At 71.4% G+C, this 56,953-nt stretch carries 49 protein-coding genes, 1 other RNA gene and 1 pseudogene (2 of these 51 cut by a window edge); 12 read left to right on the top strand and 39 right to left on the bottom strand.

The genetic code is table 11. The annotated features are described in order from the left end of the window. From GNZ18_RS08835 to GNZ18_RS08815, 5 genes are all read right to left on the bottom strand, one after another. Positions 1–795, bottom strand: the 5' portion of a protein-coding gene (locus GNZ18_RS08835) for a winged helix DNA-binding domain-containing protein (RefSeq protein ID WP_156215780.1). 300 nt of this gene lie to the left of the window's left edge; the window shows 795 of its 1,095 coding nt (coding positions 1–795); it begins with the start codon at positions 793–795; its stop codon lies off the left edge, out of view. 60 nt (positions 796–855) lie between these two features. Then, complete coding sequence (locus GNZ18_RS08830; protein ID WP_312874390.1) at positions 856–4,062, bottom strand: hypothetical protein; 3,207 nt, start codon at positions 4,060–4,062, stop codon at positions 856–858. Positions 4,063–4,155: 93 nt separating this feature from the next. Beyond that, the gene (locus GNZ18_RS08825) at positions 4,156–4,359 is read right to left on the bottom strand and encodes a PspC domain-containing protein (RefSeq protein ID WP_156215779.1); all 204 of its coding nucleotides are present in this window, start codon (positions 4,357–4,359) and stop codon (positions 4,156–4,158) included. A 154-nt stretch (positions 4,360–4,513) separates the two neighbouring features. Continuing rightward, positions 4,514–5,167 carry an HAD family hydrolase gene (locus GNZ18_RS08820; protein WP_156215778.1) on the bottom strand — a complete coding sequence of 218 codons (654 nt, stop codon included), beginning with the start codon at positions 5,165–5,167 and terminating at the stop codon, positions 4,514–4,516. After that, positions 5,164–5,814, bottom strand: coding sequence for an MBL fold metallo-hydrolase (locus GNZ18_RS08815; protein WP_156215777.1), 651 nt, complete (start codon positions 5,812–5,814; stop codon positions 5,164–5,166). Before GNZ18_RS08815 ends, GNZ18_RS08820 begins: the two co-directional genes overlap by 4 nt. A 33-nt stretch (positions 5,815–5,847) precedes the next feature. Here GNZ18_RS08815 and GNZ18_RS08810 point away from each other — a divergent pair, with 33 nt between their 5' ends. Beyond that, complete coding sequence (locus tag GNZ18_RS08810; RefSeq protein ID WP_156215776.1) at positions 5,848–5,988, top strand: hypothetical protein; 141 nt, start codon at positions 5,848–5,850, stop codon at positions 5,986–5,988. 80 nt (positions 5,989–6,068) lie between these two features. On the opposite strand, the gene GNZ18_RS08805 is transcribed toward GNZ18_RS08810, so the two are convergent. The 4 genes from GNZ18_RS08805 to GNZ18_RS08790 all read right to left on the bottom strand — a co-directional run bounded on the left by GNZ18_RS08805 (position 6,069) and on the right by GNZ18_RS08790 (position 9,237). Next, positions 6,069–6,380, bottom strand: coding sequence for a Fe-S cluster assembly protein HesB (locus GNZ18_RS08805; protein ID WP_156215775.1), 312 nt, complete (start codon positions 6,378–6,380; stop codon positions 6,069–6,071). Between the two features lie 293 nt (positions 6,381–6,673). Next, positions 6,674–7,309 (bottom strand): hypothetical protein, encoded by a 636-nt coding sequence (locus tag GNZ18_RS08800; protein ID WP_156215774.1) that lies wholly within the window; start codon positions 7,307–7,309, stop codon positions 6,674–6,676. A gap of 264 nt (positions 7,310–7,573) precedes the next feature. Then, positions 7,574–8,341, bottom strand: coding sequence for an SDR family oxidoreductase (locus tag GNZ18_RS08795; protein WP_156215773.1), 768 nt, complete (start codon positions 8,339–8,341; stop codon positions 7,574–7,576). 5 nt (positions 8,342–8,346) lie between these two features. Beyond that, a complete protein-coding gene (locus GNZ18_RS08790) occupies positions 8,347–9,237 on the bottom strand; it encodes a LysR family transcriptional regulator (protein WP_156215772.1) in 891 nt (296 codons plus the stop codon). Between the two features lie 80 nt (positions 9,238–9,317). On the opposite strand from GNZ18_RS08790, the gene GNZ18_RS08785 reads away from it, so the two are divergent. Then, positions 9,318–10,535, top strand: coding sequence for an MFS transporter (locus tag GNZ18_RS08785; RefSeq protein WP_156215771.1), 1,218 nt, complete (start codon positions 9,318–9,320; stop codon positions 10,533–10,535). Here the strand turns inward: GNZ18_RS08785 and GNZ18_RS08780 are convergent. From GNZ18_RS08780 to GNZ18_RS08770, 3 genes are all read right to left on the bottom strand, one after another. Next, entirely contained in the window at positions 10,502–12,112 is a 1,611-nt protein-coding gene (locus tag GNZ18_RS08780) for a serine/threonine-protein kinase (RefSeq protein WP_216651209.1), read from the bottom strand. The two genes, GNZ18_RS08785 and GNZ18_RS08780, sit on opposite strands and share 34 nt — an antisense overlap. Before the next feature lie 111 nt (positions 12,113–12,223). Next, entirely contained in the window at positions 12,224–12,595 is a 372-nt protein-coding gene (locus tag GNZ18_RS08775) for a DoxX family protein (RefSeq protein WP_156215770.1), read from the bottom strand. Between the two features lie 269 nt (positions 12,596–12,864). Further along, positions 12,865–13,335 carry a MarR family winged helix-turn-helix transcriptional regulator gene (locus GNZ18_RS08770; RefSeq protein WP_216651208.1) on the bottom strand — a complete coding sequence of 157 codons (471 nt, stop codon included), beginning with the start codon at positions 13,333–13,335 and terminating at the stop codon, positions 12,865–12,867. A gap of 181 nt (positions 13,336–13,516) precedes the next feature. Between GNZ18_RS08770 and GNZ18_RS08765 the strand changes: the two genes are divergently transcribed. Both GNZ18_RS08765 and GNZ18_RS08760 read left to right on the top strand, forming a co-directional pair. Continuing rightward, entirely contained in the window at positions 13,517–14,668 is a 1,152-nt protein-coding gene (locus GNZ18_RS08765; protein ID WP_173390694.1) for a helix-turn-helix domain-containing protein, read from the top strand. Positions 14,669–14,932: 264 nt separating this feature from the next. Then, positions 14,933–15,190 carry a hypothetical protein gene (locus tag GNZ18_RS08760; protein ID WP_156215768.1) on the top strand — a complete coding sequence of 86 codons (258 nt, stop codon included), beginning with the start codon at positions 14,933–14,935 and terminating at the stop codon, positions 15,188–15,190. A gap of 4 nt (positions 15,191–15,194) precedes the next feature. Here the strand turns inward: GNZ18_RS08760 and pgfA are convergent, their stop codons facing one another. Then, entirely contained in the window at positions 15,195–16,184 is a 990-nt protein-coding gene (gene pgfA, locus GNZ18_RS08755) for a cell envelope lipid trafficking protein PgfA (RefSeq protein WP_156215767.1), read from the bottom strand. 157 nt (positions 16,185–16,341) lie between these two features. Between pgfA and GNZ18_RS08750 the strand changes: the two genes are divergently transcribed. Both GNZ18_RS08750 and GNZ18_RS41950 read left to right on the top strand, forming a co-directional pair. Beyond that, the gene (locus GNZ18_RS08750) at positions 16,342–17,103 is read left to right on the top strand and encodes a class I SAM-dependent methyltransferase (protein ID WP_156215766.1); all 762 of its coding nucleotides are present in this window, start codon (positions 16,342–16,344) and stop codon (positions 17,101–17,103) included. Beyond that, complete coding sequence (locus GNZ18_RS41950) at positions 17,100–18,323, top strand: acyltransferase family protein (RefSeq protein WP_246249551.1); 1,224 nt, start codon at positions 17,100–17,102, stop codon at positions 18,321–18,323. Before GNZ18_RS08750 ends, GNZ18_RS41950 begins: the two co-directional genes overlap by 4 nt. 1,030 nt (positions 18,324–19,353) lie before the next feature. Here the strand turns inward: GNZ18_RS41950 and GNZ18_RS41945 are convergent. From GNZ18_RS41945 to GNZ18_RS08695, 11 genes and pseudogenes are all read right to left on the bottom strand, one after another. Then, positions 19,354–22,449: pseudogene (locus GNZ18_RS41945) on the bottom strand (alpha-(1->3)-arabinofuranosyltransferase domain-containing protein); the annotation flags it as partial. 10 nt (positions 22,450–22,459) lie between these two features. Further along, on the bottom strand, positions 22,460–23,821 hold the full coding sequence (locus tag GNZ18_RS08735) for a glycosyltransferase family 4 protein (protein WP_156215763.1): 1,362 nt from the start codon (positions 23,819–23,821) through the stop codon (positions 22,460–22,462). Then, a complete protein-coding gene (locus tag GNZ18_RS08730) occupies positions 23,818–24,666 on the bottom strand; it encodes a glycosyltransferase (protein WP_156215762.1) in 849 nt (282 codons plus the stop codon). The genes GNZ18_RS08735 and GNZ18_RS08730 overlap by 4 nt, the downstream gene beginning before the upstream one ends. A gap of 13 nt (positions 24,667–24,679) precedes the next feature. After that, entirely contained in the window at positions 24,680–24,811 is a 132-nt protein-coding gene (locus GNZ18_RS43050; protein WP_281377906.1) for a hypothetical protein, read from the bottom strand. Then, positions 24,811–26,559, bottom strand: a complete 1,749-nt coding sequence (locus GNZ18_RS08725; protein WP_156215761.1) for an MmpA family trehalose lipid delivery protein — start codon at positions 26,557–26,559, stop codon at positions 24,811–24,813. Before GNZ18_RS08725 ends, GNZ18_RS43050 begins: the two co-directional genes overlap by 1 nt. 71 nt (positions 26,560–26,630) lie before the next feature. After that, positions 26,631–28,184 (bottom strand): flagellar basal body-associated FliL family protein, encoded by a 1,554-nt coding sequence (locus GNZ18_RS08720; RefSeq protein WP_156215760.1) that lies wholly within the window; start codon positions 28,182–28,184, stop codon positions 26,631–26,633. A gap of 66 nt (positions 28,185–28,250) precedes the next feature. Beyond that, the gene (locus GNZ18_RS08715; protein WP_312874389.1) at positions 28,251–29,060 is read right to left on the bottom strand and encodes an EI24 domain-containing protein; all 810 of its coding nucleotides are present in this window, start codon (positions 29,058–29,060) and stop codon (positions 28,251–28,253) included. 23 nt (positions 29,061–29,083) lie between these two features. Beyond that, positions 29,084–29,953 carry an SDR family NAD(P)-dependent oxidoreductase gene (locus GNZ18_RS08710; RefSeq protein ID WP_156215759.1) on the bottom strand — a complete coding sequence of 290 codons (870 nt, stop codon included), beginning with the start codon at positions 29,951–29,953 and terminating at the stop codon, positions 29,084–29,086. 47 nt (positions 29,954–30,000) lie between these two features. Further along, positions 30,001–32,187: a hypothetical protein gene (locus tag GNZ18_RS08705; RefSeq protein WP_156215758.1), complete on the bottom strand. Its 2,187-nt coding sequence runs from the start codon at positions 32,185–32,187 to the stop codon at positions 30,001–30,003. Continuing rightward, positions 32,184–32,927 (bottom strand): hypothetical protein, encoded by a 744-nt coding sequence (locus tag GNZ18_RS08700; RefSeq protein ID WP_156215757.1) that lies wholly within the window; start codon positions 32,925–32,927, stop codon positions 32,184–32,186. The genes GNZ18_RS08705 and GNZ18_RS08700 overlap by 4 nt, the downstream gene beginning before the upstream one ends. A gap of 71 nt (positions 32,928–32,998) precedes the next feature. Then, on the bottom strand, positions 32,999–33,631 hold the full coding sequence (locus GNZ18_RS08695; RefSeq protein ID WP_156215756.1) for a Crp/Fnr family transcriptional regulator: 633 nt from the start codon (positions 33,629–33,631) through the stop codon (positions 32,999–33,001). A gap of 116 nt (positions 33,632–33,747) precedes the next feature. On the opposite strand from GNZ18_RS08695, the gene GNZ18_RS08690 reads away from it, so the two are divergent. Then, on the top strand, positions 33,748–34,152 hold the full coding sequence (locus tag GNZ18_RS08690; RefSeq protein ID WP_312874388.1) for a nitroreductase family deazaflavin-dependent oxidoreductase: 405 nt from the start codon (positions 33,748–33,750) through the stop codon (positions 34,150–34,152). 73 nt (positions 34,153–34,225) lie between these two features. Here the strand turns inward: GNZ18_RS08690 and GNZ18_RS08685 are convergent, their stop codons facing one another. From GNZ18_RS08685 to GNZ18_RS08675, 3 genes are all read right to left on the bottom strand, one after another. Beyond that, positions 34,226–34,537 carry a hypothetical protein gene (locus GNZ18_RS08685; protein ID WP_156215754.1) on the bottom strand — a complete coding sequence of 104 codons (312 nt, stop codon included), beginning with the start codon at positions 34,535–34,537 and terminating at the stop codon, positions 34,226–34,228. A 312-nt stretch (positions 34,538–34,849) separates the two neighbouring features. Next, positions 34,850–36,436, bottom strand: a complete 1,587-nt coding sequence (locus GNZ18_RS08680) for a multicopper oxidase family protein (RefSeq protein ID WP_156215753.1) — start codon at positions 36,434–36,436, stop codon at positions 34,850–34,852. Further along, positions 36,429–36,839 carry a hypothetical protein gene (locus GNZ18_RS08675; RefSeq protein ID WP_156215752.1) on the bottom strand — a complete coding sequence of 137 codons (411 nt, stop codon included), beginning with the start codon at positions 36,837–36,839 and terminating at the stop codon, positions 36,429–36,431. The genes GNZ18_RS08680 and GNZ18_RS08675 overlap by 8 nt, the downstream gene beginning before the upstream one ends. Positions 36,840–36,945: 106 nt before the next feature. Between GNZ18_RS08675 and GNZ18_RS08670 the strand changes: the two genes are divergently transcribed. Together GNZ18_RS08670 and GNZ18_RS08665 are read left to right on the top strand one after the other, a co-directional pair. Next, on the top strand, positions 36,946–37,851 hold the full coding sequence (locus GNZ18_RS08670) for a LysR family transcriptional regulator (protein WP_312874387.1): 906 nt from the start codon (positions 36,946–36,948) through the stop codon (positions 37,849–37,851). A 118-nt stretch (positions 37,852–37,969) separates the two neighbouring features. Continuing rightward, a complete protein-coding gene (locus GNZ18_RS08665; RefSeq protein ID WP_173390693.1) occupies positions 37,970–38,566 on the top strand; it encodes a DUF4360 domain-containing protein in 597 nt (198 codons plus the stop codon). On the opposite strand, the gene GNZ18_RS08660 is transcribed toward GNZ18_RS08665, so the two are convergent. The 4 genes from GNZ18_RS08660 to GNZ18_RS08645 all read right to left on the bottom strand — a co-directional run bounded on the left by GNZ18_RS08660 (position 38,548) and on the right by GNZ18_RS08645 (position 42,728). Further along, complete coding sequence (locus GNZ18_RS08660; RefSeq protein WP_156215749.1) at positions 38,548–39,051, bottom strand: tellurite resistance TerB family protein; 504 nt, start codon at positions 39,049–39,051, stop codon at positions 38,548–38,550. The genes GNZ18_RS08665 and GNZ18_RS08660 overlap by 19 nt on opposite strands. Positions 39,052–39,296: 245 nt before the next feature. Beyond that, positions 39,297–40,742, bottom strand: a complete 1,446-nt coding sequence (locus GNZ18_RS08655) for a serine/threonine-protein kinase (RefSeq protein WP_156215748.1) — start codon at positions 40,740–40,742, stop codon at positions 39,297–39,299. Between the two features lie 283 nt (positions 40,743–41,025). Then, complete coding sequence (locus tag GNZ18_RS08650) at positions 41,026–41,445, bottom strand: hypothetical protein (RefSeq protein WP_156215747.1); 420 nt, start codon at positions 41,443–41,445, stop codon at positions 41,026–41,028. A gap of 245 nt (positions 41,446–41,690) precedes the next feature. Beyond that, a complete protein-coding gene (locus GNZ18_RS08645) occupies positions 41,691–42,728 on the bottom strand; it encodes an NAD(P)-dependent alcohol dehydrogenase (protein ID WP_156215746.1) in 1,038 nt (345 codons plus the stop codon). 80 nt (positions 42,729–42,808) lie between these two features. Here GNZ18_RS08645 and GNZ18_RS08640 point away from each other — a divergent pair, with 80 nt between their 5' ends. After that, the gene (locus GNZ18_RS08640; protein ID WP_156215745.1) at positions 42,809–43,396 is read left to right on the top strand and encodes a TetR/AcrR family transcriptional regulator; all 588 of its coding nucleotides are present in this window, start codon (positions 42,809–42,811) and stop codon (positions 43,394–43,396) included. A gap of 318 nt (positions 43,397–43,714) precedes the next feature. Here the strand turns inward: GNZ18_RS08640 and ssrA are convergent. The 5 genes from ssrA to ftsE form a co-directional block, all read right to left on the bottom strand. After that, positions 43,715–44,088, bottom strand: a transfer-messenger RNA (tmRNA) gene (gene ssrA, locus GNZ18_RS08635). A 308-nt stretch (positions 44,089–44,396) separates the two neighbouring features. Further along, positions 44,397–46,289 (bottom strand): penicillin-binding transpeptidase domain-containing protein, encoded by a 1,893-nt coding sequence (locus tag GNZ18_RS08630; protein ID WP_308166115.1) that lies wholly within the window; start codon positions 46,287–46,289, stop codon positions 44,397–44,399. A 117-nt stretch (positions 46,290–46,406) separates the two neighbouring features. Next, entirely contained in the window at positions 46,407–46,880 is a 474-nt protein-coding gene (gene smpB / locus GNZ18_RS08625; protein WP_214618437.1) for an SsrA-binding protein SmpB, read from the bottom strand. Between the two features lie 203 nt (positions 46,881–47,083). Continuing rightward, positions 47,084–47,989 carry a permease-like cell division protein FtsX gene (gene ftsX, locus GNZ18_RS08620; RefSeq protein ID WP_156215744.1) on the bottom strand — a complete coding sequence of 302 codons (906 nt, stop codon included), beginning with the start codon at positions 47,987–47,989 and terminating at the stop codon, positions 47,084–47,086. A gap of 164 nt (positions 47,990–48,153) precedes the next feature. Further along, positions 48,154–48,843, bottom strand: a complete 690-nt coding sequence (ftsE, locus tag GNZ18_RS08615) for a cell division ATP-binding protein FtsE (protein ID WP_067453578.1) — start codon at positions 48,841–48,843, stop codon at positions 48,154–48,156. 454 nt (positions 48,844–49,297) lie between these two features. On the opposite strand from ftsE, the gene GNZ18_RS08610 reads away from it, so the two are divergent. Continuing rightward, positions 49,298–49,480, top strand: coding sequence for a hypothetical protein (locus GNZ18_RS08610; protein ID WP_156215742.1), 183 nt, complete (start codon positions 49,298–49,300; stop codon positions 49,478–49,480). An 83-nt stretch (positions 49,481–49,563) separates the two neighbouring features. On the opposite strand, the gene GNZ18_RS08605 is transcribed toward GNZ18_RS08610, so the two are convergent. Then, on the bottom strand, positions 49,564–50,616 hold the full coding sequence (locus tag GNZ18_RS08605; protein WP_156215741.1) for a DUF8094 domain-containing protein: 1,053 nt from the start codon (positions 50,614–50,616) through the stop codon (positions 49,564–49,566). Positions 50,617–50,741: 125 nt separating this feature from the next. Between GNZ18_RS08605 and prfB the strand changes: the two genes are divergently transcribed. Further along, positions 50,742–51,851 carry a peptide chain release factor 2 gene (gene prfB, locus GNZ18_RS08600; RefSeq protein ID WP_214618435.1) on the top strand — a complete coding sequence of 370 codons (1,110 nt, stop codon included), beginning with the start codon at positions 50,742–50,744 and terminating at the stop codon, positions 51,849–51,851. Between the two features lie 291 nt (positions 51,852–52,142). Here the strand turns inward: prfB and GNZ18_RS08595 are convergent, their stop codons facing one another. Together GNZ18_RS08595 and GNZ18_RS08590 are read right to left on the bottom strand one after the other, a co-directional pair. Beyond that, positions 52,143–53,120 carry a DUF8094 domain-containing protein gene (locus tag GNZ18_RS08595; protein WP_156215740.1) on the bottom strand — a complete coding sequence of 326 codons (978 nt, stop codon included), beginning with the start codon at positions 53,118–53,120 and terminating at the stop codon, positions 52,143–52,145. Positions 53,121–53,603: 483 nt separating this feature from the next. Further along, positions 53,604–56,953, bottom strand: partial view of an NAD-glutamate dehydrogenase gene (locus GNZ18_RS08590; protein WP_156215739.1) — the 3' portion only. 1,534 nt of this gene lie beyond the right edge of the window; the window shows 3,350 of its 4,884 coding nt (coding positions 1,535–4,884); the start codon falls outside the window, past its right edge; the stop codon is at positions 53,604–53,606.

Genomic DNA, 56,953 nt, shown 5'->3' with positions numbered 1-56,953 from the left:
ACGGATGGGGGCGGGGGCGTCCTCCACCAATGCGGCGTCGGGGAGGTCGAACAATTCCACGCCGTTCTCGTCATGGTAAACGCGAAGGTCAGGGCGGAGGCGGTCGAAGTCGGCGTCCATCCGCCGCATGCCCGACCACATCTGGAAGTCCTTGACCGACGCGGGCCCGAATGCGGCGAGATACCGGTGAATGAGCCGGTCGGGGGTGGGATCGGTCTGCGGGGGCTCTCCGATCCAGTCCTCCGGGAGCGCGAACGGGGTGGCGCCCCAGGTGTTCCAGGTCCCGCTGGGCGGCGGATGGACGACCGGCACCAGCGCCTGCGCCGACCAGCCGAGCGCCTGGAGGTCGCGGCCGGGCCAGATCTCGGCGAGGGCCCGGGCCAGTTGGGGGCGGGTGAGCGTCCGCCCGGCGAGCAGTTCGCGGGTCCGCGCGGCGAGTTCGTCCAGGTCCCAGTCCTTGGTGACGCGGCCGAACGCCGCCTGCCGCGCGCCGAGCATGCTCCGCTGGACGAGCGGCCGGATGTAGCGGAAGTCGTCGGCGGCGGCGACGTGCTGGGTTCCGCGCAGGATCGACGAGCGCACCACCGAGCGGTCGTGGAGCAGGTCGGTGAGCTGCTTCTGGCGGAAGCCGGTGAGGCGCGACCACAGGCCGTAGTAGGGGAGGTTCGGGTCCTGCGCCTGGAGCGCGACGAGGCGCTCGACCGCGCTCAGCGGCGGCATCGCGGAGCGGGCGAGGAGCAACTGGCGGTCCAGCGTCGTGCGGTTGAGCGTGCGCTGGTCGATCGTGCGCGGCATCGGGCCTCCTGGGAACAAATCGTTCCGTTCCATATTATCGGAACGGAACGAGTTATTCCACTACTGGCCCTCCCGGAACACCTCCACGGCGTAGCGGAGCCGCGCGCCGACCAGGAGCGCCTCGTCGGGAGGGCAGGCGAGCAGGCGGGTGGCCAGCTCGATGAGCTGCTCGTCGGTCAGGCTCGGCTCGCGCGCGGCGATCCGCCCGACCAGCTCGACCAGCTCGGGGCGCTTGTAGCTCACGATCGAGCGCCCGCGCCGGACGGGCTCCGGCCGCTGCTCGGGGACGGACGTCTCCGCTTCCGGTTCTTGTTCCGGCACCGGCTCCGGGGAGGCCGCCTGGAGGGATTCGGGCCGGTCGGGCTCCGAGGTCAGGGCCTCGAAGAGCGGGGTCGTGGGCGTGATCCTGCCGTCCAGGACGTCCGGAAGCGGTGTCGCCGGGACGGGTCCCTCCGGGACGGGGAGCTCCGGCCCCGGGGGGCCGACGAGGATCACCCGGGGGGCGAGCCAGAGCAGGAACAGGGCCTCGGCTCCCGCGCCGTGCTCCCCGTCCACGATCACGACGTCGAACGACCCGGGACGCGGCGCGAGGGCGTCCGGCACGCGCCACAGCGGCAGGATCCACCCCGGGACGATCTCGGCCGGGTCGCTCGACCGGGTCGGCCGGAGCGCCGCCCACGCGCGGGCGGAGGCCAGCTCGTCCCGCGCGGTGCGGAGGCGCTCCTCGGCCTCGGCGAGCGTCGCGCGCAGCCGCTCCTCCGCCGGGGACGGGACGGTCTCGGCGAGCCGCGCCGACGCCCTGGCCCAGGCCCACGCCTCGTCCCAGCGCCCGGTGCGGGCCTGCCAGCTCGCGTCGCCGTCGGTCGCGACCAGCAGGTTCGCGAGGTCGGGATGGATGGCGCGCACCCGCTTCAGCAACTCCTCGCAGCGGATCTGGAGCGCCCGCGCGTGCCGTCCCTCGGCGAGCGCGCCGAGCGCCTGGCCGTAGGCGGCCGCGTCGCGGGCGTCGATGGCGGCGAGCGCGCGGGCCAGCTCGGGCGGGTCGTCGCCGTCCACGGGTCCGATGGAGTCGCGGAGCGCGTCGAGGTCGGCGCGGGCGCGGTTGACGGCCAGGCCCTCCATCGCGCTCCGCAGCGCGGACACGTACGCGTGCCACTGCATCGGATGGCTCAGCGGAATCGTCACGGACGCATGCGCGAGCAGGTCCGCGGTCTCGTTGACCGCCGGAATCGCGTCCCGGACCCGGGCCAGGCGCGCGTGCGCGCGGACGAAGCGCGCGACGCGGTCGGCGAGCGGCGGGTCGGCGGGGAAGGAGATCCCGGCCGCCTCCCACACGTACTGGAGCTCCTGGCAGGTCATCCGCACCATCACCTCGGTGAAGACGAGGTCGAGCAGCTCCGGGGTGGTCGGCGCGGCGCCGTCCACGCTCGCGCCCGTCAGCAGCGGCTCGGCCTGCCGCTGCACCGCCGGGCGCAGCGGACCACGCCGCAGGCTGCCGCCGTCGGCGAGGTAGCCGCGCAGGTCCTGGGCCATCGTCGCCAGCTTGCGCAGGTGCGCCTCCGGCGGCAGCTCGATCCGGTGCCCGGCCATGCCCGCGACCGCGCGTCCGGCCCACTGGGCGCGGTTCGCCATCTCCGCGACCCGCGTCCACACGAGCGGGCGGTGCTGGGCGAGCGCGTCGCCGAACGCGCGGACGGCGAGGTCGGCGGGGTTCCAGCCGCCCGGATGCCCGCCCAGCCCGAGATCGCCGAGCGCGGCGGCGACGACGGAGGCTGCGCCGTCGAGGCGGGCGAGCAGCGCGACGTCCAGGCCGCGCAGCCGCCGGGACAGGTCGGTCTCCGAGCGCGCCGCGCGCTCGGCCGCCGCCGCCTCGGCCTCGAACAGCGTCCGGACGTAGGCGGGGCTCGGCAGCGCGCCGGGATCGACGTCGCGCTGCGCGGTGCGGGCCTTGCGCGCGGGCGTCTCCTCCGCGAGCAGCACGATCAGCTCGGCCGCCTCGGCGCGGGAGATCGGCGGCACCGGCGGCAGCTCCGCCCGGACGGGCATCCACGACAGCTCGGGCGCCTCGGCGCGCAGCCGCCGCGCCAGCTCGCCGCGTCCGCCCCGGTAGCCGGAGCCGAGATCGGTCGCGCCGGTCGCCTCCGCCTCCCGGAGCCGCTCGCGCAGCCCGGCGACCTCCCGTTCGGTGACCGCCTCCCGCTCGGCGAGCGCGGCCTGGTCCGCCTTCGGATCCGCGCCGGCGCGGATCGCCTCCGCCACCCCGGCGGCGGCGGCCGGGTCGGCGACCGTGAGCGCCGCGAGCCCCGGCGGGAGCGCGGCGCGCAGCGCGCCCGACGCGGTCGCGCCGGACGTGGCGACCAGCACCCGCATGCCGAGGACGAGGACCCCGGCGAGGAAGTCCCGGACCGTATGCGGATCCGCCTCCTCGACGTGCTTGACGAGCTGCCCGCCGCCGCGCGCGATGAACCGGGCGAGGCCCTCCGGGACCGGGGTCCCGTGCGCCAGCATCCCGATCATCCGCGCGTGGTAGTCGGCGACGGCGCCCCGCCCCGGCGGGCGGACGACCAGCGCGGGCGCGAGCCGCAGCCTCGGCACCGGCGGCAGCGGCCCCTCCGGCTCGGGCAGCCAGTCCTCCCGGTAGTCGACCGGCTCCCGGAACGTCTCCGCGCACCACTTCCGCAGGACGTCGCCGACCGAGGCGTTGAGCCCGAAGCCCTGCCCGGCCTGCACCGCGTCCGCCACCCACCCGGCCCGCTCGGCGCGTCCCGCGAGCAGCTCGCGGTCGCGGATGGCCGCGGGCCCGGCGAGGACGACGTCGACGCGCTCGGTCCGCTCGTCCACCACGACCCGCACCGGCGTGTTCAGCAGATGATCGTGGACGGGGTCGCCGCCGTCCGGCCCCCAGGCGAGCAGGCCGGTCGCGAGGACCACCTCCTGCCCGCGCCCCGGCTCCTGCTCGGCCAGGTCGCGCAGCACGCGGTACCAGTGCCGCAGGGCCAGCCAGCCGTCGAACTCCTCCAGCACCGCCGGAGGCGTCAGCGGGATGACCGGCACGCTGAACAGCACGTCGCCGGGCCCGGCGTCGGCCTCCACATAGACGTCGCCGGGCAGCTCGGCGAGCCAGTGCACCTGGTCGTGCTCGGCCAGCTCGCGGGCGGGCCGCAGCCGCGCCCGCGCCAGGTCACGCAGGTATCCGAGCAGGCGAGCCGCCCGCTCGGCACCCGCCCCCGGGCCCTCGCCGGTCATCCCCGGGCCCTCGTCCGGCACCGCGGCTCCTTCCCTCCCACTGGGGAACGGTGTGCCACGATCTAACACCCAGCGACGGGCGGGGCCAAGAGCCACCGATGATCATGCGGTGCGCTAGTGCGTGCGGGCCACGTAGCGCTCCTCGCTGGGCAGCATCACCCACAGGACCAGGTAGACGACGAACTGCGGTCCGGGCAGCAGGCAGGACAGCAGGGCCAGCATCCGGACCGTCCAGGCCGACATGCCGAACCGCTGCGCCAGACCGGCGCAGACACCCGCGATGATCCTGCCGTGGCGCGGACGGTAAAGGCCGTTCATGGGCTTCTTCTCTCCCCGATTCGATGGCGGTCGGCCGCGTGTTCCGCGGCCGTGGCCTCGGTGGCCACATACCCCACGCTACGAACCGGGCACGCCCGCCCACATCGGCCGTTCGGGTCGTTCAGCGCCCTACTCCCGGATTAGGGGATCTCCCTTAGGGGGCCGCGTTGTGCCTGGCGACCAGCCCTGGGAGGACGTCCAGATCGTCCAGGACGAACAGGCATTTACTCAGGGCATCATCGTCTTCCTGGATGTGCCCCCAAGGGCCGCGCCGTAGGAAGGCCGCATGCATCCCGTACTTCAGCGCGGGCCTGACGTCGTTGTCGATGCGGTCCCCCACATAGAGAACGTGTTCGGGGGGCATGCCCGCGAGCCGGGCGCAGCGCTCGAAGAACTCCGGGGACGGTTTGCTGATGCCCCACACGTCCGAGATCCCGATGGCGTCGGCGGCGAGGCCGAGCGCCGCCATCCGCTCGGCGGCCTCCACCGGCTGGTTGCCCGCGATCCCGACGTAGAGCCCCTGGTCATGGAGCGCCGACAGGCACGCCCGCGCGTCCGGATAGAGATCGTCCGGGCCGAACCCGTTCGGCACACCGGCCTCGGCGCGCCGCTTCTCCTCCACCTCAAGGTCGAACCCCGGACGGAAATGCTCGAACAGGTCCATGTGGTCGCCGCCGGTGGCCAGCAGCGCGCCCAACTTGGTGAGGAAGGTGTGGCGCGGAACCCCGATCCAGTCGGCCCACCGGCCGTAGATCTCGCCCTCGTTGACGAGCGTCTCCCCGATGTCGAAGAAGACGGCCCGGATCATGCCGCGCCCAGTTCGACAGACTCGCCCGGCTCCAACCGGCGGAAGTCCTTGCCCAGTTCCTCGCCCGCCGCGCTGACGTGCTTCCCCATGACCGTGAGCCCGATGTCGTTCAGCAACCCGTCATGGACCACGAACGCCCGCTCGGGACGCACCGCCCGCGCATACGAATACAACTCGGGGATCTTCATCCACGGCGCGTTCCCCGGAAGGCACAGCGTCGGTACCGGCTCCCCCGGCACGGTGAGCGCGTCCCCCGGATGGAAGACCTCACCGTCCACGAGGAAACCCACGTTCGGGATAGGCGGAACGTCAGGGTGCAGGATCTCATGTTCCTCGCCATAGACATGGACGTCGAAACCGGCGATCGTGACCGCGTCCCCATGCCCGACCTGGTGAACACGCCCACCGAGGTCCGCGAGACTCTCCGCGACGACCCGGGACGTCCACACCTCAAGCGCGGGACGCCTCGCCATCGCCTCACGCAGGCCGTCGGCGTCGAAGTGGTCGAAATGCTCATGCGTGATCAGGACGGCGTCGGACGCGGCGAGCGCGCCGGCGGCGCCGCTGAACGACCCGGGATCGATGATGATCGTCCGATCGTCCCTGGTGATCTGGACGCAGGCGTGGCCGAGCTTGGTGAGACGCATCGTCCGATCTTTCCACGGTGACACACTGGTGGCGTGACCTCCCCGGAAGAGCGCCGCCGAAACTGGCGCGACCAGCCACGCGGCCTGGCCTGCGCGGTCGTCGGCGCGTTCCTGGTCCTCACCCTGGCCGCCTTCGCGTTCGCGGTCGCCGTGGCGGTGCTGGCCGCGAAATGAGAGACCGGGACGCCGACCCGCGCGATCGGCACCCCGGTCTCACCTCCGTCCTGGTCGAACGGGGCGACCAGGACGCGGCCTCAGATCTCGGTGCCCTCCGCGATGGTGAAGGCCACATCCCCCTGCGGGTCGACCTGCGCGTCGAGCTTCTTGTCATCGAGCATGACGGCCACGGCCGGCTCCAAGTAGACCTTGGCGCCCTCCTCTTCGACGACCTGGTCACCCGCCTCGGGGGCGGGCGCCACCGAGAGGCGCAGCGCGTCCGAACCATCGGTCCCAGACTCGATGCGGATCCCGGTGTCCGGCGGAAGTTCGGGGTTGGCGGTGACGGTACGTATGACCTGGACGGCACCGCTGGTCAGCGTGAGCACGATCAGCTCCTCACGTCTCATTCGTTCGGGATCGGATCTGCCCCACCCTCCCCGCTCCCCCTACCGGCAAACATCCGCCCCCCAACTCTTTCCTACGACCTCACCCAAGCCCACTCCGCGCTTCCCGCCACGTGGGCGGGCACCCCGATCCCCACCGGCGAGGGCGCCCCGCAGAACCAGGGAACACTGGTGAGATCCCCAGGCCCCGGACACACCTGGGCCGTCAACGACACCAACCCGTACCGCGACGCCACCTCCCCGACCAGCCCCCCAAGCTCCGGCACCTCCCGGCACCCCACGGCCGGGGCCACGGGTCAGCTGCGGGTGCAGTGATCAAGCCAATATTCGACCTCGGCCCGCACCTTCGCCGTAGCCTCAGCGTTCGCCGCCAGACGGCTCAAGTACGGCAGAGCGCTCTTGCCACCAGCGCGCGCCATGGCCACAACCAGAGTCTCACCGAACTCGTCGGCCTTCAGTGCATGCTCGCTCAGCAGAACAAGGAACCGTTCCAGCAGCTCGTGGTCCGCTGTGCTCTTGAACTGCTTGACCAGCCATTCTGTGACTTCGTTGGTAGCGTACTCTGCCATCGACCTGGTCCAGCTCCAGCCGAAAGACCGAACGAACTCTTCCGGCGGCTCCTCCCAGGCCATGCCAATGTCACTCGGAGAGAATCCCGCCGCCCAGGCTTGGAATTCGGGCCACGTGAGGTCGGCCAGCGTCGGCATCGCCTCCAGCAGGTCTCTCTCGTAGGCGATCCAGTAAATGTGATCGGCCAAGGAGAACGCGTCAGCGGCGGCTACGGCCGCCGCCTCATGCCGCTCATGGAATCGAAGTAGGGCATCGAGAGAGCTCAACGCCACAATAATCTCCTCCGATGTGCCGCAGAGCTCCGCGACCGCCGTCGAGATCTCTTTGAAATTCAGGTTCCATGGATGGCCGACCTCGCTCAACTCTGCGGCGACCCGGCCCCGGCCCTCGCCAGAACCATTCAAGACAATCTCCGTTGCCCGTCACTCCGGCAGATCAAACAATTCGCTAGGGCGGTGGCCAGGGATCCCCGCCACCCAACGACGCACCCTACTCCCTATGCCGTCACGGATGCACAGAAGTTCGTCAGGCGTGTATTTGCGGCAGCGAAGTTCTCGGCGAGGTCGGTGATTATGGCCAGGTCATCGTTCATGGCCTGGGTGGCGGCGGCGCTGCTTCCGAGGGGGTCAGATGAGGGTGGGGCGGATTGTGGTGCCGCCGTCTACTACCAGGGTTTGGCCTGTCATCCAGGATGCGGTTTCGCCTGCCAGGAAGAGGGCGGCGTTCGCTATGTCCTCGGGGGCGCCGATGCGGCCCAGGGGTGTCGACGCGGCTATCTGGTCTTCTTTGTTCTCCCACAGGGCGCGGGCCAGGGCGGTTCTGATCAGGCCCGGGGCGATGCAGTTGACGCGGACGGACGGGGCGAGTTCCATCGCGAACTGGCGGGTGAGGTGGATGACCGCCGCCTTCGTGGCGTTGTAGTAGCCGATGCCGTGCTCGGTCACCATGCCGCCCACGGAGGCGATGTTCACGATGGCGCCGCCGTTCTCGCGCATGGACGCGCGCCAGGCGAGTTGGGTCCATTGCACGAGCGCGAACTGGTTGACCTCGACGGTCTTCGCGGCGGCGGTGGGGTCGATGTCGGCCATCGGGCCGTAGTAGGGATTGGTCCCGGCGTTGTTGACCAGGACGTCGAGGCCGCCGAACTCGGTGATCGCGGCGTCCACGCAGGACTCGGCCTCGTCGCGGTGGGCCACGTGGGCGGCCTTGGCCAGGACGCGGGCGCCGGGGTGCGCGGCGCGGATCTCGCGGGCCGCCTCGTCCAGTGCCTCCTGTCTGCGGGACGACAGCACGACGGACGCGCCCTCGGCGGCGAGCGCGGTGGCGATCGCCTTTCCTATGCCCCGGGACGCCCCGGTGACCAGCGCGGTCTTTCCCTGTAGGCCCGTGTGCATGCGGGTCACTGTATCGGCGGGTGATCTCCGCCTGTCACGAACCTCCGGAACCCCTCGACGGCCGGAGGACGGGTGCGGGCCCGCGCCCAGGCCAGCCCGATCGTCCGGACGGCGGCGGGCTCCTCCAGCGTGATGTGCCGGACGCCCGGGACCTCCTCGTCCGGACGGAGCGGCGCCACGACCGCGACCCCGAGTCCGGCGGCGACCAGGCCGCGCACGGTCGTGGTCTCCTCGCCCTCGAAGGCGATCTTCGGGCGGGCGCCCGCGAGCCGGAACAGCTCCTCCGCGATCACGCGGAGGCCGGCGCCCTTGAGGAACGCCACGAACGGGTCGTCCAGGACGTCGCGCACGCTCGCGCGGCGGCGGCCCGCCAGGCGGTGGCCCGCGGGGACCGCGAGTTGGAGGCGTTCGACGACGAGCGGGTGCCAGACCAGGGACGCGTCGTCCGGGCAGGGGCTCGTGATGGCGAGGTCGGCGCTCCCGTCCAGGATCATTCCCAGGATGCGCTCGGAGCGGCCCTCGCTGAGCCGGAACGTGACCCCGGGGTGGTCGAGCCGGTAGCGGCGGATGAGGTCGGGCACGAAGGAGGGCCCCTGGGTGTGCAGGAAGGCCAGCGACACCTCGCCGCGCTCGGGGTCGGCGGCCTGCGCGAGGGCGCGGCGGGCCAGTTCCTCCTCGGCGACGAGGCGGCGGGCGTGCTCGGCGAAGACCTCCCCGTAGCGGCTGAGGACGACGCCTCGGCCCGCGCGGTCGAACAGCGGGACGCCCAACTCGCGCTCCAGCCGGGCGATCGCGCGGGACAGGCCGGGCTGCGAAACCCGCAGTTCCGTCGCGGCGTTCGTCACATGCCCGAGTTCCGCGACGGCGAGGAACCACCGCACCGTCACCAGATCCATACGACTCATGATGAGCGCGCATCAACGAGGAAGCAAACTTTCATTGGACGCATGACTTTTTCGCGTTGAGGCTGTATCCCATGACCCTCGCCCCTCCGGACGCTCGCGCGCGCCACCGGCCCGGCTCCCCCGGCCTGCGCCGCGTCAACCTCGCGCTGTTCGCGGCCGGGCTCACCACCTTCATGTCGCTCTACTGCACGCAGGCGCTGCTGCCGGAGCTCTCGGAGGGGTTCGGCGTCTCACCGGCGCGCGCCAGCCTGCTCGTGTCGCTGTCCACGGGCGCGCTGGCGCTCGCGGTGATCCCGGTCAGCTCGCTGTCGGAGCGGTTCGGGCGGACCCGCGTCATGATCGTCTCCTCCGTCGCGTCGGCGCTGGTCGGACTGCTGATCCCGGTGTGCTCGACGTTCGGGCAGCTCGCCGCCGTCCGCACCGTCCAGGGGCTCGCGCTCGCCGGGGTGCCCGCCGTCGCGATGGCCTACCTCGCCGAGGAGGTGGACGGCGCGCACCTCGGCGGCGCGATGGGCCGCTACGTCGCCGGGACCGCCATCGGCGGCGTGCTCGGACGCCTCGTCCCCGGCGTCGTGGCGGGCTTCGCCGGATGGCGCTGGGCCCTCGGCGTCACCGCGGTGCTCGCCCTGGTGTTCACGGTCGCGTTCTGGTTGCTGCTTCCGCAGTCGCGCTTCTTTCGCCCGTCCCGGATGGGTTACCGGCCGCTGCTCACCCACCTCTCCGATCCGGGGTTGCGGCGCCTGTATTTGATCGCGATGACGGCGATGGCCGGGTTCGTCACCGTCTACAACTTCCTCACCTACCGGTTGCTGGACGGACCGTTCCATCTCCCGCAGGAGGTGGCGAGCCTGATCGCCGTGACGAACCTCGCGGGCTCGGTCGCCTCCGCCCGCGCGGGTCACCTCGCCGACCGGGCGGGCCGCCGCAAGGTGCTGGTCGGCGCGCTGCTGCTGGCGGGAGGGGGGCTGGTGCTGACGGTGCCGCCCGTCCTGCCGCTCGTCGGACTGGGTCTGCTGATCTTCACCGTGGGGTTCTTCGCGACCCACTCCGTGGCGAGCGGCTGGATCGGGCGGCGCGCCGCGTCCGCCCGCGCGCAGGCGTCCGCGCTCTACCTGTTCTCCTACTACCTCGGCAGCAGCATCGGCGGCACCACCGGGGGCTTCGCCTACGAGAGCGGGCATTGGGACGGGACGAGCCTGTACGTTCTGGCCCTGCTCGCCGTCGCGCTCCTGGCCGCCGTCCGCATGCCCGGCGATCAGCGGGCGGTGAAACCGTCGCAGCCCAGGTAGTAGGCGTCGCCGTTGGCGCGGACGTGCAGCCAGATGACCGTCCAGTCGCCCTTCATCAGCGGATACGCCTCGCTACCGGAGCCCTCCCACTTGAAATCGGCCGGGTAGTGGAGCGTTAGCCCGCTCTCGCCCTTCGGGTACAGATGCGGCTTGCTCCTGACGACTCCGGTAACGCCGTTTCCCTGCTGCTCCGCGGGCGGACGGATCTCGGCGGCCAGGTAGTAGCCGGACGGCCGCGCGTACTTGAACCTCATGCCGATGTCCACGGTGGGCGCGGCGTACGGCTGGCGCGGCGCGGAGGTCTGGAGGTCGTTCGCGTACCGCATGTCATCGGGACGGACGGCGGGCTGGCAGTTGAAGTTCGCCTTGGTCCACCGGACCTCGTCGAACTCGTCGGTGGGCTCCTTCAGCAGGATCACGTCCGGCGGAGGGCCGCCCGGCGACCGCGCGCCGCCGGTCGCGGGCGAGGTGCCGCCCTTCGCGGCCGGGGTGCCGGACCGCCCGCCCCCCTGCTCCGGCGATCCGCCGGACGGGTTCTCCGCCGCGTCCCCGCCGTCCATCAGGTAGCGGGCCGTCAGCGAGCCCGCCAGCACGACCGCGACCACCGCCGCGGCCGCCGCGATGATGACGGCGCGGGATCCGCCGCGCATGCCGGCCGGCGCCTGGGTGCGGCCGGGCGGGACGAGCCCGGACGTGACCGCCTCCCGCACGTCGGCGGGTAGCGGCGGTAGCACGCCCACCAGCCGCCGGTACGCGGGGTCGGCGGCGAGCGTGCCGTAGGGGGCGGTGAGCTGGAGCATCCGTTCGAGGGAGGCGCGGTCGGCCGGGTCCTTCGCGGCGCACAGCGCGACGAGTTCGGCGACGCGCGGGTCGGCGCCGTCCAGGTCGATGTCGCCGCTCAGCGTCCGGTGCAGGATCGCCTCGATCCGCCCGCCGCCGAAGGGCGGGCGTCCGGTGGCGGCGTAGGCGATGGTGCCGGCCAGCGAGAACACGTCCGACGCGGGGACGGGCTCCTGCTCGCGGACGACCTCGGGCGCGACATATCCGGGCGTACCGTTCCACACACCGGTCTGGGTGATCTGCGTCTGCCCCTCGCCGCGCGCGATGCCGAAGTCGATGAGGCGCGGCCCGTCCGGCGCCAGGATCACGTTGCCCGGCTTGAGGTCGCGGTGCTGGACGCCCTGCCGGTGGATCTCCAGCAGGCCGGCCGCGAGCGCGCCCAGCAGCCGCAGGCATGTGTCGGGCGGTATCGGGCCGTGCACGGTGACGGCCTGCCTGAGCGTCGGCCCCGGGACGTACTCGGTGGCCAGCCAGTAGGGAGGTGTGTCGAGCCCGGCGCCGACCATCGCCGCCGCGGACCGGCTGCGCACCCGCTCGGCGGTCTGCACCTCGCGGCGGAACCGGGCCAGCGCCTGCGGCCCCTCGAAGTCCTCGCGGATCACCTTGAGCGCGATGTGCCGTCCGCCGCCGGTGAGCCCCAGATACACCTGCCCCATGCCGCCCGCGCCGAGGCGGGCCAGCAGCGGGTAGCCGCCGATGTCGGACGGGTCCTCAGGACGCAATGGCTCCACGGTCACCGGCCCGTTCGTGTTCCACGCATGGCCGGAATGATCTCATTTCGTCCAAGCGCCCCGGGCCTTCACACGGCGGATTGCGCCGTTTCCCTCCACAACGCACGCCGCGAGCGGTCAGTCGGCTTCGCGTGCCACGCGGAGAGCCCAGGCGACCAGGGGGACCTGGAGCGGGAGGCGGCCGTAGGCGACGGCTCGCAGCGGCAGGGACCGGGTCCGCCAGTCGCGCGCCATCTTGAGGTTCGCGGGGAAGACCGCCGCGAACAGCCACGCCGTGGCGAGCGCGCCCTTCTTACGGGTGCGGGGATGGGCGATGGCGGCGGCGCAGACCAGTTCGGACGCGCCGCTGGCGAAGGTCCAGAACCGCGCGCGGCCGGGAAGCCGACTCGGCACCAGCGCGTCGAACGGGCGCGGGACGATCAGGTGCGCCGCCCCCATCCCGGCCATGAACGCGGCGAGCCCGCGGGCCGCGCGTGACGAGTCGGTCATGGTTGCAGTCTGACAGGTGGCCGGATCGTTCCCGCGCACGGCCTGTGACAGAGGTCACCCAGCCGATCGGTGTGACGGCCCGCATATCGGTCAGGGTCTGTGATGTCGCCATCTCGGCGTTCTGCCCGCTAAGGGGCTGGTCCGGGTGTGCTGCCGACCTATAGGCACGGATCCGGGGACGGGCACCACTTCCGAGACGGAGACTCCGGGGACGGCCGTCGTGGCCGGGGGGACCGCCGCGACCGTCCCCGGACACATGCCCGGCCGCGTCAGGGGAGGTTGCGGATCTCCTCGATGACCTTCGGCATCATGGCGTTGTTGGCGCGGATCCACTCCAGCAGGAACGCGATCTGCTCGTCGCTGTAACCCTCCAGCCGCTCCTGGAAGTGGCGGCCGATCGGCGCGAAGTAGCGGCCGAAGCGGGCGAGGTTCTCCTCGACCGGCTCGACGATCACCCGGCGGCGGTCGTCGGGGTCGCGGGTGCGCCGGACGTATCCGGCCTTCTCCAGCCGGTCGATCACGGCGGTGATGGCGCCGCCGGTCGTGATGCCCATGAGCTGCGCGAGCTGCCCGGGGGTCTGCGGGCCGTCCAGCGACAGCGCGTTCACGCACTGCGCGTCGGTGACGTTCATGCCCGCCTTGCTCGCGGTGGCGTGATGCAGCAGCACCGTGAACATCGTGCCGCGCTGGGTCTCCATCTGCAGCTCGTCCGCCATCCGCGCGCGCTCCGGGGTCGTCACGCCTCCACCTCTTCCATCATCTCTAGTTTAGAGAAACACTCATCAAGAGCGACTCTTGCCAGGAGAGTCTAGGTCCGCGACGCGGCACCCTCAACCACCCTCCGGCCAGGCCGGACGAGCCGCCATGGCCGATTTTCACTCTCCGTATGTAGATCTTCGCTTTAGGTTATACATTGACCGAATGGAAGCGACGAACCTTCCCGACGCCCTCGTCCTGATCATGGAGAGCCGAGGCTGGAGCCAGTCCCGCCTGGCCCGCAAACTGGGCATATCCCAGGCATTCGTCTCCCAACTGGTCAACCGCAAGCGCGATGTCGCCATCGGCAAGGTGATCAAATATCTGGCTCGCGTAGGCTGGCAGGTGCGGATAACGCCCAAGGCAGAGGAGGAAGGTCCCTTGGAGCGTCGCGAGTTCACGACCATGTTCTTGCCCGGGGCCGCTTCACTGATCTTTGTTTCGTCCGATTCGGCCAGTCCTTTTCAGGACGCCGGGTATGTGCGGGGCGTCGCGAAGTCGCTCGCGCATCGGCGGTATGAGCTCGGCGGTGTTCCGCTGGTGGACGACGCGTTGGGGCATATGGCGCGGACGCGCCGCGCCGCGATGGGCGAGCCCGAGAACGCCGCGCTCATGGACGCGGCCGCGACGTTGAGCGATCAGGTCGCCCTGGTTCTGTACGACGCGGGACGAATAGCGGACGCGGAGAGGGCCGGAAAGTTCGGGCTCGGGTTCGCGGACCGTTCACCGCGCACCGAGACCAAGGCGCAGGTACTCGACACGCTGAGCAGGGTCGCCTCCTACCAGGGGGATTGGGGACGCGGGGTGGCCTACGCCCGGCGCGGCCTCTCCGTCCGGGACGTGTCGCATTCGCAGAGGGCGTCGCTCAACATGCGCCTCGGCCGTGCCCTGGCGCCCATTCCCGGCCAGGAAGCCGCCTCGCGCGAGGCGTTGGAGCACGCGCTGGGTTGTGAAAGGCTCCCGGCGTTCTCCCGGGCCGCGTTGACCGGGGATGTCGGCATCGGATTCGGACGGCTCCGGCAGTACGACCGGGCCGGGGAACTGCTGGGCGAGGCGGCGGCCCGGATCGGGGAATGGTCACCCCTTTTCCAGGCCCAGTATGTGGGGAGGCAGGCGCAGGCCGCGCTGCGGGCCGGGGATCCCGCGCTGGCGGCCGTCCGGATGGAGGAGTTGGCGCGTGCTCTGCCGTTCGTCTCGTCCGCGCGGACCACTGCGCGCGTGGCGGAGATACTCGCCTCCTCCAGGCGGTGGGCGCACGTGCCGGTGATGCGCCACGCGCGGGAGTACCTGCGTTCGGTCGTGCCACAGACCGCTTAACGGGGTGTCCGAAAGGTGGGGGGCGGTTTGCGGGGCGGGTGGTGAGGGACAGCAGGACGCGAACACCTCATGAGAGGAATGACCGTCATGGCCCTGCACCTTGGACGCAAGCGGCACGCTCCGGCGAGGCGGCGGTACCGGCCTCGGTGGATGATGGACCGCAGGACAGGCACGGCGAAGGAGTCCACCAGCACCACCGTGGCCGACAAGCCCGCGGTGCACAGGCGGAGATCGCACCACTGGTGGAGCAGCAGGACCAATCCGGTGAGCACGATGATCCTGGCGGCCGGCTGGGCCGCCGTCGCGGTTCTCGGACTGGGGATGTTGCTGACCTGGGCGGACGCGAATCCGAGCAACGGCGTCGTGGACGCCGTGCTCGACGCGGGCCGGTGGCTCGCGACGCCCTTCCACGACATGTTCACGCGGAACGATCGCGAGGAACAGCTCTACATCAACTGGACCATCGCGGGCGCCGCCTACTACCTGCTCGCGCGCGTCCTGTCGTGGCTGGCCCGCTTCTGACCCGCTAGGCGCGGGCCGCCGCGCCGAACCTGCCGTCCGGACGGCGGGACGCCGTGGGCGCGGACGGCTCGCCGCGGACCAGGCCGAAGTAGCCGCCGACGAGGAGCAGGACGAGCCCGAGCACGACGGCACCGGCCGGGACGTAGGCGCGCACGAGGGCGACGCGGATCGCGGTCGCGTCGGCCGTGTCGACGAGGGCCCGCTGGTCCCGCGGGACGGTGACGAAGTCGGCCTGCGTCACGACCATCCGGCCCTTGCCGTCCGGGGTCTGGACGGTGGCGCGGACGTTCTCGCGGTGCTTGACCGGGATGCCCGTCCGGGGGTCGACCCAGACCGTGTTGTACGCCTCGGTGTAGCGGTCGACCTCCCGGTCGGCGCCGGCCAGGCCGAGCAGCCTGGCGGGGACCTTGGTGTCGAGCGCGGCCGTCCTGGTGAGCGGGACGTGCTGGGTGAAGCGGTAGGCGGTGAGGCCCCGCACCTCCTCGACCCCGTTGAAGCGCATCGGCGCCGGCCGCTTGGTCGCCATGTCGAAGAACGGGTAGTCGCGCCGGTGGACGCCGGTGCGCGGGAACAGCAGCCCGTAGCCCGACATCCGGACGGTGTTGTCGCCGTCGGCGTTGGCGCCGCAGCAGTTGACGAGGCGGGCGGTCCGGCGGTCGAAGGCGATCCGGTGGCCCTGGAGTTGGACGGGCCTGCCGGGGGCGGCGCTGTCGTAGATGTTGGTGGTGGAGTCCCAGACGGCGATGCGGTCGTCGCCGCCGTTGGCGCGGACGTCACCGCGGATCGTGTTGATCGCGACGAGCGAGACTCCGTTGCGCAGCTTCAGCGTCGCGCCGTCGAAGTAGGCGGCGTTGGACGCCTCTAACCGCGTCGTCTCGTACCGGTTCAGCGGCGCGACCGCCACCCGGTCGGCCACGTAGTAGCGGACGAGGGGCGCGAGCGTGAGGAAGAACGCGCCCACGGCCACCAGGACCAAGCCGACGGACCGCCGCATGCGCACCTCCGGAGGACGCCGCCGCCGGGCGCCGCGTCCGGCGGCAGCGGGTAGGTTACCGGACCCGTCAGGTCGTCAGGCAGTGTTCTGTCCGGCGGGGATCCGGGCGGATAGGCTCCGCCGTACGTCCACGCCCAGAGTCCCCGTGAGGTGCCCCATGGCATCGGCGTCCCCCGCGTCGCAGCGGCATCGGGCCACGCTGGCGCGGTCGGTGCGGTTGTTGACCGCGTTCCGGCACGAGCAGCGGGACCCGGAATCCTTCTACGCGTTGATGGCCCGCGACACCGTCGCGCAACTGAGCATGTACACCGATCTGGACGGCGCCACCGTCATCGACGTGGGCACGGGTTCCGGGTTCTTCGCGCGCGCGTTGACGGCGGCCGGTGCGCGGTGCGTGGGAATCGACCACGATGTGGCCGAGATGACCGCGCACGGGACACCCGGCGCGGGTTCTCTGGTCGCGAGCGCCCTCGCCCTTCCGTTCAGGACGGGCAGCGCCGACGTCTGCTTCTCGTCCAATGTGCTGGAGCATGTTCCCGGCCCGTGGCGAATGGCGGCGGAAATGGTGCGGGTGACACGGCCGGGCGGCACGGTCTTCCTGTCGTTCACCAATTGGCTGTCGCCGTGGGGCGGGCATGAGACGTCGCCCTGGCATTATCTGGGCGGCGACCGGGCGGCACGCAGGTACGAGCGCCGGACGGGGCGTCCGCCCAAGAACCGGTTCGGCCACAGCCTGCATCCCGTGTCGGTGTCGGCGGCGCTGGCGTGGGCCCGTGCGCGGGAGGACGTCCGCGTCCTGGACGCCGTGCCGCGCTACCACCCGCGTTGGGCGGAGGGCGTCGTGCGGGTCCCGGGTCTGCGGGAGGTCGCGACATGGAATCTCGTCCTGGTTCTGCGCAAGAGGGGCGTCGGGATATGAAGGCCGGGGCGCCGCCGGTGTCGGGGCACCAGAACACCTTGGACGGGCTTCGGGCGGTCGCCGCGCTGGCCGTCCTGGTGTTCCATGTGGCGAGTTCGGCGGGCGCGCTCCTGAATCCGTCCGGGACGGGTTGGCTCTACAACGGCGGGCAGATCGGGGTCCCGATCTTCTTCACGCTGTCGGGACTGCTGCTCTACCGCCCCTGGGCCGCCGCCGCCCTGGGCGGTTCCACGCCAAAGGCGGGCGTCTATTTCCGTAAGCGCGCGCTGCGGATTCTGCCCGCCTACTGGGCCCTGGTCATCGTTTATATGGTCACGGCCGGGCGCGGGCATATCGGCGATCCCGTTACCTGGGGCGCGCTTCTCACGCTTACCCAGACCTATCTCCCGAATCACTGGTGGAACGGCGACCTCGGGCCCGCGCATCTCGGGCAGGTGTGGAGCCTCGCGGTCGAGGTCGCCTGGTATCTGCTGCTGCCCCCGACGGCGGCGCTGCTCGGCTGGTACGCGCGGCGCGGACCGGCGGACGACGTCGGGGCGCGGGCCCGGCGGCTGCTGTGCGCGATCGGCGTGTACGCGGCGCTGTCGGCGCCCTTCACCGCCCTGGTGTTCGCATCTGGCACGCATTCGCAAATGGGGCTGTGGCTCCCCCGCTACTTCGCGTGGTTCGCGATCGGGATGGCGCTCGCGGTCGTCACGGTCTGGGCGCGGCTGGACGAGCGGCGCCCGGTGGCCGCGCTCTGCCGCGCCGTCGCGGACTCGTGGATCGCCTGCTGGACGGCGGCGGCGATGCTCTACGTCATCGTCTCCACTCCAGTGACCGGCCCCATCGACCTCCAGACGCCCGACGTGCTCTGGACGTCGCTGCTCGACCTGGTCCTGAGCGGGCTGTGCGCGGCGGCGCTGGTCGCGCCGGTCGCGCTCGCGCCGCCCGGCCATCCGGGGCTGGAGGCGGTCCTCGGCAACCCGGTCGCCCGGTTCCTCGGCCGGATCTCCTACGGCGTGTTCCTGTGGCAGATGCTGATCATCGTGGGCTGGTACGAGGGGACGGACCGGCTGTTCCGGGGGGAGGTGGCCACGGACCTGCCGCTGATGGCGGCGGCGGCCATCGCGGCGGCGACGCTGAGCCTGTACCTGGTGGAGGAGCCGGTGCGGAGGCTGGGGATGCGCCGCGTTCCTCGTCGTGATCGGGAGCGGTCGGCACCGGCGCCGTCCAGCTGAGTTCGATCCGGCCGCCGGACGGGCGGGGCCGCCACAGTTCGGCGGCGAGGCGTCCGGCGACGGCGACGCCGAGCAGTTGCGGCGCGACGTCGCCGAGCACGCCGGACGGAGCGCCCGGGTTGCCGAGCCGGTTCAGCCAGGCCCCGGCGGCGAGGCAGGCCGTCCCGGCGAGCATGGGGACGGCGATCGCCCAGGGTGAGGCCAGGGCGCGGGCGGGGCGGGAGCCGCGGGTGCGGGCCCACCCGCATGCGGCGGCGGACGCGGCGGCGACGGCGAGCCCGGCCGGTCCGGCGATCCAGAGGCCGAGCGCGGCGGCGAGCCCGATCGCGGCCCACGCGGGCCAGCCCGTCCCGGTGGCACCCGCGACCGGGTCGCGCCGCCCGCCCGGCGACGCCGCGACCAGCACCAGCAGGGCGAGCACGCCCAGGCCGGCGACGATCGCGGCGCGCTGTGCGCGGTCGGGTCCGTAGGTGAGCCGGACGGTGCCCCTCGTCCCGGCGGGCACCAGCCAGCCCTGTTTCCATCCGTCCAGCCGGACCGGCCGCAGTTCCGTGCCGCCGATGGTCGCCTGCCATCCGGCGTTGAAGTTCTCGTTGACGGTGAGGAACGAGCGTTCGGCGGCGGCGACCTCGACCGTCCGGGAGCCGGGGCCCCAGCTCCGCACCGCGACCGGACGCGGCGCGGCCTCGCCGGCGGCGGCGCCTCCCACGGTGTCGCCGCCCACGGTGTCGCCTCCCACGGTGACGGTGTCCACGCGGAAAGGCCCGAGCGGCGCGACCGTCAGGCGGTTCGGCCCGGCGACCAGGCGCGGCCGTCCGCAGGCCGTGAACCGCAGCGGGCGGCCCGTCAGCAGGTCACCGAGCCTGCCGGTCGCCTTGGTCGCCACGCCCGCCTGCGCCCCCGCGCCGCCGAGCCTCACCTCCGGCCCGGAGCCGCACGGCAGCGCCAGCGGGGACGCGGCGGCACCGCCGAGCGGCCGCACGCCCGGCACGGCCAGGTCGGTGATCTGCACCGGCTGGAGGCGCCGGTCCCTGCGGAAGGCGAGCGTGAGGCGGTCGGTGGTCAGGGGCGCGAACGTCAGCCTGCCCGCCGCGTCCGACAGGACCTCGCGCGTCTCGCCGCCTCCTCCCTCGACCCGCACCCGGACCGGCCCCGACGCGCCCGGCGGGCGCGTGACCGTCACCGCCGAGACCCGCCTGCGTCCCTTCCACCGGACGGTCAGCTCCGGCGCCCGGTCCCGCTCGCCGGAGATCCACGCCGTCGCGGGGTCGCCGTCGAACGCCGAGCGCGCCTGGTCGGCGGGGTGAGCGGACAGGGCCGAACTCGCGGTGACGACCGTCCGCCCCTTGGGCGCCGTGTAGCGGTCGATGAGGCGCCGGTCGGTGAGCACGGCCGTCCCGGTGAGCGGCACGGGGCGGGGTGTCGCGGAGACGAACGTCCGGTCGAAGCCCGTTCCCTCCTCGTCCCCGGCGCTCAGGGACGGCGAGCACACCCACCGCAGGCTGCCCTTCATGCAGGCGGACGCGGCGTCCGGCGCCCGGCCCATCACGTAGGCGGCGGCCCCGGCGGGCGCGGGCAGCGTGAACGAGCGGGCCGGTTCCAGGCCGCCGATCGACAGCTCGGAGACACCGGCGCTGGTGAGCGCGGGCGCGACGGCCGCGAACGCGAGCCCGGTGATCCGCAGCCGCACCCAGCGGGTCGGCCCGTCCGGCACGCGAAGCCCCTGGCCACCGCCGACGGCCTGCTCCACCGCCCCCCGCTCGGTCTCGACCGCGACCCGCGCGACCGGCGGCCCCGAGCCGACGAACGCGGCCGTCAGCGACCCCACCTCCCGGGGCCCGTCGAAGTCGACGCGGAGCCACTGGCCGACCGGGCCGTCCCAGCCGCCGGTCCGCCACGCCGTCGCCGGGTCGCCGTCGAGCGCCGCGAACGGGACCGATCCCGGTTCGCGGGCCTGCGGGATCACGTCGTCACCCCCGAGCGAGCTGGACGCCGTGACGTCGCGGACGCCGCCGCCGTAAGCGGCGTGAGTGGTGTAGCGGTCCCATCCGGTGTCCAGGACGTCGGTCGCCTCGCGGCCCTGGGCCGCCGACAGCGTCGGCGACGACTGGTGCAACTCGCCGTAAGCGCGGCGCGACAACCGGGGCGAGTCGGTGACCACCGTCGTCCCGCGCAGGTCGGGCGCGTCGTCGTTCATCAGCACGGGCCCGCGCGGCAGAGCGTCGTCGTCCGCCATCGGCAGCAGCGACTCCGGACCTCCGAACACCCGCACCGGACGGGACGCGTCCGCCAACGTCACGATGCCGGGCGTGGCGACCTCGTAGACCTCCAGCGCCGGACGCGGCTGGTCCACGGCGGACACGGCGTCGTCGACGAGGTCCCCGCCCACCGGACCGCCGAACGCGGCGGCCCGCCGCAGGCCGGGCGAGCCGTCCAGTGCCTGGTGCAGCCGCGACGGCACGGCGCCGCGCAGCGTCTCCCGCCGCAGGTCGTTGCGGACCAGGACGTAACGGACGCCCATCCGTCCCAGGAACGCGGCCAGCCCGGGGGAAGGCCGCCCCGTGCGGGCCTGGCGGTCGACGGCGTCCAGCACACGCGTGTATCCGGGCGAGCCGACGGGGACGAGTTGCCGCACGCCCCATCGCGCGTCCAGGAGCGGCTGCATGACGTCGTCCATCGGACGGCCCCACAGGTACTCGCCGAACGGCGTGCCCGGCAGGGCCAGCACGCCCTCGTGCCCGGCGCGCGCGTTCAGCCAGGCCGCCGCGTCCCGCCAGTAGCCGGGAGCCTCCTTGAAGTCGCCCGGCCCGGACAGCCCGTGCGAGAGCGCCGTCGCGCCGACCCCGCCCAGCGCGACGAACGCCGCGGCCGGAGCGCTCACCAGCCCCCGCCACCGCGCGACCCGGGGAAACTGCGCCACCCGGGGAAAGCGCAGGGCGGCGAGCCCGAGCGCCAGCGGCAGCCGCACGACCGCGTCGAACTTGTGCAGGTTGCGCAGCGGGCCGAGCGGGCCGTCCAGCAGGTCGCGGGTCGAGGACGCCAGCGGCCCCGGCACGTCACCGGCATGACCGGCCGACAGGATCGCGACGCCGGTGAGCAGGACGAGGAGCAGGAAAGTCCGCTCGGGCAGCGGCCGGTGGAGCAGCCCGGCGAGGCCGAGCGCCGCGACCGCGCCCGTGCACAGGATCGGCAGCGGGTCCATCGAGAGCCCGTGCCCGACCGGCCACCAGACCTGGCCGTCCACGACCAGGTAGTTGACCCAGCGTTCGGCGCCGCGCAGCACGTTGACCAGCCCCGTCGGCCCGGTCGTCGTGGACGCCCGCTCGGTGTAGGGCAGCCAGGAGAACCCGTACCGGCCCGTGAGCAGCAGCGGGACCAGCCACCACGCGCTCGCCGCCGCGACCGCGCCCGACCACCACGCGAGCAGCCTCGGACGGGACGACCCGCGCGGCCGGGTCACCACGTACAGGAACGGCACGACCAGGACGGCGACGGTCGCGGTCGCGTTGATGCCGCCGCAGCACGCGACCGCCAGCCCCGACCGGGCGGCGGCGCGGACCCGTCCGCACTCCCCCGACGCCGCCGCGACCAGCGGCAGCACCATCCACGGGAGCATCGCGACCGGCATGTACTCCGAGGAGATCTGGCCGAGCGTCGCGAGCCCGTTCGGCGCCAGCGTGTAGGCGAGCGCGGCGAGCAGGCGCGTCGTCGGGGTGCCGAGGCCGAGCCGTCCGGCGAGGCGCCGGGCGCCGGTGAAGGCCAGGCACATCAGCAGCGCCAGCCATGCCCGCTGGGTGATCCACGGCGGCAGCCCGGCCAGCTCGCCGAGCGCGTGGAACGAGCCCATCGGGAACAGGTAGCCGACCGCCTGGTTCTGGAGCTGGCCGAACTGCTCGGGGTCCCAGGGGTGCAGCGCGCGGCCGAGGAAGCCGACCGGGTCCAGCGCCATGTCGATCTTGGTGTCGGCGAGGATCGCGCCGGGACGGGTGCCGAACGACAGCGCCGCCAGCGCCAGGCAGCACGCGAGGACGCGGAGCCGCTCGCGCAGCCGTTCCGCCGGGTCGTCGTCCGCGGGCGCGGGCGGCGACGTCTCCGCGCGCGGCGGGTTCGCCTCTCTTACCGCCATCCCGCCCCCTCTACGAGCGCACCCGCCGCTCGGGCGGCGCGGCGGGTTCGGCGCGTCCGAGGAGGCGCTCGGTCGGGGTCGCGGTCCGGAGCGTCCGGTGCGGCAGCGCGACGAGCTCGTCGCGCACCGGGCCCTCCACCACCCTCGGGTGCTCGTCACCGTACCGGTGCACGACGTGCGCCCGGTCGTCCTTCGTCGAGGACGTCCCCGTGCGCACGGCGGCGGCTAACAGCGCCGCCATCCGGTCCGTGGTCCGCGACCAGGCGAACTCCGCCGCCCATGCCCGGCAGGCCTCGGCGACCTCCTTCCGGCGGGACGGGTCGTCCAGGTCCTTGAGGGCGCGTTCGACGGCCTCGTCCGTCCGCTCGCACGGGCCGGTCAGCCAGCCGGTGACGCCGTCGCGGACGGCGTCGCGGAGCCCGTCCACGTTCCGCGCGACGGTCGGGACGCCGAGCGCCGCGGCCTCGATCACGCTGAGCCCCCAGCCCTCGCCCTCGGACGTGCTGAGGTGCAGGTCGGCGCGGGCGACCAGGGCCGCCTTGGCGTCCTCGGCGACATAGCCGTGGGCGATCACCGTGCCGCCGAGGCCGCGCCACGCGATCTCGGCGGCGAGCGCGGGGCCCTCCGGACCGTCCCCGATGACATGGACCCGGAGCCCGGGACGGCGCTCCGCGATCCGCTCGGCGAGGTCGAGTAGCAGGTCGAGCCGCTTGTGCGGGACGAGCCGCGTCACGCAGACCAGCTCCGTCCCACCGCCCTCCCCCGGCGCGACAGGAAAGGACCCGGTCTCGCGGGGGATTCCGTTGGGGACCACATAGACGGGCCCCGTCCACGCCAGCCTTTCCCGGACGGCGCGCAGCGTCGAGGGCGAGACGACCACGTACGCGTGCCGCCGGTACGTCCAGCGGCTCACCGGGCCCTCCAGCGCACGCCCGAGCCAGGCGAGCCAGACGCGCCAGGACCGGAAGTACACGCCGAACTGCGCGTCGTGCACGTGGTGGATCACGCAGAACACCGGGACGCGGCGGCCCAGCGCCCACGGCGTGAAGAACGGGATGCCGTTCTGGCAGTCCACGACCGCGTCGAACGAGCGACGCCGGGCCAGCATCCACAGGAGAACGAGCGGATAGACGGTGAACCGTCCCCCGAGTCGGACGAGTTCCACGTCCTCGACCCGTTCCCTGCGATGCCGGCCCGGCGCCCGACTCGTGACGTACCGGACATGGGCCCCACGACCGGCGAGACCGCGCGCCACCTGCCACGCATAGCGCTCGGCCCCGCCGGCCGCGGGATGCCACGGGTCGCGCCAGTTGACGACCGCCAGCCGCAGACCCGCGACCGAGGTGTCACCGGGATGCGAGCAGATGCTCATCCCGGTCCGGCGCCAGAGGTGGAGGGCAGCCCGCCGTCGGGCAGGACGAGTCCCTCCGAGAGGTCCGGATCCGTCCGCTCGGTGACGACGGCGCGAGGTGGCCTCGGGACAGGCCGCCTAGCGGGTCGCCTGGCGCGCGAGCGAATGCGGGCCAGTTCGAACACGCACTGCAACGAGTGCCGCCGGACCGAGAACGTCGATCCCGGGCGGTCACGCCAGACCACCGGGATGTCGGTCACGGTCACGCCGCGCCGCACGCAGTGCGCGAGCAGCTCGACGTCGAAGGAGAATCCCGCGGTTCGCAGGTCGGCCGCGGCGGCGCGGCCGAGCGGGCCCGAGAAGAACTTGAACCCGCATTGGGTGTCGGGAATGCCGCCCGCGAGATCGCGGACGACGCGGTTGAAGGTGAGGGCGCCGAGCCGCCGCGCGGGCAGCTTGTAGCCCTCCACGACCGACCGGCCGTGCCGCCGGGAGCCCACGACGACCGGGTGACCCTGCCGGAGCAGGGCGAGCACGGCGTCGAGTGCGGCGAGGTCGGTGGCCATATCGGCGTCCATGTACCCGATGTACGGGGCGGACGTCGCCAGTAGGCCGGTGCGGACCGCGGCCCCCTTGCCGCGCCGCTCGCAGCGGAGCAGCCGGACGGGGACCGGACCGCGCCAGGACCGGACGATCTCAGCCGTCCCGTCCGTGCTGGCGTTGTCCACGACGACGATCTGCGCGCTCGCCGGGAGCGTGGCGAGCTTTTCACTGAGCAGGCCCAGCCCCGCCGGAAGCCGGATGGCCTCGTTGTAGGCGGGGACGATGATCTCCAGCGGGGCGGGGCCGTTGTGCCGCGTCCCCATCAGGACGGGTCGGTCAGCGCGAGCCGTAGTTGTACATCGGCTGGACGACCGGGTCCTTCTGGGAGGCGCTGGCGAGCTGGACCGCACCGATGGAGGCGCCGCCGGCCAGCAGGATTCCGGCCAGAGCGGCAATCGCGATACGCATCATTCTGCCCTTCGACGAGGGTGGCGGGGGGTGATGCTTCTGATGCTGCCAAGCAGAGGAAGGCTCAGGCTAATCCCCGCCGTCAGGATTGACCAGAGGACCACTGCCCCCACGGTGACCCATACCGTCACAACAGGCGCCACCGAAACCCGAGCCTCGTGCGCGGGGCTCGTACCGTCGATCCGGTACACCACCAGGTCAGCGCTACGTAGCAGCGTTGTGGCACGTTGTATATGACTTGCGGATATCTCAGCATCAAATACCACATACCGGACACCTTCGAGGCGCAGCGCGGCCGCGTCCGGGGCCCCGGAGGCGATGATCCGCCCGAGCCGGACCGCCCGGGGATCCTCCGGCCGCACCGTGACCGCCTCGCCCGCGCGCTGCACGGTGACGGCGTCGTTCACGATGACGCGGCGGCGCAGGTAGCGCGGTAGCGGGTCGAGGACGCGGCGGTCGTGGTTCCAGGGATAGCTCCGGTAGGACGCCCATGGCAGCACCAGCACGTCCCCGGGCGCCGGGTCGTCCTCGATGATCTGCCGGGCCCGCGCCCAGTCCGCCGGGTAGTCGACGGCGCGCAGGTGGCCCGCCGCACCCCAGGCCAGCGTGGGCAGCAGGAGCAGCGGCGCGAGGACGGCCCCGGTCGGGACCAGCGGCAACCGCGCCCCGGCGGCGCGGTCGGCGGCCGTACCGAGCCCGACCGCGACGACCACGGCCAGCGGCGCCACGTACTGCTGGCCGTCGCGCAGCACCGCGAACCCCGGCCACAGGTCGACCATCCCTTCGAGGACGGGCGCCGCCACCGCCCCGAACGCCGCGACGGCGAACCCGGCGACCCCGGCCGCCGCGATCCCCCTCGACGCGCTCCACGCCTCGGCGCCGCGCCGCAGGCCCGTGGCGTGGGCGGCGAGAGCGGCGAGCACGAGGAGCAGCCAGAACGTGGCCGACAGCGGGTTGCCGTAACCGACCGGGACGGTCTCGGAGTTCCAGACGCCGCCGAGCGAGAGCAGGCTGCCGAGCGTCCCGAACGGCGTGTCGGCACGGGCGGCGAACACCTCGACCGCGCCGCCGTCCTCCGGCATCCCGGCGGGACGGAGCAGCCCCGGCACCAGCCACGGCAGGCTCAGCACGGCGACCACCGCGACCACCCGCAGGCCCGCGCGCGTGCGGCCCGTGACCAGCGCGGCGGTGAGTGCGGCGATGGCGGAGACGGTCAGCGCGGCGAAACCCCCGATCGCCGCCGGGACCAGCGCGCGGACGAGGCGCCGCGAGCCGCCGGGCTCGTTCACGCCGGTGGCCGCCGCGAGCACCCACGGCAGCGCCGCGTAACCGAGCAGCAGCGCCCACTGGCCGAGCAGCAGCCGCTCCGCGACGAACGGGTTCCACGTGTAGCAGACCCCGGCGGCCAGGCGCGGTAACAGCCGCCGCGACGGGACGAGCGACGCCGCCGACGCGCACGCCATCACGAAGACCGCCAGCAGGACGAGCTTCTGCGCCGCGTCCGCCGGGACGACCGACGCGAGCGCGGTCACGAACACGTCGCTCGGCACGTGCCGCGGCACCGTCCCCGTCAGCCCGAACGTCATCGGCGTGAACGACGGGTCGGGCACGAACACCATGTCGTAGGACAGCACGAAACCGGGCGCGAGCCCCGGCCCGAGCACCGCGAGCCCGAGCCCCAGCCCGGTCAGCGCGGGCACCAGAGGCCGCGACCGGCCGACCACGCGGAACGCCCGTCCATAGCGCATAGCGCTAGGACGCTACCGGACCGATGGGGCGAAACCGGAGCCTCCGCGCGCCGGGCGGCGGCACCGCCGCGTCAGGCGGCGACCTTCACCTGCGCGAAGAACTGGTGGAGGTCCGGCCAGACCTGCTTGCCGGTGTTCGGCAGCACCGCGAGCACCACGGCGGGCGCCGGGCGGCCGGTGTCGATCACCGCGGTCGCGACGATCTCACCGGTCGCCTTGACGCCCGCGCGCTTGTAGGTCAGGTAGGACGCGACCATCCAGCCCCGGTGGCCGCCGACCGTCAGCGACTGCGAGGCCAGCGGCGTCGTGCGGTGCGGGAAGCCGTAGTACTGCTCCTCGAAGTGCTTGGCCGCCTGCGCGCTGACGCTCTTCACGCTCTCCGGGCCGTGGTAGCCGCCCTGCAACGCCGGGGGCAGCACGTTGGTGAGGAACTGCCCGTAACCGACCCGCCGGCCGCGGCGCTCGGTCACCGTCACCTGCTGGCCCGACCAGCCGGGCGTGCCGACCTTGGCCCGCTTGCCCGGCACCTGCCAGGGCGGGCCCAGCCGGGGCCACGCCAGGCCCGCGCGGGCGTCGGTCACCCGTCCGAGCACGCGGCTCGGCCGTCCGGCGAACGTGCGGAGCCGCTTGTCGGGCGGCATCTTCACCTGCGAGTCCTGCGGGCGCTGCTCGGGCTCCTGCTGGGTGGAGGGCGGGCGGCTCTTCTTGCCGCCCTGCGGCTTGGCCTCCTCGCCGCCGCCCTTCAGCAGGTAGAAGCCGCCCGCCGCGACCAGCGCGACGACCAGCAGGCCGACGCCGCCGAACAGCACGATCCGGCCCTTGCCGCCGCCGTCCAACTCGTCGTGCGCGGGCGCGGGCGAGCCGCCGAGCTTGGCGTCGGCGGCGGACTCGTCGGCCATCCAGTCCGGCATCTGCCAGTTGCCGCTGCTCGGCTTGCCCGGACGCGCCGGACCGCCCACCCCCGAGGGGACCGCCGCCTGGTAGAGCGGGTCGCCCTCGCCGGAGTCCTCGAACAGGGCCCCCTCCCACTGGGGGGACTCCTCCGGGACCGGCGCCACCTTCACGTCCTCGGCCTCACCCGGCGCGGGCGGCTCGGGCGGCGGCCCGACGGGTGCGGTCGGCGCGGCGGGCGTGGCGAACTCGGGCGGCGCGGGCGGGAACGTCATCGGCGCGGACGCGGGCGGGGCGGGCTCTGCGGCCGCGGGCGGCGCGGGCTCCCGCGGCGCCAGCTCCGGCAGGACGGCCTCCGGCAGTTCGGGCACGGGCAGGTCGGGCACGGGCGCGGGCTCCGGCCGCGACGCGGCGGGCGGGGCGGCGGGCGGGGCGGGAGGCCCCTCGACCTTTCCCCAGACGTCGTGCGGCACGGGCCCTGCCGGTGGCGCGGCGGGTGGCGCGGCGGGTGGCGCGGCGGGTGGCGCGGCGGGTGGCGCGGGCGGCGCGGCCGGCTCGGAGAACTCGGTGCGGCCCGCGGGCGGGGGCACCCGCACCTCGGGCACCTTGGCCTCGGGGAAGCCCATCCGCGGGACGTCCGTCTCCGCCCCTGCCTGCGAGTCCTTCGGCTCGCCACCGGTATCGCTCTCGCTCGTCTCGGTCCAGCGCACGTTGCGCTCCCCCTGATCGGACATGCGGCACACGTTACGCGAAGATCATCCATTCCGTCCGGACGACCAATCACGCTCCGGACACAATGCCTAGCCCGCGACGAGTCCCCCCGAATCGGCCGGAACCACCTCCGCGAGCCGCTCCCGCGCGAGCAGCGTCCCGCCCGCGACCGCGCCCGGCATGGCCAGTACCGCGCCGAACGGTATGAGGAACACCACGAACGTCGCGACACCGAAGCCGAGCGCGAGCGGACGGCGGCGCTTCAGCAGCGCGAAGCGGTCGCGGCGCCGCAGCCCCCGCCGGTCCAGCGCGACCGAGGTCAGCTCGCCCGCCAGGAAGTAGCCGGACACCAGCGCCGCGACCACCGGGACGACCGTCTGCCCCACCACCGGCAGGAACCCGCAGGCGAAGAACACGACCGCGAACACCAGCGCGACGGACGCGAGGACCAGCGCGTCCGCGATCTCGCGGCCGATCCGGGTGAGCAGCGGCGCCTCGTCCCGGTCCGGTGGCGCGCCGCCCTCCGACTCCTCCACCCGCTCCGAGATCGCCTCGTAGAAGGGGTCGCCGACCAGCAGCGTCATCGCGGTGAACGTGATGACCGCGAGGAACACCGACGCCCCGAGGATCGCGATCCCCGCGACGACGCGGGCGGACGTGCGCGCGCCGTCCGACCAGCCGTCGGCGAACGGCGTCACCCACCCGGCGAGGCCGTCCAGGTTGAGCGCGAGCACGACCAGCGCCGTCCCGTAGACCACGAGGACGATCAGCGCGGGGATCAGGCCGAACAGCCACTGCGCGGGGTGGCGGGCCGTCCAGGCGATGCCGCGCACCAGGTATCCGGCGCCGTCGAACAGGTCCTTGAGGGCCGACGGCCGGGGAGCCTCCACGTCGTTCACGCGCTCCACGCTATCGGCCCGCGTTAACTCGCAGGGAGGCCCACAAGGCGAGCGGATCGCTCCCAGACCGCCCGGCCCAGTTCCGGATCCTTCAGCGCCTCCGTGACCGGAAGCATGCCCGCGCCGGGCGCCGAGCTGTAGAACCCGCCGCTGTCGCCCTCGAACTCGGCGTCGGCCGCGAGCCGGAGCGCCATCCGCGCGCCCTGCTCCGGAGTCCGCAGGACGGGCGTCCGCGCGAGCAGCGACCCCAGCCGCTCGGTGCCCCGCACGTCCCGGCCGAGCCCCGTCGCGACGACCCCGGGGCACACCGCGTTCACCGCGACGCCGCTGCCCTCCATCCGCCGCGCCAACTCCCGCGCGAACAGGATGTTGAGCAGCTTCGTCCGGCCGTACACGCGGAAGGACCCGGCCGCCCCGTAGGACCCGGGTTCGGCCATCCGCTCCACGTCGAGCCGCCCGGCGCCGCGGTGCGCCTCCGACGCCAGCACGACCACCCGCGACGGCGCCGCCCGCTCCAGCAGCCCGAGCAGCAGGTTCGTGAGCAGGAACGGGCCCAGGTGGTTGGTCGCGACCATCCGGTCATGGCCGTCGGCGCTGACCTTGGCGCGCACCAGGTGCGCGCCCGCGTTGTTGACCAGCACGTCCAGCCGGTCGAAGCGCTCCTCCAGCGACGCGGCGACCCGGCGGACGTCCATCTGCACTGACAGGTCGCCGATGAACGTCTCGACCCGCGCCCCCGGGACGCTCCCCGCGAACTCCTCGACCGTCGCCCGCGCCCGCATCTCGCTCCGGCACACGATCCCCACCAGGAACCCGCGCCGCGCCAGCCCCCGCGCGATCTCCTTCCCGATCCCGGACGTCCCTCCGGTCACGATCGCGATCCCGCTCTGCATCCCCCCACCCCACCACCGCCCGGAACCCCCGGCAACCCCGCACGTCGTCACTCCGACGTGTCGCGGACGAACATCGAACTCACCCACACCCAGATCACGAACAGTAGCCGCTTCCACTCCGGGTACAGCAGCCGGACCAGGACGTCGTTCTTCACCCCGTTCCGGCCCGGGCCGGTCAGCGCCCAGCGCCGGACGATGCCCAGCACGACCGCCCGGCGCATGATGTCGCCGCCCGTCGCCCGCTCGATCATCGAGACGATGCGCGGACGCAGCGCGGGGAGCCTGGACGCCGCGTCCAGCCACAGCCGCAGCGTCCCCTCGAACGCGGCGAACCCGCCCTGCCCCATCGCCTGCGTCGCGATCGCCACCGCCCACGCGGGGGTGCAGTCGACGGGGTCGATGGCTCCCGGGTCCGTCAGGATCACGGGGATGCCGTCCGGGGCCTGCTCGGCGGCCAGCATCAGGAAGATCTCCGTGCCCATCATCGAGGCCGGGCCAGGACGCCCCGCCCACACCAGCGCCGCCTGGAGGACGTGGGCCCGGTACCCGCCGGCCGCCAGCGTCCGCGCCGCGTCCACCACCAGCGGGCGGACATGCTCGCCGCACGCCGCGAGCTGCTCCATCACCTCCAGCACGCTCCGCAGCCGCGTCCTGTCGGGGACCGGCGCCTCATACTGCGAGGGCAGCGGGCGGTCGTGCTCACCGAGCAGCGCCCGCAGCCCGATGCGCGCCCTGTTGAACATGTCCTTCTGGGACTGGAGGTTCATGGCGGTCCGGCACCAGATCAGCAACGTCTGGAACACCTGCTCCGGGTGGACGGCGGCGAGCGCCCGCACCACCTGGAACACCTCTTCCTGGACGACGTCGTCGCCGTAGGTGCCGAGGTGCTTCAACCGGGTCAGCGCGACCGACACGTGCGTCTGCCCCAGCACCTCGCAGACCTGCGCCACCGTCAGCTTGAGCATCTGCGGCGTCCGCCGCTCCGTCGCCAGCTCGTACATCCGCCGCCGCACGCGCCCGCCCACACGCGGGTGCAGGCACGTCCGGGCCAGCGCGATGTAGGACAGGTCGGCGGCCCCGTGCCGGGTCGCCCACACCTCCGCCTTCCGCAGGATCTTGTCCACCGCGTCGTGCTCGGCGGCGAGGTCGGCGAACACCTCGACCAGCTTGCCGCGCAGGTCGCGCGGCAGGTCCACCTCGTCGTCCACGGGCAGCGCCGACAGCCAGGTCAGCAGGTCCGTCCGCGTCAGCGGGTAGTCGTCCCACACGTGCCGCAGGACGGACTCGGCGTAGCCCTGCCGCCGGAACACGAGCCGGTCGCCCTCCCGGTCGGCGCCGAGCAGCTCGTTCAACCCGGTGGACGGGCACCACACGAGCCCCCCGCCCTCCGGCCGGATGTTGAGCTGGCGGGCCAGCGACAGCGCCGCCCCGTACACGCTCGTCTCGTCCGCGGGCGCGATCGTCGCGGCGGCGATCATCAGCGCCTGGTCCCGGGGCTCGCCGTTCTTGGCGAACCAGGTGTGCAGTTGCTCGTTCCACCGGAGGTACACCTGCTCGACCTCGTGCTCGTTACCGATCGAGGCGGCGAGTTCGGCGAGGCGGCGCGCGTCGTAGGGCTTGGCGTCCCGCAGCAGCGCCGGCGCGCGCGACCAGTTCCACCAGCGCGGATGGTCGATGCCCCGGCGCGTCAGCCACGCCCGGTACACGGCCTCCGGCGGCGGTGGATACACCGGGTATACCGGCAGGAACTCCCTGAACTTCTCCTGGACGGCCGCCCCGACCACGAGCAGATATCCACCGGACGCCTGCACCGCCTCCATACAGGTCCGCAACCGTGAGTCGCCCTCCTCGTCGCCGGCGCGCACGAGGTATCCCTGGGGCTGGCGGGCACCGATCTGCTCGACGTCCTCCGTGTCCATGGAGAACTGCCGGATCGGCAGGTCGGGACGCAGCTGCCGCAGCGCGGCGACCGCCGTCGTCGCGGCCCCCGAGCCGGGCGCTCCCGCGATCCCCACCGCGTGGTACTCGTGCAGGGTGCGGAGGACCTCCTCGTGGTTGGGCACCGGCACGTACCCCGCGACCCGGTCGGCGATCTCCCCCTCCGAGAGCACCATCGACGGCTGGCGGGTGACGAACTGGAGCTGGGTCAGGATGAGGTCGCGCGAGGCCCAGTTGCCGATCGCGTTCTGCGCGCCGTCACCGCTGATCGTGACGTCCTCGATGATCTGCGTCATCGCCGCTCCTGCCGGAGGTCGCCGCCGGAGACGGTGTTGCCGATCGCGTTCTGCGCGCCGTCACCGGTGATCGTGATGCCGCTGATCGACCGCCCGGCCGGCGGGGGCGGCGCGGGTTCGGAGGGCGGCCCTTCCTGCTCGTCCGGGCCCCGGGACGGGGCGGGGACGTACAGGTAGGCGGGCCGCTCGAACTGCTTCACCTTGACCGCCACCTCGGTGAACTGGCTCTCGCGCAGGCCCGACCGTCCGCCCGCGACGTAGACGCTGAACAGCTCCGCCGACAGCAGGAACGCCGCGTACGTCACCCCGGGATCGCTGCGCTTCAACGCCTCGCGCAGGGGTTCGGCGTCCAGGAGCCGGTTGACGTCGACGGTCGCGGTGGAGATGCCCGGCGCCTCTGGACGCTCGTCGTCCACCAGCCCGATGTGCATCGCCACGCGCAGCCGCAACCGCGTCTCGGCGGCCCGCAACCTGGGCGCCGCCGCGTGCAGCTCGTCCTGAAGGTACCGGGGGAACGGCTCGACCAGGCGCGGCGTGATGTCGTGCGGGAGGATCGCGAGGATCCCGTCCCCCGTGCTCTCCACGAACCGGACGGAACCCCACGCCTGCGCGAGCCCGCTCCGGTCGAACGCGGCGCCGAGCGCGCGCCGGATCTCCATGTGCAGCACGGGCAGCTGCACGTCGCTGTGCGCGCTGAACCGCTCGGCGTCGACGACGAGCAGCGCGCGGAACGTTTCCATGATTGCGACTCCCCCGGGGGCTGAATGTCCCGTCCACCATGCAGGCGCACGAACACCCTGTGTGTCCGGAATCAGACAGAACCTTGTCCCGAATCGGCCAGGTCCCGCAGCCCGGGGAGATCGAGGATGACGACCCGCCGCCGCTCGGTCACGACCAGCCCGAGGTCCCGTAACCGCGCCAGCTCGGCGGCGACCACGCCGCGCGACAGCCCCACCGCCTGACCGATCTCCATCTGGCCGAGCCACACCGTCTCCCCGGACGCCGCCGCGAGCCGCACCAGCGCCCGCGCGACCCGCGTCCCGGCGGGCAGCGTGGCGATCTCGCCCCGCCACGCCTCGGCCTCGCGGAACCGCCGCACGGCCCGGCGCAGCAGCTCGTCCTGCAGTCCGGTCGAACGCACCAGCGCCCGGAACCGCTCGGCCGCCACCACCCGCGTCTCGCACGCGTCGATGGCCACGACCGTCGCCGACCGGTCGTCCCCGCCGAGCACGGCGATCTCGCCGAGCAGCTCCCCCGGCCCCCGTACGGCCAGCAGCAGCACCTCGCCCTGCGGCAGGGTGAGCAGCACCTTCACCCGTCCCGACACCAGGATCAGCACGTGCGTCGGCGGATCCCCCTGCCGCAGCACGACCTCCCCGGCACCGAACCGCTTCCCGGTGCCCTCCGTGATCAGCCGGTCCCACACTCCCGCCGTGACGTCCATCCTTCCTGTCTGCCACAGTCCGCCGTCCCGGGCCAGGTGCGAGCGTCCCTGTCCCGGCGGGACGCCCACGGCGTATGTTGGGCGGAGAAGATGATCATCAACGGGAGGGAGAGTCCGTGCTGTACGGCCCCGAGCATGTGCGCCGCTACGAGGAGACCGACGGCGAGGTCGGGCACGACTGGGAGAACGGCGCGCCGGTCCTCATCCTCACCACCAGGGGGCGCAGGAGCGGTGTGGAGCGCAAGTCCCCGCTGATCTACCAGGAGCACGACGGGGCCTACGTGCTCGTGGCCTCCGACGGCGGCGCCCCGGTCAACCCGAACTGGTACCAGAACCTCCAGGCCGAGCCCGAGGTGAAGGTCCAGGTCAGGGGGGACAGGTTCACGGCCAGGGCGCGGGACGCGAGCGCCGCCGAGCGCGCGGCGGTGTGGTCCAAGATGGTCGCCGTCTGGCCGAACTACGAGAAGTACCGGAAGACGGTGGACCGGGAGATCCCGGTGGTTTTCCTGGAGCGGATCTAACGCCCGCGTCCTGGAAGGGGGAAGTGCGGGCGGCCCGCTTGAATCAGGCCGCCCGCACCGTCATGCGGAAGGGTCAGGTCTCCCAGAAGTAACTGACCCGGACTCGCAGGTTGGAGCCCCATTCGATGTTCGCCCAGACGCGCACGCCGCCCTGGTAGGGCTGGACGTTGTGAATGGTCAGGCGCGCCGCACCGATCTGCGGGAGCCCGTTGCTGTCGAGCTCGACGATGGAGGCGGTGACCCGCGTGTTGGGCGTGAAGGAGCCCGAGGTCGCGTTGAGGATGACCTGGCCGTGCGTGACGAACGTGGCCGTGCCGGTGAAGACGGTGGCGACGGCGCGCTCGGTCACGCCCTCCAGGTTCGACTGTATGGTCGGCAGATCCATGGATCTCGTCCTTTCGAGTGGTGGTCTGTTCGGCGCGGCGGTCGAGCCGTTCTGGCGCGTCCTGGGGCCGGACGGCGTACACCGGTTTCCGCCGAGGGGGCCTCAGAGCGCTACAGGTGATCCACTTCGATCAAACCGCTACAACTGCTGCGCTTGCCACCGACGGTAACTCTCCCCTCACATACGGACAAGAGGTCATCTGGTGCAGGGAGGATGCTGTCACCAGGCGGATACCTGGCCCCCTCAGATCACCGAGCCGTCACCACCGTCGTGGTCCAATACGCCGAACACGCGCGCGGGCGCCCCACGCCGTCAGGTGATCTCCAGATTGGCCATCATTCCCATGTCCTCGTGCTCGGCGTTGTGGCAGTGGAAGAGATAGCGCCCCCGGTAGCCGTCGAAGCGCGTGATGATCTCCGCCGATTCGCCCGGACGCAGCGAAACGGTGTCCTTCAGCCCCGCGTCCTGGGGCAGGGGCTTTCGACCGCTGCGGGAAAGCACCCGGAAACCGACCAGATGCAGATGGACGGGATGGTGGACGTCGGCCACCAGCCGCCACACCTCGACGTCGCCGAGACCGACCTTGACGTCCGAGCGCGCGGGATCGAACGGCAGCCCGCCGATCAGCCACCCGTGGTCCCCGTGCATCCGTCCGGCGCGGAAGGAGAACTCGCGCGTCCGCACGGCCTCCGACCGCCGCCAGGTCGGAAGGTCGGTCGACAGCACGCGCGGCACGCGGCTCCCGTCGGCGGCCCTGCGCGCGACCCGGAACGCCATCACGTCGCCGGTGCGGCCCGAGCCCAGCCGGTTGGCGATCCTGACCATGCCGCCGACCGGGACGTCCGCGAAGTCGACGACCACGTCGTAGCGTTCGGCGGGGGCGATCGGCAGCCGCCGGTGCGTGACGGGCGCCGCGAGCAGCCCCTGGTCGGAGCCGACCTGGACGAGATCGAGCCGGCGCCCGTCGGGCCCGATCGCCTCAAGGTCGTAGTGCCGGGAGTTCGAGGCGTTCAGGAAGCGCAGCCGGTACCGGACGGCGTCGACCTCGTGCACCGGCCACGGAGCGCCGTTGACCAGGATCACATCACCGAGGACCCCGCCGAGGTAGGCACCGCGGACGCCGGGCCGCGTCCGCAGCGTCCGGTCGATCGCGGGATAGACGAGGGCACCGCTGTCCGCGAACGCCCGATCGGTGATCATGAGGGGCAGCTCGCGCCGCCCCGAGGGCAGGCCGAGCGCGTCCTCGGCGTCGTCCCGGACGACATGGAGCCCCGCCAGCCCCTGCCAGATCGCCGGAGCGGTGAAGTCCATCCGGTGGTCGTGGTACCAGAGCAGCGTCGGCCGCTGGTCCATCGGAAAGGTGTACCGGCGCGTCACCCTGGTCACCACGGCCCGCGGATCGCTCATCTTGTGCCCGCCGCCGTGCGCGCCATGGCCCTCCTGCCATTCCTCGGGCAGGACGAGGTCGGTCGGATAGCCGTCGGAGTCCGGCGCGGTCCGTCCGCCGTGCAGGTGGACGACCGTCGGCACGGGCAGCTCGTTGCGGTGCGTGATGCTGACCGGACGCCCCCGGCGCGCCTCGATCGTCGGCCCCGGGAACGTTCCGTCGTAGGTCCACAGCGGCGTCCGGTGCCCCGGCAGGATCTCCGCGCTCTCCACCCGCTGGGTGATCTCGTACCGGTCCACCCCGCCGGACGTGCTCACCGGCTTCAGGACGGGCGGGACCGGCAGCGGCACCCGGAACGCGGACGGCAACGGCAGGTCGCTGCGCAACTCCGCGCCGGTCAGCGCCGGACGCCGCGAGAACGCGGCCGACACCGACAGCCCGGAGGCCGCCATCAGCCCGAGCGCCCCGCCGATGCCGAGCACCTGCCGCCTGCCCATCCCCCGCTCACGCATCGGTGCCCTCCCTCCGGACGGGCGCCCACCAGACCGCGATGAACATCACGACCAGCGCGACGATCGTCATCACGCCCAGCGGGATGTGCAGCCACAGCGCGCCGCCCAACCCGGCGAAGTACTGCACCGTCTCCGCGACCACCAGCGCCAGCGTGGCGAGGAACGGCCAGGCCCGGCGCAACCGGACCCAGGCGACGATTCCGACGACCACCTGCACGTACCCGACCGACGTGACGACGTTCGCGCCGGCCGCATGCCAGCGCAGGCCGTCGAAGTCACCGCTCAGATAGACGCCGGCGAACACCGGCTGCCCGAAGATCAGAACCGCGTGCGCGCTGACGACCGCGCGCATCACCCACTCGATGGGCCTGACCCGGCGCGAACCGCCGGCGACGGTGGCCATAGGGCGACCTCCTCTCGATCGCCCCTGACGCTATGACCCGGGAGTTATCATGTCCAAGATTAATATTGCTATGGCGTTATGCATCTGCGGTCATGAAGGAGGCCCGGTGGACCTGAACACGCTCACGCAGTTCCTCGCGGTGGCACGCCTGGAACATCTGAGCCGCGCCGCCGACGAACTCCACGTGGCCCAGCCCTCCCTGAGCCGCACCATCGCCCGCCTGGAGAAGGAACTCGGCACACCCCTGTTCGACCGCGGCGGACGGCTCCGCCTGAACCACGCCGGACGCCTCTTCCGCGGCTACGTGGAACGCTCCCTGGGCGAGCTGGACGCGGGACGGCGGGCCGTGGCCGAGGCCACCAGCCAGGGTTTCGGCACCGTCCGGCTCGCGTCGGAGACCTTCCTCACCCTCACCGGCCCCCTCACCGCCTACAAGCGGGCCCATCCCACCATCGAGATCGAACTCCACCAGATGCCGGCCGGGCAGATGGCCCGCCACCTGCGCGCCCAGGACATCGACCTGTGCGCCGCGTCCCAGCCGGTCCACGCCGAGGACCTGGAAACGGCCCACCTCCTCGACGAGGAGGTCTGGCTGGCCGCCCCACCCGACCACCCCCTGGCGAACCGCACCTCGGTGACCATCCGGGACCTCGCCGACCAGCCCTTCGTGACCGCCCGCAAGGGACACTGGCAACGCCAGCTCCTCGACCGCCTCTTCGCGGCCGAACACCTCACCCCGAAGATCGTCTGCGAGGGCGACGAGTCGTCCGCGATGGCGGACCTGATCAACGCCGGCCTCGGTCTCGGCCTCGTCCCCGCCATCGCCCGCCGCACCATGACCCGCGGCAGCACCACCGTCGCCCCCGTCGCCTGGATCACCGTGGACGCCCCCGGCTGCCGCCGCACGCTGACCCTGCACTGGCGCGCCGACGCCCGCCTCTCCTCCGCCGCCGAACTGATGCGCACCACCCTCACCACCTGGGACTGGACCACCGGCGAACCCAAAAGTTGAAAGTGAATAAGAACAGAAAAGAATTCAACATTGACCGGCCGCCCGACCGAAAATAAAATACCGATGGACTTCCACTCACCGGGAGGCTGTCATGCTGAAATCCGGAACAATCACGGCGGTGAGCACCACCCTCGCCCTGGTCCCCGCCCCCGCCTCGGCCGCCGCAGAGCCGCCCGCCGGAAGTGTCAAGATCGAACTGGTGGCCATGAACGGAACAGGCTGCCCGGTGGGCACGGTGAGGATCGAATCGACGGAAGAGCACTTCCGGGTCTATTACAGCTCCTACACCGCATACGCCGGCGGAAACCAGCCGCCGTCCGACTCCCGAAAGAGCTGCCGGCTCACCGTGCGGGTGGCCCATCCGCCGGGATTCACCTACGGGATCTCGCGGGTGGATAACCAGGGCTTCGCAAGCCTGGAGGAAGGAGCCTCCGGCACACTGAGGTCGTCCTTTAGCATATTCAACCGCAATCCACCCGCAGGTCGAAAGAACACCATTCGCGGCCTGTACTCCGATGTATGGCGATTCATCGAACAGAGCGACATCCCCGAAGTGCCCGTCAAACCCTGCGGCGAACGCAGCAACACTACTCTGGCCACCGAACTGCAAGTGGACGCGGGCACGTCCGACCCGTCCAAGGCGAACCTCTTGTCCCTGGATTCCACCGACGGCAGCCTGGGCACCTACTACTTCTATTACTGGCAGCGCTGCTGAGGCGTGGCCGGCGCCGGAGCGGTGTGGAACAGGACGGTGCGCATCGCGTCCAGGGCAGTCTCGGCAATGACCATGTGGTGCAGCACAGCGACCACATCGTCGGGCACACCCAGCCGCCGGGCGGCGACATTCACCTTGGCGCGCTCGGCATCGGCGTAGTCACCGTCGGCCCCGGCCATCTGGATCGCGTGGTAGATGAGCGTGGGGCCGGGCCGCCAACCGTCGACATCGACGTCCAGCGCGTCCAGCAGCGAATCCAGGTCGGCCGACCGGTGATCGAAGGCGGCGTACCCGTCGATGACGTGCTCGGGCACACCGAACGAGCGCTGGTGGGCCACGAGCCAGTCGAACTCCGGCTCCGTCACCTCACCGTCGGCACCGACGATCGCCAGCAGGATCCGCCCGTAAGCGGCGGCCGCCTCATCGGTGACCGCCCCCAGCCCAGTCTGCCGCCGCCCGAAACCACTGACCCTGATCTCCGCCACCACAGACCACCTCACCTCCATCATCGATGCCGTGAGGAAGCCATGTCAGTGCAGATCAGGGTGCGGAACCGGTGAGGTCGGCTACCCCACCAGGTTAGAAGGGCGGCCGCGGGAGCGTCCGTCGACACAGCACAATCTGCCCCTGCCGCCCCAAGCCCCGCACACAACCCGTGCGCGGCGAACCCGAGCCGGACCAACAACCTGAGTCGGTACCGAGATCCACTCAGGCAGCCCGCCGACGCTCTTCACTCCGGGCCCTGGCCATCCCTTTGAGCACTGCTCTTTTGTACATAGACCCGCTTTTTATCAAGACATTCAACGTCGAAGTCCAACAATTCAATCAGCCCGGTACCGTGCCGCCAGAAAGACTCGTACACCAGGCTCGAAGTCCACCGCACGCCCTGAACATCTCGCAACGCGCCGACCATCATGATGCTCGCCAGATTTCGATGGTCCGCGGCAGTGGCAGACGCCGGCAACTCGGTCCACCAGTTTTTTGGTACAGGATCACGGGGAGGATTCCAACCGAGCCTGACCATCTCAGCCTCGTCCTGCTCGGTCAGCAGAAGGTCGCCAGTCAGGAAATTGTTGCTGACCGCCTCGGCATATAGCCGATCGGTCTCGCGCATGGCCTGCACATAGTGATGGGTCTCGTTTCGCTCGCGAATGATCAAAATGGTGTCGACATCGAGGGCCGCTAGTTCGCGACCGAGTTGATAGCCGAAATCAGGCCACCGAAGCAGCGATCTGGCGCGGGGAACCTGATCGGCGATGCCTTCGTCAAATGACTTGAGCACGGGCTGGAGGTTCGGGAATGTCACGCGCAGATCGTCGTCGAAGGTCGACGGTACGGAGCGTTCGGCGGCCACGGCCCGCAGCGCATCGGCGACTTTTCCTGCGGACGCGGGCCGGTCGCCGGGGTTCTTGGAAAGAAGGCTCGCCACCAGATCGGCGAGGCGGCTCGGAGCGGCGGTCAGTCGAGCGGGAGGCATGGACAGATGCTGGCGCATCAACGCGACCAGTGAAGGACCCGGAAAAGGGGGGCGACCGGTTAGCAGCGCATATAGCGTGCAACCGAACGAATACAAGTCACTGCGTGCGTCAACAGACCCGTCCTCGTACTGCTCAGGAGCCATGTAGGCAGGAGTGCCCAGCACTCCCCCGGACGCGGTGAGTCCAGTGGTGGCCTCACTGTATCGACAGATGCCGAAATCGCAGATCCGCACACCGCCTCCCACCAGTTCGATGAGGTTGGCCGGTTTGATATCCCGGTGCACCACACCCTTTCGATGGGCGTAGTCGAGCGCGTCGGCCACCTGTGCCATCAACCCCGCGGCACGCACTGCCGGCATTCCACCGGGGCTATCGGCGAGCAGCGCCTTGAAGTCGGTCCCCTCCAGCAACTCCATCACGAAGAACGGATGGCCTTCATGCTCTCCGATGTCGTAGACCACAGTGATCCCCGGGTGGGAGAGAGCCGCCGCGGTCTGGGCCTCCCGCCGCAACCGAGCGATCAGCATCGGATCAGCACCCATCTCCGCCAGCACGATCTTGATGGCGACCCAGCGCGCCAGACTCTGGTCGACCGCCGACCACACCTCCCCCATCCCGCCGCGGGCCAGCCGGGTGACCAGCCGATACCGCCCCCCAAGCGCGACCCCAGGCTCCACCGCACCGTCCTTCTTCGCCATTCATCCCAGGGACAAGCATCCGCGAACGCGTCCACCGGCGCCCCAGACCCAATGTTTCCAGGTAATAGGCGACCTGGGAGACAACAAGGACCGGACTGGAACTCAAGCGTGATTCGAGTCCGACCAAAACATACAAATCGGTCCAGACCCCGGCTCTACCCACACATAGCGGGAACTTCGCACAGAGGGGACCAAGGAGGTCGTGCTCCCAGAGCAGGAACCGGGCCCGCGCCACCGTCCGGGCAGGCGCTGCGATGACCGAACCGCTGCCGAGCCCAAAAGATCAGAAGAGCCAGAGGGGCAACCCGGCAACCAGTGACGGCAACGGGCCGGTGCACCGCGCCCACAGCGACTCCGATCTGGCGAACTGGGAGAGGGTAGGCCGCGCTGAGAGTTCACAGAAGAGAACGGTTTCCCCTGTGGCGCTGGTGCACTCCTCCTCATCTGGATCGTCCGGTTCCCAGTAACCGATCTCGATACGCCAGTCATCGGTTCTACCATCAGGGCGCGGCGCGTTCACCACCAAGTAGTAACCCTTCACAAACTCCGGCTCGTCGAAGATTTCCAGCTGCCCCACCTCAAGTCTTACCTGGCCGCCCGCAGCCTGCGCGTGGGCCGCGAGGAGTAGCCGCAGATCGGTGACGGCCGATTCACGCCGCTCGGCTGTGATCCCCTCCTCCAGCAGGTTTAGGGTCTCGCGCATCTCGCGACCCAGTGCCGGGCGGCGGACGCTGAAAGGCGCGGCAGCGGCCGGCGCGCCCAGCCGAAGGTGCGGCAGGACGGCCGGCGCGGAGATTGTCGTGGACGCCGCACCACCGGCACGGACTTCAGCCGTGCCCGCCGCCCGCCCACCGTCGTCGCCGGGCGGGCGGCCTCTCTACGACGCGGCGGCACGTCCCGCCCCCTGGTGCCGCGCGTCCACAAAGAGATGAGTTGGCCGCCCGGGGTTCAGTCCAGGTCGGATAGGTCGAGGACGAAGCGGTGGCGGACGTCGTTGCGGCGGAGGCGGTCTAGCGCCTCGTGCACCCGGGCCGAGGGGAGCACCTCGACGTCGGCGGTGATGCCCTTGTCGGCGCAGAAGGCGAGCAGGGCCGCGGTCGCGGGTGTGCCGCCGCTCCCCGCGGAGCTGAGCTTCTTGCGCCCGACGAGCAGGTCCAGGGCGTCCACCGTGAGGGTTCCGAGGTGTCCCACCTGGCTGAGCGTGCCGTCCATGGCGACGAGCCGCAGGTACGGGCCGAGGTCGTGCGGGGCGGAGACGGTGTCGATGACGATGTCGAACCGGTCCCGGACCTCGGCCATCTGCGCTGGATCGCTGGACACGATGAGCCCCTCCGCGCCCAGACGGCGCGCGTCGTCCGCCTTGGCGGGAGACCGGCTGACGACCGAGGTGTCGGCGCCCAGCGCCACCGCCAGCTTGACCGCGAGATGCCCCAGACCGCCCAGCCCCACCACCGCCACACGGCTGCCGGGACCCACTCCGAGCGCACGCAGGGGTTCCCAAACGGTGATCCCGGCGCAGAGCAGGGGAGCGGCGGCGGCCGGATCCAGGCCGGCGGGAAGCGGATAGGCGAACCGGTCGCGGACGACGTACTCGCGGGAGAAGCCGCCCAGAGTGGTCGTTCCGTCCCGCCGGTCGGTGCCGCCGTAGGTCAGGGTCGGAAAGGCATGGCAGAAGTTCTCCTGACCGACCCGGCACATGGGGCACTCGCCGCAGGAATCGACGATGTTGCCGACCGCGACAGGGGCGCCAACGCCGAGGCCGGTGACCGCGGCCCCGGTCTCGGTCACCACTCCCGTGAACTCGTGCCCCGGCACCAGCGGATGCGTCCCGTCATGGCCGCTCAGGGCATGCAGATCGGTGTGGCAGACGCCGCAGTGATCGACTCGGACCGCCACGTCGTCTGGACGCAGATCACGGCGCTTCAGCGGGACTCGGCGCAGCCTTGCCGGTGATCCCGCCGCCTGCCAGCCGACAGTGGTTCGCATGGCCTCTCCTTAAACAGACTGTTCGGTTTGCTTCACGGTATCCGAGCAAACCAACTGTTCTGTTTGGTAGCGTCGGAGACATGGCCGAACCGTCCCTGACCGCCCGCGGAGCGGCGACCTACCAGCGCATCCTCGACGCGGCGACCCAGGAGTTCGCGGAGCGGGGGATCGCCGGGGCGCGCATCGAGCGGATCGTGGCCGCCGCACGCACCAACAAGGCGCAGCTTTACGCCTACTTCGGCAACAAGGAGAAGCTCTTCGACACGATCTTCTTCGGCTCGCTGGAACGAATCATGAACGTCGCGCCGATCGACGCCACCGACCTCGCGGACTGGGCCGTGCGCCTCTACGACGAGTACCTGCGCCGTCCCGACCTGATCCGGCTGGCCACCTGGGCGCGCCTGGAGCGCCGCCCGGCCGGCCACCTCGTCGACGACCACCACCGGGTCGACGACGGCAAGCTGCACGCCATCACCGAGGCCCAGGCCGCCGGCCTGGTGCGCCAGGGAGACCCGTTCGACGTGATGGCCATGGTCATCGCCATGTCCATGGCCTGGTCACCCGTCAGCAACGTCTACGCGGCGACCGCCCAGGAGCCCGCCGAAGCACATGAGCGACGCCGCGCCCTGCTCCGCGAAAGCGTCCGGCGCGCCGTCGCAGCCGACTGACGGCCGACCGCGTCGGCCCAGGAACACCTCGGACGCCGCCCAAGCAGTGGCGTCATCGAAGGTGACGGCCACAACCCGTCCGCCACGAGGGGCACCCCCGGTGCTCCAGACCAGCGAGCAGGGGCAGCGCGCGCAGTACCCACAGAAACAAGAAGCCGTGCACGCGAAGCGTGCACGGCGGAACCCGAGCCAGACCAACGGCCTGAGCCACAAGGGGGTGTGGGGGCGGAGCCCCCACACCGGGGGTCTGGGGGTCGCCCCCCAGAAGAACACGAAGAACCGGCGAAGTCGGCCCCGAAGGGGGCCGACGAGCACACGTGGTGGAGGTGGCGGGAATCGAACCCGCGTCCTTCGGTAATGAGTCAGGGCTTCTCCGGGTGCAGCCTGCTTAGCGTTTTCTCAGCCCCGGCGCTCACGCAGGCGTGTCGCCGACGGGCTCAGTCGCTGTTTGGTTTCCCTACAGGTCCCGCGACCGGGCTTGCAGGTGGAGTCTCCTTACGATGCCAGACCCCGGGTCGGAGACGCTCCCGGGCTGACAGAGTTCGCTACTCGCCTCAGGCGGCGAGAGCGAACTCGGACTGCTTCTTGTTGGCAGTTATTGGTTCGCTGTCACAGGATTTACGAGGTCACAACAGCAACCCTCGACCCGCTTCCCCTGGCTCGATCGACCGAAGTCGAAGCCGGTCACCCCCATGTTGAGTTGTCAAACGGCCGTCGAAGACGTCCGAACGACGACGTTACAAGGTAACGCCCCGACGGGCAACGTGATTCCCGCGGGGACACGTGAACCCCGGTGAGCGCGTGGTTGGACGCGCCCACCGGGGCCGACCGGCAGGGTCGGGCCGGTCCGGACGGCAGAGCCTCCCCCGAGACGAGGCTCTGGTCTCATCACGTCGACTGGGTTCCGCAACCCCCCGAGCGGAGGCCCAGTCACCCAGGAAGACGCCGGGAGAGGGCGGGGTGGTTGCGTCCGAGCGCGTAAAGGCTTGTCAAAGCCGCCTCAGCGTGCCCGGCCGGGCTGCGCGGTGAAGAACTTGGCCGCCACCTTGGCGGCGGACACGTGGCCCTCGATGGCGATGGCGACGGCCAGGTCGCCGCGCGAGCCGACGAACCAGGAGATCTCCTTCTTGCGGCCGTTCTCGGTGACGGTCGGCAGCGCGGCGACGCCGACGACGTCGCCGGAGACCCGGGCGGGCTGGGCGAGGCCCGCCCGGACGGAGCTGGAGAGGAGCTTCTTGAGGCTGGAGATGGCCTCGGACTGGAGGTTGGTGGGCTGGATCTGGTCGGCCTTGGAGAGGTCCTTGAGGACGTAGGGGGCCTTCCAGGTGCCGTTCTGGGCGGCGGCGGCCACCAGGGCCATGGCGAGGGGGCTGACCTGGACCTTGCCCTCGCCGACCATGGTGGCGGCCTTCTCGGCGTCGTTGGCGGGCGGCGGCACCGAGCCGGTGAAGGCGGGGACGTTGAGCCCCCAGTCCTTGCCGATGCCGAGCCTGGCGGCCTCGGCGACCAGCGTCTTCGCGTCGAGCTTGCCGCCGAGCTGGGCGAGGGCCGTCCGGCAGGACGCGCCGAACTGGTTCGCGAAACTGCCGGCGGGACGGGCCCTGCTGGTGAAGGTCAGGCCGCCGATCGTGACGGTGCCAGGGCAGGTCGTCTTGGTGGACTGGGTCATCCCGCCGTGGGCGAACAGCGCCTCCGCGGACACGATCCCGAACGTCAGACCGGGTGGATAGTGCGCCTCGAACGCCAGGTTTCGGCCGTTCGTCGCGCGATTGCCCACGGCGAGGATCTCGCCCGTGGCCGGACGCACCGCCACCAGCGACCCCGGGACGGTCACGCCGCTGAGGGCGTAGTCGGCCTTGCGCTGGTAGCCGGGGTCGATCGTGGTGCGCACCTCCTGGGGCTGCTGCCCCGGCCAGGCGTGCAGCACCTGGGTGTCCTTGCCCGCCGGATCCTGCGCCACGATCCGCACGGTCGGGGTGCCCGCGAGGCGGCGCTGCTGGAGCAGTTGGACGCCGCTGACGCCGATCGTGTCACCGGGCTGGTAGGGGGCGCCGACCTGCTGGAGCCGGTCGGCGGTCGCCGGGCCGAGGGTGCCGACCAGCTCCGGCGCGTACACCGGCGCGATCGGGACGCGGACGCCCTGGAAGGTCAGCCCGGGGACCTGGTTGAGCCGCTGGATCAACCCGTTGTGCTCGGGGACCTGGAGGGTCAGCAGGGGCAGGAACCGCTGCGGCGGCGCGGACCTGACGCGTCCGAGCAGGCGCTCGGAGTCCAGCCGCCGGCCGCCGTCGATCTTGACCTGTCGGGCGAGCTCGTCCAGCGTGCGCTGCGGGTTCGCGAGCCCCCCGGGGAAGACGCCGACGTTGTAGGCCCCGACCTTCTGCAGCAGCGAGCGGCCCTGGGTGTCGGTGATGGCGGCGCGCGGGGGCACCTCGGTCTGCACCGCGAGCCGCTGCCCCGGCTTCAGCACCGGGTTGATGATGGAGGGGTCCCAGACGACCTTCCACTTGCCGCCCTTGCGGCGCAGGTGCATCTGCCCCTTGTACGTCCAGGGCTGGCCGTTCTCGCCGAGGTCGACCTTCACCGAGAAGTTGGCGTCCGCCTCGTCGCCCTTCTTGTCGATCGCCTTGGCGTCGCTGTCCTGGCCGGTGACGCCCAGCGCGAGGCGCAGGGACGCCGCGTCCAGCTGGGAGCGGACCTGGCCGAGCGCGGCGGAGACCTGGGCGCGGTCGGCGCCGATGGTCCGCTTGGCCGCCGCCGTGTAGTTGCCGACCTCCCAGGCGATGAGGAAGTCGCGGACGGCGGGCATCGCGGACGGCTCCGCCCAGCAGCCCGTCGTCAGACCGCCGACGAGACCGACGCAGGCCACCATCGCGGTCACCCGGCGCCGCACGGTGCGCGATCTACGCGCGACGCGCCGCCGGCCTCGGCGGGCCTTCGCGCCGGCGCCCTGGAGATCCGGCTCGCCCTCTCGGTCCGTCGACCGGCCTGGCTGGATCATCGACACCCTTCACCGTCTCCTGAACCGGGCGGCCGCCGCCTTCTGCATCTCCCGATCGGCTTCCCGCTTGGCGATGGCCTGGCGCTTGTCGTAGGCCTTCTTACCACGGGCCAGCCCGATCTCGACCTTGGCCTTGCCGTCCTTGAAGTACAGCGCGAGGGGGATCAACGTCCAGCCCGGCTCCGACGACTTCGCGATGATCTTCTGGATCTCCCGGCGGTGCAGGAGCAGCTTGCGGCGCCGCCGGGGGGCGTGGTTCGTCCAGGTGCCCTGCGTGTACTCGGGGATGTGGACGTGCTCCAGCCACACCTCGCCGTCCATGACGTGGGCGTAGCCGTCGGCGAGGGACGCGCGTCCGGCGCGCAGCGCCTTCACCTCGGTGCCCATGAGCACCATGCCCGCTTCCCAGGTGTCGTCGATGTGGTAGTCGTAGCGGGCCCGCTTGTTCTGGGCGATGAGCTTGCGCCCTGTGTCGCGTGGCACGTGATCAGCCTCGGTCCTTGTCCGGCATCGGTTCCTGCACCGAGCCCCTTCCCGTCCGTACGCGATCTTACGAGGGCCGCGCGGTCAGGGTGGAACCGCTTTTCCCCGGCGCCCGCTGCGCGCGGGCGCCCGCTCTGCTCTGACGGCGGCGTCCGGCGTCCGGTTCACGCGGATCCGGATCCTGGACGGCGCGGGCCGCCGGATCAGATTCTCAGGTATCTCCGCAGCGTCAGGAACGAGGACAGGGCGCACAGCAGCACCCCGAAACATATCGACAGGATGATCACCAGGATGACGATGCTCCAGCCGAGCTTGCTGACGATCTGGAGGTCGTTGGCGAGCCGGTCGACGAGGAACATCTTGCTGAACACCAGCAGGACCGAGGCGATCAGCCCGCCCAGCAGACCCGCGATCGCGCCTTCCAGGATGAAGGGCATCTGGATATAGGTGTTGGACGCGCCGACCAGCCGCATGATGCCCGTCTCCCGGCGCCGGTTGAACGCCGACAGCCGGACGGTGTTGCCGACCAGCAGCACCGCCGCCACCACCTGGATCAGGGCGATCAGCAGCGCCGCGAACTGGAGCCCGTTGAGGATCCTGAAGAACTTCTTGAGGATCTCCTGCTCGTTGATGACGGTGTCGACGCCCTTCTGGCCGAGCATCGCCTGGGCGACCGCCTTGTACTCCTCGGGCTTCTTCAGCTTCACCCGGAACGAGTCAGGAATGTCGCCCTCGCGGGTGCTCTGCACAAATCCGGGGGAGCTCGCGAAACGGTCCTTGAACCGCGCGTACGCCTGCTGCTTGTTCTCGTACTGGACGCTTGAGACCTGCGGCATCTTCTCAAGCTGCGTCTTGAGCGCGTCCCGCTCCTCGGGGGTCACGTCCCGCTTCTGGCAGCTGTCGTTGGAGCTGGTCTTGGCGCACAGGAAGATCGAGACCTCGATCTTGTCGTACCAGTAGCTCTTGGACTCGTCCACCTGCTTACGCAGGAGCAGGCCCGTGCCGAAAAGCGCCATGGCGATGGCGACGGTGATGACGAGGGAGATCGTCATCGTCATGTTCCGGCGGAGACCGATCCAGATCTCCTGGAGAACGAACTGTGCGCGCATGCCTCGCTGTCCTTGATCGCCTGTGTCCCGCCGGAAGCGTGGGCGCCGCGCCGCGCGCGGGCCCTCTGCGGGTGTCTCGTACGTCTGGGGTGTCGTACGCCCCGGCAAGAATCGTTGGGTTCAGATGGGGTGGCGGCGGCCTTCCCGGTCAGGCCCCCGCCGGGTCAGTAGGCCTGGCCGTAGACGCCGCGCGACTGGTCGCGGACGACCCGTCCGTCCTCCAACTCGACGACGCGCTTGCGGAAGGCGTCGACGATGGCGGCGTCGTGGGTGGCCATGACGACGGTGGTGCCGGTCCGGTTGATGCGGTCCAGCACCTTCATGATGCCGATGGAGGTGGCGGGGTCGATGTTGCCCGTGGGCTCGTCCGCCAGCAGGATCATCGGCCGGTTGACGAACGCCCGCGCGATGGCGACGCGCTGCTGCTCACCGCCGGACAGCTCGTCCGGCATCCGGTGGGCCTTGCCCTCCAGACCGACCAGGTCGATGACCTCGGGGACGACCTTGCCGATGAAGCGCCGCGGCTTGCCGATCACTTCCAGGGCGAACGCGACGTTCTCGAAGACGTTCTTGTTGGGGAGCAGCCGGAAGTCCTGGAAGACGCAGCCGATCCTGCGGCGCAGGTGCGGCACCTTCCAGTTACTCAGCCTGCTCAGGTCCTTGCCCGCCACATGCACGTGACCCTGGGAAGGACGCTCCTCCTTGAGGACGAGGCGCAGGAAGGTCGACTTGCCGGAACCGGAGGGCCCCACCAGGAACAGGAACTCGCCCTTCTCGATGGCGACGTTCACATGCTGCAGGGCTGGCCGGTTCTGGCTCGGGTAGACCTTGGTGACGTTGTCGAAATGGATCACGGCTGCATCACGGCGGTTCAGTCTAGGGGTTGGGGAACGGCCCGACCTGTGACCACGGAGGAGATCCGTGGCCCACGGCCTGGTCGCCGGGCTTCGCGGCCGGGTGGACCGTGGAGCCTCCGAGCAGTGTAGAGGGGACAGTCAACTACCTCGTCCCGCTCGACGTGGGGCGCATGACCGGGAATGGCGGCCCGTAACGGCGTGTCGGCCGTCCCCTGGACGGCGACACGCCGGAGGGGGTGATGGTGTCCGATCATTGCCCTGCATCCAATCAGTGCCATGCAACCGTCTCCCGACGTCAGGCCTGTTTCATGCCGTCAAGCTCCCGGACTTGCCGGAACGACCATACAGTCCGGCTACGCTGGATGATGGCGAAAGATACCTAATAGGTCGTCGATCGACGTTCTCACCCGCACGGACCCACGTGCCGTTCACGGAGATTGGGGCCCACGACATGAGCTGCGAACATCTGATCTGCGCCCGGTGCTCGAACCCGGTGGTCGAGGGCCGCTGCCCGACCTGCCGGGCCGCCCGCTCCGAACTCCACCGCCACGGCCCGTCGATACCGCCCGCGCTCGTCCTGGCGGGGCTCGTCGCGCTCCTTTTCATCGCGCTCGTCCTGCAGAGGGTCTACTGAGCCGACGGCGGACGGCCAGGGCCTTCCGAGTGGCGGGCTCGACGCTTGCCACCGACCGCTCCGAGACGGCCGCACCCGTCGGGTCAGGGCTTCTTCAGGGGCGGGGTCGTGGCCTTGGAGACCGCGCCGTCGTCGGCGATGACGCTGGCCTTGGACTGCGTCTTCCCCTTCTTGGCCCGTGCCGGGTCGAGGGCCGCGAAGTGCAGGACGGATGTGGTGTCGATCTCGTTGCCCTCGACCGTGCCGTCCAGGAGGTGTTCCGCCTCTGACGGGATCTCGGGCTTGGGCGTCTTCGGGTCCTTGGCGACGAGCGTCGTGCTGCGGAACAGGGAGTAGAGCACAAAGGCGCCGTCATGTTCCGTACGTAGCGCGAAGTAAGGGTAGGGCGTCGCTGTGTATACGACCTGGAGCGTGAGGTCCTTCTCCTTGGCCTTTTTCTTCTCACGCCTTGCCTGCTGGTAGTAGCCGGTGGTGACGGCGCCCGGCCGCATCACCTTCGCCGCCACGCTGCGTCCGCCCTCGGCGGCGATCGTCGCCTGGATACCGCCCACGTCCCTGGGGCGGATCACCACCGACGTGTCGTCCTTGCCCAGTGCCTCCGCGTAGCCCTCGGGGTCGAGGACGACCTTCGGCTCCTTGGCCTTCTTCGAGAGCAGGGTCGTCATCGTGAGATGCCAGCGGTCGGAGGGCGAGCGCAGGATGAACGCCATCAGCGCGGTGCGTTCGCTCTCGTCCTCCCCCTGGACGGACCGCTTCACCGACGCCACGAACCACTGCGGGTATCCGTCCGGCTTCAGTTTCGGTACGTACAGCTTGGGCTTCTCATAGGAGAAACGCCGGACGGGGTCTCCGTCGAAGGCCGCCTTGCGGAACTCGGCGGCGGTCAGCAGCGTCTGCCCACCCGACGTCCAGGTCATGGCGAGGCGCTCGTCCCCGGCCGCGCGCGCCACGTCCTCGTCGGTGACGTAGGTGCCGAACGCCTTCTCCGCCACCTGCGATGTCAGGGGAACCGGGAGCGTGGGCGAAGGCGTGGGCATGGGGGTGGACGGCGGCGCGCCGCTCTTCTTCTCCTCCGCGCAACCCGCGGCCGCGAGCAGCACCACGACCGCCACGACGGCCCGAGAGATCCTCCGCACAGCTCCATCCCCCGGCCAGAACAACCCCATGCCGACCGTGATGATCGACCTCTTCGTGATTCTGCCATCCACAGCGTAATGTCAGAACGCTCGGGCACTACCGGGACGGCGATAGGCTCGGGGGCGTGGCAGCCATCGAACCCGAAGAGCAGCTCAAGGAGCTCGGCTCGACACTCACCGGCATCGAGCAGGTGCTGGATCTCGACGGCATGCGGCGTGACATCGCCGAGCTGCGCGAGCAGTCGGCCGACCCCGACCTGTGGAACGACCAGGAGCGCGCCCAGACGGTGACGCGCCGCCTGTCGTACCTGGAGGCCGAGCTGAGCCGGGTCGAGGGCCTGCGCCAGCGGCACGACGACATCGCGACCCTCTACGAGCTCGCCCAGGAGATGGACGACGCCGACACGCGCGGCGAGGCCGACGAGGAGCTGGCCTCCCTGCAGAAGGCCGTCCAGCAGCTTGAGGTGCGCACGCTCATGTCGGGCGAGTACGACGCCCGCGAGGCGCTCGTCACGATCAACGCCCAGGCCGGCGGCGTGGACGCGGCCGACTGGGCCGAGCAGCTCCAGCGGATGTACCTGCGCTGGGCGGAGCGGCACGGCTACCCGACGGAGGTCTACGACACCTCCTACGCGGAAGAGGCCGGCATCAAGTCCACCACCTTCACGGTGCGGGCCCCCTACGCCTACGGGACGCTGCGCGGCGAGCACGGCACGCACCGCCTCGTCCGCATCTCGCCGTTCGACAACCAGGGCCGCCGCCAGACCTCCTTCGCCGGGCTCGACGTCGTGCCGGTCGTCGAGCAGAGCGACCACGTCGACATCGACGAGAGCGAGCTGCGGGTCGATGTGTACCGCTCGTCCGGGCCGGGCGGCCAGGGCGTCAACACGACCGACTCCGCCGTCCGCATCACCCACATCCCGTCGGGGATCGTGGTGTCCTGCCAGAACGAGCGGAGCCAGCTCCAGAACAAGGCCACCGCGATGAACGTGCTCCAGGCCAAGCTGCTGGAGCGCAAGCGGCAGGAGGAGGCGGAGAAGATGTCCGCGCTGCGCGGTGAGGGCACCAGCAGCTGGGGCACGCAGATCCGCAACTACGTCCTGCACCCGTACCAGATCGTCAAGGACCTGCGCACCGGGGTCGAGGTCGGCAACCCCACGTCCGTCCTGGACGGCGACATCGACGAGTTCATCGAGGCCGAGATCCGCTGGATGCGCCAGCAGGAGACCGCGTAACCCCGTCTCGGCGGGGCTGAGGGCGAGCGCCGTGACGTGCACCGCCGGGCGCGGCCAGGGTTTGAGGGGCGCGCCCCTGAGCGGCCGCGTTTTCCGCTGCCTGAGCACCGCGTTTTCCGCTGCTTGAGCGGCCGCGTTTTTCGCTGCTGGTTCGTTGACCGGGCCGTGCGCCTTCCGTGGTTTCGGCACGACCCGGGCACCGGCCTGGGCTAGGGACAGGCCCGTCGGATGCCGGTGGCGGTCCCGCTGCAGCGGTCAGAAGAGCGGGAACGCCCCGGCACCCGACGGAGTTCAGGAACCGTGCGCGGTGACGGCCTTGCGGTACATGCCGCTGATCGTCACCCGGCCCTTGGGCGGAACGGTGGCCAGATACTGCACGAGGACGGTGGTGTCCATGCGGTTCCGGACGGAGTTGGCGGGAGCGAGCCCGACAAGATCACCGCTTACAGCCAGCCTGCCCCGCTTCGCGGAGGAATACGCCTCGTTCTGCTGCAGGACATACCAGACGAGGGCGCCGCGATCCTTGGTCCGCAGCGCGTACACCCCGTACGGGGCGACCGAGAACCTCGACGAGAGCGTGATCCCCCGCTTGGCCAGCATCCTCTCGCCCTGACGCAGCGCCTCGACGGTCTGGCTCGTCCTCGGCCCGTCCGCCAGGACGGACGCGCCGGGCGCGGACGACCCGCCCGACAGCATCGCCGCGTGCGTGTCGGCCAGCTTCGCGGGCGCCACGGGAAGCCCCTGGGACGTCCCGGGGCTCACCGCTGTGGCGTACCCCTCCGCGTCGAGCGCCACACGGCTCAGCGCGGCGTCCGGCGGGAACGGGTCCGCGGCCAGCAGCCACGGCGCTCCGGCCGCGGACTGGGTGAACAGCAGCGCGTGCCGCGTCGTCTGCTTGCCCGCCCCCGTGCTGGCGTCGGCGGCGAACCAGCGCGGGTACTCCTTCATGCGCGGGATGTAGAACGACGGGTTGTCGAAGCGGAGCGTAGGCGGCCGCTGGCGGATGACCTTGCGGAGCCTGAACGACGCCGCGTCCATCGACAGCTGCGGGTCGGCCTCGATTCCGGTGAGTTCGCCGCGGTCGAGCGTCCTGCCCGCGCGGTTCGCCCCTTCGGTGAACGAGGTGAGAACCTGCTGCGCCTGCGCCTTGGTCAGCGCCGGCGGATCCGTCCCTGCGGACGAACTCTCTCCCCCGCCGCAGCCCGCCGCGAATGCGGCGAAGGCCAGGCAGGGTCCCAGCGACAGAATGGTGATGAAACGTTTGGGCATGAAGCCCCCCGAGTGGAGACGGTGGTCCGGTCCACGGAGCATCATCGCAGAGTAACTGAGTTGTCACTCTGTGAACGTAGAATGTCCGCTTAATGCACCGCCCGCGCCGTCCTCTCAGCCTCTCCCGGGCACTCGTTGGCGGGCTACAGGCTCGGCGGGTGAGGCCGTCGATCGTCCCTGGACGTCGGGGCTCCGCTCAATGCGTCACCCTCCTTACGCCGACCGGCGACCCGCATGGCTCGTGGCCCGATCAGGGATATTGATCGCCTCGGGGGGCGGAGCTTGCGCGCTGAACGCACCGCGCCGCACCGTTCCCTGAGACTCGCACCCCGGCTCGAAAGTCGATCATTTTCGGGATGCCGGGGCTTATCCACAGAACGGCATTCCACTTTTGGGGCGGGGCCGCGGTGTCGAGGATGGGAGACGAGCGCGCCGCCCGTCCCCAGGCGGGGCGGGCGGCACGGAGTGGGGGAACGGGGCCGGTCAGGCCTCGGTGGACGGGAGGGAACTCGCCGTGACGAGGGTACGGATGGAACCGAGGGCGACCGAGAGCGTCGCGAGGTCGAAGCTGTCGCTCTCCCAGATCTCGCTGAGCGTCTGCTGGGCGCGCAGCACCGCGGTCTGGTTCTTCTCCGCCCAGTGCACCAGGCGCTCCTCGGGCTGCCCGCCGGGCTCGCTGGTGACGAGGACGTCGCGGGTGAGGGCGGCATGAGCGGCGTACAGGTCGTCGCGGAGCGCGGAGCGGGCCATCGAGCGCCAGCGGTCGTCGCGGGGCAGCGCGATGATGCGCTCCCGGAGGCGGGACAGCTGGAGCCGGTCACCGAGGTCGAAGTACACCTCGGCGACCTCCTCGACCGGGCGTCCGGTCTCGTGAGCGATGCCCACGAGGTCGAACGTGGAGTAGGCGGCGACGAGCATCGCGCCCTGCTCGGCCAGGTCGTCCGGCACGCCGAGTTCGGCGAATCCGTCCCTGCGCTGCTCGAACGCGGCGAGGTCCAGGCCGACGAGCACCTTCGGAAGGCGCCCGCTGAGCGTGGCCGCGCCGCCGGAGAAGTAGTCGATCGTCTCGCGGATGTCGAACGGGGGCCGCCGGTTGTGCAGCAGCCAGCGCGCGCCGCGCTCGGTCAGCTTCCGCGCCTCCAGCAGCATCGCGATCTGGGTCGACTCCTCGACCTGGTGCGAGAGCGACTCCACCGACCGCCAGAACCGCGGCATCTCGAAGACCTCGCGGGCCACCAGGTAGGCGCGCGCGATGTCGGACGAGGACGCCCCGGTCTCCTCGTTCATCCGGAACACGAACGTGGAGCCGCTGTTGTTGACCAGGTCGTTCACCACGGCGGTGGTGATGATCTCCCGGCGTAGGGGGTGGCGGTCCATGTAGCTCTGGAACCGCTCGCGCAGCGGGGTCGGGAAGTAGTCGACGAGCCACGACTCCAGGTACGGGTCGTCGGCGAGGTCGGAGGCGACGATCTCGGCGTCGAGGGTGAGCTTGGCGTAGGCCAGCAGGACGGAGAACTCGGGGCTGGTCAGCCCGAGGCCCGACTGGCGGCGCTCGGCGAGGGCCTTGTCGTCGGGCAGGAACTCCAGCCTGCGCTTGAGCCGCCCGTCGCGCTCCAGCTTGCGCAGGTGGCGGGCGTGGACGTGCAGCATCGCGGCCGCCTGCGCGCGGGACGCGGCGAGCGTCACGTTCTGCGCGTAGTTGTCCCGCAGGACGAGCCGGCCGACCTCGTCGGTCATCTCGTAGAGGAGGCCGTCGCGCTGCTTGCGCGTCAGCTCCCCGTCCCGGACGACCTGGTCGAGGAGGATCTTGATGTTGACCTCGTGGTCGGAGGTGTCGACGCCGGCGGAGTTGTCGATGAAGTCGGTGTTGACCAGGGCTCCGGCGCCGCGGCGCTCGCCCTCGCGGGCGAACTCGATGCGGCCGAGCTGGGTCAGGCCGAGGTTGCCGCCCTCGCCGATCACCTTGCAGCGCAGTTCCTCGCCGTTCACGCGGACGGCGTCGTTGGCCTTGTCGCCGACGTCGGCGTTGTTCTCGATCGAGGACTTGACGTAGGTGCCGATGCCGCCGTTCCACAGCAGGTCGACCGGCGCCCTGAGCACGGCGCGGATCAGCTCGAACGGGGTCAGCGCCTTGACCCCGTCCTCGATGCCGAGGGCCGCCCTGATCTGCGGGCTCAGCTTGATCGACTTGGCGGTCCGGGGGAAGACCCCGCCGCCCTTGGATATCAGGGAGGTGTCGTAGTCGGCCCAGGAGCTGCGGGGCAGCTCGAACACGCGGCGCCGCTCGGCGAACGAGGCGGCGGGGTCGGGGTCCGGGTCGAGGAAGATGTGCCGGTGGTCGAACGCCGCGACCAGCTTGATGTGCTCCGACAGGAGCATCCCGTTGCCGAACACGTCGCCGGACATGTCGCCGATGCCGACGACGGTGAAGTCCTCGCTCTGGATGTCCTTACCGAGGGAGCGGAAGTGGTACTTGACCGATTCCCAGGCGCCGCGCGCGGTGATGCCCATCGCCTTGTGGTCGTAGCCGACCGAGCCGCCCGAGGCGAACGCGTCGCCGAGCCAGAACCCGTATTCGGCGGCGACACCGTTGGCGATGTCGGAGAACGTCGCGGTGCCCTTGTCGGCCGCGACGACGAGGTAGGTGTCGTCGCCGTCGTGGCGGACCACGTTCGAGGGCGGGACGACCTTGCCGTCCACCAGGTTGTCGGTGACGTCGAGCAGGCCGGAGATGAAGTCCTTGTAGCAGGCGATGCCCGCCTGCATGAACGCCTCGCGGTCGGCGGCGGGGTCGGGGAGCTGCTTGCCGACGAACCCGCCCTTGGCACCCGCGGGCACGATGACGGTGTTCTTCACCGCCTGCGCCTTCACCAGCCCGAGGATCTCGGTGCGGAAGTCCTCCCGCCGGTCCGACCAGCGCAGCCCGCCGCGCGCCACGGACCCGAACCGCAGGTGCACGCCCTCCACCTTCGGCGAGTACACGAAGATCTCGTACGTCGGGCGCGGCTGGGGCAGGTCCGGGATGCCCTGCGGGTCGAACTTGACCGCCAGGTAGGGCTTGTGCTGGTAGTGGTTCGTGCGCAGCGTCGCCTGGATCATCGCCAGGTAGGCACGGAGGATGCGGTCCTCGTCGAGGCTGGCGACCTCGTCCAGCTTGCCCTGGAGCTCCTCGGTGATGCCGAGGCTGCGCTCCTCCTCACCGCCCGCGAGCGAGGGGTCGAGGCGGCTCTCCCACAGCCGGATCAGCAGCCGGGTGATCTGCGCGTTGCGCAGCAGCACCTGCTCGATGTAGCGCTTGGAGAAGGTGGTGCCGGTCTGCCGCAGGTACAGGGCGTAGGCGCGCAGGATCATCGCCTGCCACCAGCTCAGCCCCACGTGCAGGACGAGGGCGTTGAAGCCGTCGTTCTCGATCCGGCCGCGCCACAGCGCGGTGAACGCCTCCTGGAACAGGCCCTTGATGGCCTCCTCCGGGACGTCCACGGGCGGGACGTACCGCAGCCCGAGGTCGTAGATCCAGTACCGCCGACCGTCACCGGTCGCGATCTCGTACGGCCGCTCGTCGATGACCTCGACGCCCATGTTCTGGAGCAGCGGCAGCACCCGCGACAGCGAGATCGGCTCGCCCAGCCGGTAGATCTTCAGGCGCCGCTCGCCGGGCTGGGCGCCGTAGGGCTCGTACAGGTTGATCGAGGTGTCGTCGTCGCCGGTCAGCTCGTCGAGGCGACGCAGGTCGGCGACTGCGGTCCGGGCCGGGAAGTCGGCCTTGTACCCCTCGGGGAAGGCGTTCGCGTAGCGCCGCGCGAGCGTACCGGAACGTTCCTCGCCGCACTGCT

This window comes from Actinomadura litoris (assembly GCF_009733595.1).
Classification (GTDB): domain Bacteria; phylum Actinomycetota; class Actinomycetes; order Streptosporangiales; family Streptosporangiaceae; genus Spirillospora; species Spirillospora litoris.
The sequence above is the reverse complement of the archived record's forward strand: the minus strand, read 5'-3'. Positions and strand labels throughout refer to the sequence as shown.

What these genes read in the sequence shown, in the direction of transcription:
- GNZ18_RS08825 (WP_156215779.1), bottom strand. Translation starts at nt 4,359, where the DNA reads ATGAACGGCCTTTACCGTCCGCGCCACGGCAGGATCATCGCGGGTGTC.
- GNZ18_RS08820 (WP_156215778.1), bottom strand. Translation starts at nt 5,167, where the DNA reads ATGATCCGGGCCGTCTTCTTCGACATCGGGGAGACGCTCGTCAACGAG.
- GNZ18_RS08815 (WP_156215777.1), bottom strand. Translation starts at nt 5,814, where the DNA reads ATGCGTCTCACCAAGCTCGGCCACGCCTGCGTCCAGATCACCAGGGAC.
- GNZ18_RS08805 (WP_156215775.1), bottom strand. Translation starts at nt 6,380, where the DNA reads ATGAGACGTGAGGAGCTGATCGTGCTCACGCTGACCAGCGGTGCCGTC.
- GNZ18_RS08795 (WP_156215773.1), bottom strand. Translation starts at nt 8,341, where the DNA reads ATGCACACGGGCCTACAGGGAAAGACCGCGCTGGTCACCGGGGCGTCC.
- GNZ18_RS08790 (WP_156215772.1), bottom strand. Translation starts at nt 9,237, where the DNA reads ATGGATCTGGTGACGGTGCGGTGGTTCCTCGCCGTCGCGGAACTCGGG.
- GNZ18_RS08785 (WP_156215771.1), top strand. Translation starts at nt 9,318, where the DNA reads ATGACCCTCGCCCCTCCGGACGCTCGCGCGCGCCACCGGCCCGGCTCC.
- GNZ18_RS08775 (WP_156215770.1), bottom strand. Translation starts at nt 12,595, where the DNA reads ATGACCGACTCGTCACGCGCGGCCCGCGGGCTCGCCGCGTTCATGGCC.
- GNZ18_RS08765 (WP_173390694.1), top strand. Translation starts at nt 13,517, where the DNA reads ATGGAAGCGACGAACCTTCCCGACGCCCTCGTCCTGATCATGGAGAGC.
- pgfA (WP_156215767.1), bottom strand. Translation starts at nt 16,184, where the DNA reads ATGCGGCGGTCCGTCGGCTTGGTCCTGGTGGCCGTGGGCGCGTTCTTC.
- GNZ18_RS08750 (WP_156215766.1), top strand. Translation starts at nt 16,342, where the DNA reads ATGGCATCGGCGTCCCCCGCGTCGCAGCGGCATCGGGCCACGCTGGCG.
- GNZ18_RS41950 (WP_246249551.1), top strand. Translation starts at nt 17,100, where the DNA reads ATGAAGGCCGGGGCGCCGCCGGTGTCGGGGCACCAGAACACCTTGGAC.
- GNZ18_RS08735 (WP_156215763.1), bottom strand. Translation starts at nt 23,821, where the DNA reads ATGAGCATCTGCTCGCATCCCGGTGACACCTCGGTCGCGGGTCTGCGG.
- GNZ18_RS08730 (WP_156215762.1), bottom strand. Translation starts at nt 24,666, where the DNA reads ATGGGGACGCGGCACAACGGCCCCGCCCCGCTGGAGATCATCGTCCCC.
- GNZ18_RS43050 (WP_281377906.1), bottom strand. Translation starts at nt 24,811, where the DNA reads ATGCGTATCGCGATTGCCGCTCTGGCCGGAATCCTGCTGGCCGGCGGC.
- GNZ18_RS08725 (WP_156215761.1), bottom strand. Translation starts at nt 26,559, where the DNA reads ATGCGCTATGGACGGGCGTTCCGCGTGGTCGGCCGGTCGCGGCCTCTG.
- GNZ18_RS08720 (WP_156215760.1), bottom strand. Translation starts at nt 28,184, where the DNA reads ATGTCCGATCAGGGGGAGCGCAACGTGCGCTGGACCGAGACGAGCGAG.
- GNZ18_RS08710 (WP_156215759.1), bottom strand. Translation starts at nt 29,953, where the DNA reads ATGCAGAGCGGGATCGCGATCGTGACCGGAGGGACGTCCGGGATCGGG.
- GNZ18_RS08705 (WP_156215758.1), bottom strand. Translation starts at nt 32,187, where the DNA reads ATGACGCAGATCATCGAGGACGTCACGATCAGCGGTGACGGCGCGCAG.
- GNZ18_RS08700 (WP_156215757.1), bottom strand. Translation starts at nt 32,927, where the DNA reads ATGGAAACGTTCCGCGCGCTGCTCGTCGTCGACGCCGAGCGGTTCAGC.
- GNZ18_RS08695 (WP_156215756.1), bottom strand. Translation starts at nt 33,631, where the DNA reads ATGGACGTCACGGCGGGAGTGTGGGACCGGCTGATCACGGAGGGCACC.
- GNZ18_RS08685 (WP_156215754.1), bottom strand. Translation starts at nt 34,537, where the DNA reads ATGGATCTGCCGACCATACAGTCGAACCTGGAGGGCGTGACCGAGCGC.
- GNZ18_RS08680 (WP_156215753.1), bottom strand. Translation starts at nt 36,436, where the DNA reads ATGCGTGAGCGGGGGATGGGCAGGCGGCAGGTGCTCGGCATCGGCGGG.
- GNZ18_RS08675 (WP_156215752.1), bottom strand. Translation starts at nt 36,839, where the DNA reads ATGGCCACCGTCGCCGGCGGTTCGCGCCGGGTCAGGCCCATCGAGTGG.
- GNZ18_RS08655 (WP_156215748.1), bottom strand. Translation starts at nt 40,742, where the DNA reads ATGGCGAAGAAGGACGGTGCGGTGGAGCCTGGGGTCGCGCTTGGGGGG.
- GNZ18_RS08650 (WP_156215747.1), bottom strand. Translation starts at nt 41,445, where the DNA reads ATGCGCGAGACCCTAAACCTGCTGGAGGAGGGGATCACAGCCGAGCGG.
- GNZ18_RS08645 (WP_156215746.1), bottom strand. Translation starts at nt 42,728, where the DNA reads ATGCGAACCACTGTCGGCTGGCAGGCGGCGGGATCACCGGCAAGGCTG.
- GNZ18_RS08640 (WP_156215745.1), top strand. Translation starts at nt 42,809, where the DNA reads ATGGCCGAACCGTCCCTGACCGCCCGCGGAGCGGCGACCTACCAGCGC.
- ftsX (WP_156215744.1), bottom strand. Translation starts at nt 47,989, where the DNA reads ATGCGCGCACAGTTCGTTCTCCAGGAGATCTGGATCGGTCTCCGCCGG.
- GNZ18_RS08610 (WP_156215742.1), top strand. Translation starts at nt 49,298, where the DNA reads ATGAGCTGCGAACATCTGATCTGCGCCCGGTGCTCGAACCCGGTGGTC.
- GNZ18_RS08595 (WP_156215740.1), bottom strand. Translation starts at nt 53,120, where the DNA reads ATGCCCAAACGTTTCATCACCATTCTGTCGCTGGGACCCTGCCTGGCC.